The sequence below is a fragment of the Roseateles sp. GW835-FHT13E02 genome (assembly GCF_058794035.1).
The window spans coordinates 1-56,503 of sequence record NZ_JBXAGJ010000014.1 but is presented as its reverse complement, the minus strand read 5'-3'; the positions used below and the strand labels follow the sequence as shown (position 1 = coordinate 56,503).

47 protein-coding genes (1 of these 47 cut by a window edge) are annotated in these 56,503 nt (G+C 67.1%); 14 read left to right on the top strand and 33 right to left on the bottom strand.

Going from position 1 to position 56,503, the window contains the following annotated elements; all coding sequences use genetic code 11:
• The 10 genes from pheT to AC1Q6P_RS14790 all read right to left on the bottom strand — a co-directional run.
• Positions 1-2,233, bottom strand: the 5' portion of a protein-coding gene (gene pheT, locus AC1Q6P_RS14835) for a phenylalanine--tRNA ligase subunit beta (protein ID WP_492664716.1). Its footprint begins 194 nt before the window's first position; only the first 2,233 of its 2,427 coding nucleotides appear in the window; it begins with the start codon at positions 2,231-2,233; the stop codon falls past the left edge of the window.
• A gap of 60 nt (positions 2,234-2,293) precedes the next feature.
• Entirely contained in the window at positions 2,294-3,331 is a 1,038-nt protein-coding gene (gene pheS, locus AC1Q6P_RS14830) for a phenylalanine--tRNA ligase subunit alpha (RefSeq protein ID WP_102766473.1), read from the bottom strand.
• A gap of 160 nt (positions 3,332-3,491) precedes the next feature.
• Entirely contained in the window at positions 3,492-3,848 is a 357-nt protein-coding gene (gene rplT / locus AC1Q6P_RS14825; protein ID WP_102766472.1) for a 50S ribosomal protein L20, read from the bottom strand.
• A gap of 23 nt (positions 3,849-3,871) precedes the next feature.
• Positions 3,872-4,075 carry a 50S ribosomal protein L35 gene (gene rpmI, locus AC1Q6P_RS14820; protein ID WP_102766471.1) on the bottom strand — a complete coding sequence of 68 codons (204 nt, stop codon included), beginning with the start codon at positions 4,073-4,075 and terminating at the stop codon, positions 3,872-3,874.
• Between the two features lie 293 nt (positions 4,076-4,368).
• On the bottom strand, positions 4,369-4,914 hold the full coding sequence (gene infC / locus AC1Q6P_RS14815; RefSeq protein ID WP_102766470.1) for a translation initiation factor IF-3: 546 nt from the start codon (positions 4,912-4,914) through the stop codon (positions 4,369-4,371).
• A 71-nt stretch (positions 4,915-4,985) separates the two neighbouring features.
• Positions 4,986-6,905 (bottom strand): threonine--tRNA ligase, encoded by a 1,920-nt coding sequence (gene thrS, locus AC1Q6P_RS14810; protein WP_492664717.1) that lies wholly within the window; start codon positions 6,903-6,905, stop codon positions 4,986-4,988.
• 230 nt (positions 6,906-7,135) lie between these two features.
• The gene (locus AC1Q6P_RS14805; RefSeq protein WP_171826978.1) at positions 7,136-7,438 is read right to left on the bottom strand and encodes a glycine zipper 2TM domain-containing protein; all 303 of its coding nucleotides are present in this window, start codon (positions 7,436-7,438) and stop codon (positions 7,136-7,138) included.
• Between the two features lie 113 nt (positions 7,439-7,551).
• Entirely contained in the window at positions 7,552-8,643 is a 1,092-nt protein-coding gene (locus tag AC1Q6P_RS14800) for a phospholipase (protein WP_492664718.1), read from the bottom strand.
• A gap of 19 nt (positions 8,644-8,662) precedes the next feature.
• Complete coding sequence (locus tag AC1Q6P_RS14795; protein WP_492664719.1) at positions 8,663-10,882, bottom strand: TonB-dependent receptor plug domain-containing protein; 2,220 nt, start codon at positions 10,880-10,882, stop codon at positions 8,663-8,665.
• Positions 10,883-11,034: 152 nt separating this feature from the next.
• Positions 11,035-13,392 carry a Tex family protein gene (locus AC1Q6P_RS14790; protein WP_492664720.1) on the bottom strand — a complete coding sequence of 786 codons (2,358 nt, stop codon included), beginning with the start codon at positions 13,390-13,392 and terminating at the stop codon, positions 11,035-11,037.
• A 208-nt stretch (positions 13,393-13,600) separates the two neighbouring features.
• Between AC1Q6P_RS14790 and AC1Q6P_RS14785 the strand changes: the two genes are divergently transcribed.
• The gene (locus AC1Q6P_RS14785) at positions 13,601-14,407 is read left to right on the top strand and encodes a MipA/OmpV family protein (protein WP_492664721.1); all 807 of its coding nucleotides are present in this window, start codon (positions 13,601-13,603) and stop codon (positions 14,405-14,407) included.
• Here the strand turns inward: AC1Q6P_RS14785 and AC1Q6P_RS14780 are convergent.
• The 5 genes from AC1Q6P_RS14780 to AC1Q6P_RS14760 all read right to left on the bottom strand — a co-directional run bounded on the left by AC1Q6P_RS14780 (position 14,395) and on the right by AC1Q6P_RS14760 (position 20,774).
• The gene (locus AC1Q6P_RS14780; protein WP_492664722.1) at positions 14,395-15,054 is read right to left on the bottom strand and encodes a PEP-CTERM sorting domain-containing protein; all 660 of its coding nucleotides are present in this window, start codon (positions 15,052-15,054) and stop codon (positions 14,395-14,397) included. The two genes, AC1Q6P_RS14785 and AC1Q6P_RS14780, sit on opposite strands and share 13 nt — an antisense overlap.
• 23 nt (positions 15,055-15,077) lie before the next feature.
• Entirely contained in the window at positions 15,078-17,732 is a 2,655-nt protein-coding gene (locus AC1Q6P_RS14775) for a phosphocholine-specific phospholipase C (protein WP_492664723.1), read from the bottom strand.
• Between the two features lie 141 nt (positions 17,733-17,873).
• The gene (locus tag AC1Q6P_RS14770) at positions 17,874-19,172 is read right to left on the bottom strand and encodes a BaiN/RdsA family NAD(P)/FAD-dependent oxidoreductase (protein WP_171826972.1); all 1,299 of its coding nucleotides are present in this window, start codon (positions 19,170-19,172) and stop codon (positions 17,874-17,876) included.
• Positions 19,173-19,251: 79 nt separating this feature from the next.
• Entirely contained in the window at positions 19,252-19,749 is a 498-nt protein-coding gene (locus tag AC1Q6P_RS14765) for a GNAT family N-acetyltransferase (RefSeq protein WP_492664724.1), read from the bottom strand.
• Positions 19,749-20,774 (bottom strand): NADP-dependent oxidoreductase, encoded by a 1,026-nt coding sequence (locus tag AC1Q6P_RS14760; protein WP_492664725.1) that lies wholly within the window; start codon positions 20,772-20,774, stop codon positions 19,749-19,751. The genes AC1Q6P_RS14765 and AC1Q6P_RS14760 overlap by 1 nt, the downstream gene beginning before the upstream one ends.
• 273 nt (positions 20,775-21,047) lie before the next feature.
• Between AC1Q6P_RS14760 and AC1Q6P_RS14755 the strand changes: the two genes are divergently transcribed.
• On the top strand, positions 21,048-22,601 hold the full coding sequence (locus AC1Q6P_RS14755) for a methyl-accepting chemotaxis protein (protein WP_102766458.1): 1,554 nt from the start codon (positions 21,048-21,050) through the stop codon (positions 22,599-22,601).
• A 140-nt stretch (positions 22,602-22,741) separates the two neighbouring features.
• The gene (locus AC1Q6P_RS14750; protein WP_171826968.1) at positions 22,742-23,620 is read left to right on the top strand and encodes a type 2 periplasmic-binding domain-containing protein; all 879 of its coding nucleotides are present in this window, start codon (positions 22,742-22,744) and stop codon (positions 23,618-23,620) included.
• A 7-nt stretch (positions 23,621-23,627) separates the two neighbouring features.
• Here AC1Q6P_RS14750 and AC1Q6P_RS14745 read toward each other — a convergent pair whose 3' ends face one another.
• From AC1Q6P_RS14745 to AC1Q6P_RS14725, 5 genes are all read right to left on the bottom strand, one after another.
• A complete protein-coding gene (locus AC1Q6P_RS14745) occupies positions 23,628-24,077 on the bottom strand; it encodes a PaaI family thioesterase (protein WP_492664726.1) in 450 nt (149 codons plus the stop codon).
• An 83-nt stretch (positions 24,078-24,160) separates the two neighbouring features.
• Positions 24,161-24,400, bottom strand: a complete 240-nt coding sequence (locus tag AC1Q6P_RS14740) for a hypothetical protein (protein WP_492664727.1) — start codon at positions 24,398-24,400, stop codon at positions 24,161-24,163.
• A 20-nt stretch (positions 24,401-24,420) separates the two neighbouring features.
• Positions 24,421-26,232, bottom strand: a complete 1,812-nt coding sequence (locus tag AC1Q6P_RS14735; RefSeq protein ID WP_492664728.1) for an acyl-CoA dehydrogenase — start codon at positions 26,230-26,232, stop codon at positions 24,421-24,423.
• Entirely contained in the window at positions 26,232-27,407 is a 1,176-nt protein-coding gene (locus AC1Q6P_RS14730) for an acetyl-CoA C-acyltransferase (RefSeq protein WP_492664729.1), read from the bottom strand. The genes AC1Q6P_RS14735 and AC1Q6P_RS14730 overlap by 1 nt, the downstream gene beginning before the upstream one ends.
• Positions 27,408-27,472: 65 nt before the next feature.
• A complete protein-coding gene (locus AC1Q6P_RS14725; protein WP_492664730.1) occupies positions 27,473-29,569 on the bottom strand; it encodes a 3-hydroxyacyl-CoA dehydrogenase NAD-binding domain-containing protein in 2,097 nt (698 codons plus the stop codon).
• Positions 29,570-29,768: 199 nt separating this feature from the next.
• Here AC1Q6P_RS14725 and AC1Q6P_RS14720 point away from each other — a divergent pair, with 199 nt between their 5' ends.
• Complete coding sequence (locus AC1Q6P_RS14720) at positions 29,769-30,806, top strand: DUF3667 domain-containing protein (RefSeq protein ID WP_492664731.1); 1,038 nt, start codon at positions 29,769-29,771, stop codon at positions 30,804-30,806.
• A gap of 77 nt (positions 30,807-30,883) precedes the next feature.
• Positions 30,884-32,125 (top strand): esterase/lipase family protein, encoded by a 1,242-nt coding sequence (locus AC1Q6P_RS14715; RefSeq protein WP_492664732.1) that lies wholly within the window; start codon positions 30,884-30,886, stop codon positions 32,123-32,125.
• 6 nt (positions 32,126-32,131) lie between these two features.
• Here AC1Q6P_RS14715 and prsT read toward each other — a convergent pair whose 3' ends face one another.
• On the bottom strand, positions 32,132-34,990 hold the full coding sequence (prsT, locus tag AC1Q6P_RS14710) for an XrtA/PEP-CTERM system TPR-repeat protein PrsT (protein ID WP_492664733.1): 2,859 nt from the start codon (positions 34,988-34,990) through the stop codon (positions 32,132-32,134).
• Between the two features lie 233 nt (positions 34,991-35,223).
• Between prsT and AC1Q6P_RS14705 the strand changes: the two genes are divergently transcribed.
• The 6 genes from AC1Q6P_RS14705 to AC1Q6P_RS14680 all read left to right on the top strand — a co-directional run bounded on the left by AC1Q6P_RS14705 (position 35,224) and on the right by AC1Q6P_RS14680 (position 39,770).
• A complete protein-coding gene (locus AC1Q6P_RS14705; RefSeq protein ID WP_492664734.1) occupies positions 35,224-36,726 on the top strand; it encodes a protein adenylyltransferase SelO in 1,503 nt (500 codons plus the stop codon).
• Positions 36,723-37,139, top strand: coding sequence for a peptide-methionine (R)-S-oxide reductase MsrB (gene msrB / locus AC1Q6P_RS14700; RefSeq protein WP_492664735.1), 417 nt, complete (start codon positions 36,723-36,725; stop codon positions 37,137-37,139). The genes AC1Q6P_RS14705 and msrB overlap by 4 nt, the downstream gene beginning before the upstream one ends.
• 66 nt (positions 37,140-37,205) lie before the next feature.
• Positions 37,206-37,883: a septation protein A gene (locus AC1Q6P_RS14695; protein ID WP_492664736.1), complete on the top strand. Its 678-nt coding sequence runs from the start codon at positions 37,206-37,208 to the stop codon at positions 37,881-37,883.
• A complete protein-coding gene (locus AC1Q6P_RS14690) occupies positions 37,880-38,152 on the top strand; it encodes a BolA family protein (RefSeq protein WP_102766445.1) in 273 nt (90 codons plus the stop codon). The genes AC1Q6P_RS14695 and AC1Q6P_RS14690 overlap by 4 nt, the downstream gene beginning before the upstream one ends.
• Before the next feature lie 59 nt (positions 38,153-38,211).
• On the top strand, positions 38,212-39,015 hold the full coding sequence (locus tag AC1Q6P_RS14685) for a peptidylprolyl isomerase (protein WP_102766444.1): 804 nt from the start codon (positions 38,212-38,214) through the stop codon (positions 39,013-39,015).
• 191 nt (positions 39,016-39,206) lie between these two features.
• Positions 39,207-39,770, top strand: coding sequence for a DUF2062 domain-containing protein (locus AC1Q6P_RS14680; protein ID WP_165794434.1), 564 nt, complete (start codon positions 39,207-39,209; stop codon positions 39,768-39,770).
• Here AC1Q6P_RS14680 and AC1Q6P_RS14675 read toward each other — a convergent pair.
• Positions 39,767-40,480: an ABC transporter ATP-binding protein gene (locus tag AC1Q6P_RS14675; protein ID WP_492664737.1), complete on the bottom strand. Its 714-nt coding sequence runs from the start codon at positions 40,478-40,480 to the stop codon at positions 39,767-39,769. The genes AC1Q6P_RS14680 and AC1Q6P_RS14675 overlap by 4 nt on opposite strands.
• A 19-nt stretch (positions 40,481-40,499) precedes the next feature.
• Between AC1Q6P_RS14675 and AC1Q6P_RS14670 the strand changes: the two genes are divergently transcribed.
• The gene (locus tag AC1Q6P_RS14670) at positions 40,500-41,207 is read left to right on the top strand and encodes an arylesterase (RefSeq protein WP_492664738.1); all 708 of its coding nucleotides are present in this window, start codon (positions 40,500-40,502) and stop codon (positions 41,205-41,207) included.
• Positions 41,208-41,289: 82 nt separating this feature from the next.
• Here AC1Q6P_RS14670 and AC1Q6P_RS14665 read toward each other — a convergent pair whose 3' ends face one another.
• Together AC1Q6P_RS14665 and def are read right to left on the bottom strand one after the other, a co-directional pair.
• A complete protein-coding gene (locus AC1Q6P_RS14665) occupies positions 41,290-43,380 on the bottom strand; it encodes a DUF6600 domain-containing protein (protein WP_492664739.1) in 2,091 nt (696 codons plus the stop codon).
• 114 nt (positions 43,381-43,494) lie between these two features.
• Positions 43,495-44,031: a peptide deformylase gene (gene def / locus AC1Q6P_RS14660; RefSeq protein WP_492664740.1), complete on the bottom strand. Its 537-nt coding sequence runs from the start codon at positions 44,029-44,031 to the stop codon at positions 43,495-43,497.
• Positions 44,032-44,103: 72 nt separating this feature from the next.
• Between def and AC1Q6P_RS14655 the strand changes: the two genes are divergently transcribed.
• Positions 44,104-45,075: an MBL fold metallo-hydrolase gene (locus tag AC1Q6P_RS14655; RefSeq protein ID WP_492664741.1), complete on the top strand. Its 972-nt coding sequence runs from the start codon at positions 44,104-44,106 to the stop codon at positions 45,073-45,075.
• A gap of 6 nt (positions 45,076-45,081) precedes the next feature.
• On the opposite strand, the gene AC1Q6P_RS14650 is transcribed toward AC1Q6P_RS14655, so the two are convergent.
• From AC1Q6P_RS14650 to AC1Q6P_RS14610, 9 genes are all read right to left on the bottom strand, one after another.
• Positions 45,082-46,368 (bottom strand): solute carrier family 23 protein, encoded by a 1,287-nt coding sequence (locus AC1Q6P_RS14650; protein ID WP_492664742.1) that lies wholly within the window; start codon positions 46,366-46,368, stop codon positions 45,082-45,084.
• Between the two features lie 521 nt (positions 46,369-46,889).
• A complete protein-coding gene (locus AC1Q6P_RS14645) occupies positions 46,890-47,396 on the bottom strand; it encodes an RcnB family protein (protein WP_492664743.1) in 507 nt (168 codons plus the stop codon).
• 100 nt (positions 47,397-47,496) lie between these two features.
• Positions 47,497-49,020, bottom strand: coding sequence for a nitrogen regulation protein NR(I) (gene ntrC, locus AC1Q6P_RS14640; protein ID WP_492664744.1), 1,524 nt, complete (start codon positions 49,018-49,020; stop codon positions 47,497-47,499).
• Between the two features lie 14 nt (positions 49,021-49,034).
• Positions 49,035-50,180 (bottom strand): nitrogen regulation protein NR(II), encoded by a 1,146-nt coding sequence (glnL, locus tag AC1Q6P_RS14635; protein WP_171826948.1) that lies wholly within the window; start codon positions 50,178-50,180, stop codon positions 49,035-49,037.
• 57 nt (positions 50,181-50,237) lie between these two features.
• Entirely contained in the window at positions 50,238-50,828 is a 591-nt protein-coding gene (locus AC1Q6P_RS14630; protein WP_492664745.1) for a hypothetical protein, read from the bottom strand.
• Positions 50,829-51,029: 201 nt separating this feature from the next.
• On the bottom strand, positions 51,030-52,445 hold the full coding sequence (glnA, locus tag AC1Q6P_RS14625) for a type I glutamate--ammonia ligase (protein ID WP_102766434.1): 1,416 nt from the start codon (positions 52,443-52,445) through the stop codon (positions 51,030-51,032).
• 300 nt (positions 52,446-52,745) lie between these two features.
• Positions 52,746-53,570: a competence/damage-inducible protein A gene (locus AC1Q6P_RS14620; protein ID WP_492664746.1), complete on the bottom strand. Its 825-nt coding sequence runs from the start codon at positions 53,568-53,570 to the stop codon at positions 52,746-52,748.
• Positions 53,567-54,466, bottom strand: a complete 900-nt coding sequence (locus tag AC1Q6P_RS14615; protein WP_492664747.1) for an EI24 domain-containing protein — start codon at positions 54,464-54,466, stop codon at positions 53,567-53,569. Before AC1Q6P_RS14615 ends, AC1Q6P_RS14620 begins: the two co-directional genes overlap by 4 nt.
• 104 nt (positions 54,467-54,570) lie before the next feature.
• Complete coding sequence (locus AC1Q6P_RS14610; RefSeq protein ID WP_102766623.1) at positions 54,571-55,395, bottom strand: TIGR00266 family protein; 825 nt, start codon at positions 55,393-55,395, stop codon at positions 54,571-54,573.
• A 125-nt stretch (positions 55,396-55,520) separates the two neighbouring features.
• Between AC1Q6P_RS14610 and AC1Q6P_RS14605 the strand changes: the two genes are divergently transcribed.
• The gene (locus tag AC1Q6P_RS14605) at positions 55,521-56,324 is read left to right on the top strand and encodes an IclR family transcriptional regulator domain-containing protein (RefSeq protein ID WP_492664748.1); all 804 of its coding nucleotides are present in this window, start codon (positions 55,521-55,523) and stop codon (positions 56,322-56,324) included.
• Positions 56,325-56,503: the final 179 nt, after the last annotated feature.

Below are 56,503 nucleotides of genomic sequence, written 5' to 3'. Positions count from 1 at the left end.
GGATCAGGCCGGTGTGGGCGCTGGCAATGGTCTGCATCAGCGCATCGTGGCTGACCTGTTCGCCGACGATGACGGCCAGGTCGCGCAGCACCGACTGCTGGCGCGGGATCGCCTGTGCCGCCGGCAGCTGGCGCTCCAGCACGGCCGGCAGGTCCAGCTCGAACAGCACCGGCGCGCTGGGCAGCTCGTAGCCCTGGCGCCACTTGGGGTGCAGCTCGCCGATCACGCCGATGTCACGGCCATCCAGTTCGACGCGGGCGCTGCGGCCCGGGTGCAGGGCCGGATGTTGGGCCGGCTTGAACTGCAGCTGGCGCGGCGCAAACAAGGCCTCCAGATCGCCCTTCACATCGAAGAAGTCGACCTGGCGATCGCGCTGACTCCACTGCGGCTGGTCGGCCGGGCCGAAGGCCAGACCCGCCAGGCGCATGGGCTGGGCCACGCCGGCGATGCTGCTGTCGCTCTCCTGCACCGAGGCGTCGCGCAGGAACACACGGCCGATCTCGAAGAGGCGCACGCGGCTGGCACGGCGGCTCAGGTTGTGGCGCAGGGCCTGGATCAAGCTGCCGATCAGGCTGCTGCGCATCACGGCCAGGGGTGCGGCGATGGGGTTGAGCAGCTGGATCGGGTGGCTGTTGCCGGCGAGCTCGGCCTCCCAGCGGGCTTCCACGAAGCTGAAGTTGATGGTCTCGAAATAGTCCCGAGCTGCCACGGCATGGCGCAGCGCATGGATGGCGCGGCGCGATTCCGAGGCCACCTTGGCCACCACCGGCGCCAGCGGCGGGGTGTTGGGCAGGCTGGGGTAGCCCTGCACGCGGATGATTTCCTCGATCAGGTCTTCCTCGATCTGCAGGTCGAAGCGCCAACTCGGCGGCGTCACGGTCAGCACGCCCGGCGCTTCGCTGAACTGCAGGCCCAGCCGGCTGAAAACGCGCGCGCAGTCTTCCTGCGTGACCGACATGCCGATCACCTTGGCGGCGCGGGCGACGCGCAGGGCCACCGGCTTGCGCTCGGGCAAGGCGCTGATCTGGTCGTCCAGGGGGCCGGCTTCGCCGCCGCAGATCTCGAGAATCAGCTGGGTGATGCGCTCGATGTGCAGGGCCGTGTCGGCCGGGTCCACACCGCGTTCGAAGCGGTGACCGGCATCGGTCGAGAAGTTGTAGCGGCGCGAACGGCCGGCCACGGCCTTGGGCCACCAGAAGGCGGCCTCGACGTAGACGTTGCGGGTGTCGTCCGACACGGCGGTGGCGTCGCCGCCCATGATGCCGGCCAGAGACTCCGGCGCCGAGGCATCGGCCACCACGCCCACGGTCTCGTCCAGCTCGACGGTGTTGCCATTGAGCAGCTTGAGGCTCTCGCCCTTCTTGGCCCAGCGGATCACCAGCTCACGGTCAATCTTGTCGAGGTCGAAGATGTGCGAGGGGCGGCCCAGCTCGAACATCACGTAGTTGGAGATGTCCACCAGGGGCGCGACGCTGCGCTGGCCGCAACGGGCCAGACGGTCCACCATCCAGGCAGGGGTCTTGGCCTGCGTGTTGACACCACGCACGATGCGACCGGAGAAGCGGCCGCAGAGATCGGCGGCCTCGATGCGCACCGGCAGCTTGGCATCGTGCTGCGGCTGCACCGGGCTGATGGCCGGTGCCTGCAGCGGCGTGCCAGTCAGCGCGGACACCTCACGAGCGACGCCGTACACGCTCAGGCAATGCGCCAGATTGGGCGTCAGCTTGAGGGTAAAAAGGGTGTCGTCCAGGTTCAGATGCTCGCGGATGTTCTGGCCGACGGGTGCACCCGCGTCCAACTCGAGCAGACCACCATGCTCCTCGCTGAGCTTGAGCTCACGCGCCGAGCACAGCATGCCGAAGCTCTCCACGCCGCGCAGCTTGCCCACGCCGATCTTGAAAGCCTTGCCGTCTTCACCCGGCGGCAGCTCAGCGCCCACGGTAGCCAGCGGCACCTTGATGCCGACGCGTGCATTGGGTGCTCCACAGACGATCTGCAGAGGCTCACCGTTATTGAACGCCGCACCGGCATTGACCTTGCAGACGCGCAGCTTGTCGGCGTTCGGGTGCTGCTCGGCCTCCAGGATCTCGGCGACCACGATGCCATGGAATGGCGGCGCCACCGGGCGCAGCTCTTCAACTTCCAGGCCCGACATGGTCAGCAGGTCGGCCAGCTCTTGCGTATTCAGCGGCGGGTTGCAGAAAGACCGCAGCCAGGATTCAGGGAATTGCATGTGAAATCTCTTCTTCTCTGCTCTCTCGAGCGTGTTCTGGTGGATGGCGGCGCGCGGGGCTTACTTGAACTGGCTCAAGAAGCGCAGATCGCCATCAAAGAACAGGCGCAGATCATTCACGCCGTAGCGCAACATGGCCAGGCGGTCGATGCCCGAGCCGAAGGCGAAACCGATGTAGCGCTCGGGGTCCAGACCCATATTGCGGATCACCTGCGGATGCACCTGGCCGGAGCCCGAGACCTCGAGCCATCGTCCTTTCAGCGGACCCGAGCCGAACATGATGTCGATCTCGGCGCTGGGCTCGGTGAAGGGGAAATAGCTGGGGCGGAAACGCAGCTCCAGCTGATCAGTTTCGAAGAAGGAGGTGATGAAGTTCAGGTAGACCGACTTCAGGTCCTTGAAGCTGATGTTCTCGCCCACCCACAGGCCTTCGACCTGGTGGAACATGGGCGAGTGGGTGGCATCGCTGTCGACACGGTAGGTGCGGCCCGGCGCGATCACGCGGATCTCGGGCATGGGCTGGCCGGCGTCGATCAGGGCCTTGTGTTTCTTGACATGCTGAACCGCGTAGCGGATCTGCATGGGGCTGGTGTGGGTGCGCAGCACATGGCCACCTTCGATGTAGAAGGTGTCGTGCATGGAGCGGGCCGGGTGGTCCTCCGGCGTGTTCAGCGCGGTGAAGTTGAACCAGTCGTTCTCGATCTCGGGGCCGTCGGCCACATCGAAACCCATGGAGCCGAAGATGGACTCGATGCGCTCCATCGCGCGGGTGATGGGGTGCAGGCCGCCGGTGCCACGGGCACGGCCGGGCAGGCTCACATCGAGCGCCTCGGCCTTCAGTTGCAACTCCAGTTCCGCATCGGCCAGAGCCTGACGGCGCGCCGTCAGCGCGGCCTCGATGCCGGACTTCAGCACATTGATCTCGGCACCGCGGGCCTTCTTTTCCTCGACCGGCAAAGCGGCCAGGCTCTTGAGCAACTCGGTCACACGACCGGACTTGCCCAGAAAACGCGCCTTGGCGTTCTCGAGGTCGGCGGGAGTGGCGGCGGCGGCGAATTCGCCTTGGGCCGTCTGCAGCAGTTGATCAAGCTCGTTCATCGCGGTGCCAGTCGGGCGGACTGTCAGAAAAATTCGGGCAACAAATAAAAAAGGCCGACACCCTGGTGTCGGCCTCGAGGGTGCTCACCCCGACCGGCCTGGTAACCCAGGGGCCGGGGCTGCCGCCACCACAAGCCAAGGCTTGCAGCTGAGGGGGCAATTAAGCGAGAGCGGCCTTCACCTTGGCGAAGATGCTGGCAAAACCAGCAGGATCGTTGACAGCCAGATCAGCCAGAACCTTGCGGTCGATGTCGATCTGAGCCTTCTTCAGGCCAGCCACAAACTTGCTGTATGTCAGGCCCAGACCGCGGCTTGCTGCGTTGATACGAGCAATCCACAGGGCACGGAACACACGCTTCTTGGCGCGACGGTCACGGTAGGCGTATTGGCCTGCCTTCATCACCGCCTGTTTGGCGATGCGGAAGACATTCTTACGACGACCACGGAAACCCTTGGCCAGAGCCAAGACCTTCTTGTGACGGGCTCGGGCGGTAACACCACGTTTAACGCGAGGCATAGTATTTCTCCTTCAGAAGTCGATCAGAGGCCAGCGAAGGGCAACATTTGAGCCATGTGGCCCATGTTGGTTTCGTGCACGGCCGCAGAGCCACGCAGGTGGCGCTTGTTCTTCGTGGACTTCTTCGTGAGGATGTGGCGCTTGAACGCCTGACCGCGCTTGACGGTACCGCCCGGGCGGACGCGGAAGCGCTTCTTGGCGCTGCTCTTGGTCTTCATTTTGGGCATTTGAGTGCTCCTTTTAAGTGCGTCCCTGAAGGCGGTCACGGGCCTCGTGACACTTGCCAGCCCCCAGGAGACTAATAAGCCCGCCGACGACCAAATCAGCGGGCCAGACTTTGTGCAAGCGATCTCTTCAGACCGCTTGTCAAACCGTTTCTAAGTTGTTGGCCTGCTCATGCAAAGATCCGCTCTCGATGCGCAAACTCAAACAACATCATCAATTGAAAACGGGCCACGGCCCGCTTTCAATTGCGCCCCTTGCGAGGCGACAGGGCCCGCCTTGCCGCGGGCCTGGGTGATCAGCGCTTTTTCGGCGCCAGCACCATGATCATCTGCCGGCCTTCCAGCTTGGGCATGTTTTCCACCACGGCCACATCCGACAGTTCATCGCGGATGCGCTCCAGCAAGCGCATGCCGATGTCCTGGTGGGTGATTTCACGACCGCGGTAGCGCAGCGTGACCTTGCCCTTGTCACCATCCTCGGCGATGAAGCGGCGCAGATTGCGCATCTTGATCTGGTAGTCACCTTCGTCCGTACCCGGGCGGAACTTGACTTCCTTGATTTCGATGACCTTCTGCTTGGACTTCGCCTCGGCAGCGCGCTTTTGCTCGATGTACTTGAACTTGCCGTAGTCCATCAGGCGGCACACAGGCGGCGTCGCGGTGGCGGAGATTTCGACAACGTCCACATCCAGTTCGCCTGCCATGCGCAGGGCTTCGTGGATGCTCACAATTCCGAGCGGCTCGTTATCAGGCCCGTTGAGACGGACTTCAGGAGCCATGATTTCGCGATTCAGCCGATGCTTACGCTCAGGAATGGCTCGACGGTCAGCAAATGTAGCGATGGTGCATACCCTTCAACGAGCCTCAAGGCGGGAGGCTCAAACAAAGCAAAAGCGCGCCGGTCTGACAGCCGTCAGACCTTGTTGGCGATGTCCTGGGTGACCTTCGCAATGAAGTCATTCAGGGGCATCACACCCAAGTCTTGGTTGCCACGGGCGCGCACCGCAACAGCTCCGTTTGCCTTTTCCTTGTCACCGACGACGAGGATGTACGGAACCTTTTGCAAAGAATGCTCGCGGATTTTATACGTGATTTTCTCGTTCCGCAAATCGGACTGGACTCTAAGCCCTTGTTTTTGCAGCGATTTCACGATTTCAGCGACGTAATCGGCCTGCGCATCGGTGATATTGGCCACCACCACCTGGGTTGGCGCCAGCCAGGCAGGCAAGGCGCCCGCGTGCTGTTCGATCAGGATGCCGATGAAGCGCTCCAGGCTGCCGACGATGGCACGGTGCAGCATCACGGGGCGGTGGCGCGAGCCATCTTCACCGACGAACTCCGCATCCAGACGCTCGGGCAGATTCGGGTCAACCTGGATGGTGCCGCACTGCCAGGGCCGGCCCAGCGCATCCTTCAGCGTGTATTCGATCTTGGGGCCGTAGAAGGCACCCTCGCCCGGCAGATACTCGAACTCGCAGCCCGAAGCACGCAGGCCTTCGGCCAGCGCCGCCTCGGCCTTGTCCCAGCTTTCATCGCTGCCGATGCGTTGCTCGGGGCGGGTGGAGAGCTTGTAGATGATGTTGCTGAAGCCGAAGTCCTTGTAGACCTTTTGCAACAAGGTGGTGAAGGCCATCACTTCGCCCTGAATCATGTCCTCGGTGCAGAAGATGTGCCCGTCGTCTTGCGTGAAGCCACGCACGCGCATGATGCCGTGCAGGCCACCCGTCGGCTCGTTGCGATGGCATTGGCCGAACTCACCGTAGCGCAGTGGCAGATCTCGGTAGCTCTTGATGCCTTGCTTGTAGATCAGGATGTGACCCGGGCAGTTCATCGGCTTGAGCGCGTAGTCGCGCTTTTCCGATTCGGTCGTGAACATGTTTTCGCGGTACTTGTCCCAGTGGCCGGTCTTCTCCCACAGACCCTTGTCCAAGATTTGCGGGCCCTTAACCTCCAGATAGCCGTTCTCGCGGTAGACGCGGCGCATGTACTGCTCCACCTCCTGCCAGACCGTCCAGCCCTTGGGGTGCCAGAACACCGTGCCCGGCGAATGCTCGTCGATGTGGAACAGGTCCAGCTCGCGACCGAGCTTGCGGTGGTCGCGCTTCTCGGCCTCTTCCAGCAGCATCAGGTACTTTTGCAGATCGTCCTTGCTGGCCCAGGCCGTGCCGTAGATGCGCTGCAATTGTTCGTTACGGTGATCCCCGCGCCAGTAGGCACCGGCGACCTTCATCAGCTTGAAGTGCTTGAGCTTGCCGGTGGAGGGCACATGCGGGCCGCGGCACAGGTCGGTGAACTTGCCTTCGGCATAGAGCGACACGGCCTGGTCGGCCGGGATGCTCTCGATGATCTCGGCCTTGTAGGCCTCGCCGATGCTCTTGAAATAGGCCACGGCCTCATCACGCGGCAGCACCGAGCGGGTGACCTTCTCGTCCTTCTTGGCCAGCTCGCTCATCTTCGACTCGATGGCCGCCAGGTCTTCGGGCGTGAAAGGGCGCTTGTAGCTGAAGTCGTAGTAGAAGCCGTTCTCGATCACCGGGCCGATGGTGACCTGCGCCTCGGGGAACAGCTCCTTGACGGCATAAGCCAGCAAGTGGGCGGTCGAGTGACGGATCACCTCCAGCCCATCGGCATCCTTGTCGGTGATGATGGCCAGCTGCGTGTCGGCCTCGATCAGGTGGCTGGTGTCGACCAGCTGCGCTGCCTCGCCCTGCCCCACGCGGCCGGCCAGGGCGGCCTTGGCCAGGCCGGTGCCGATGGAAGCGGCCACCTCGGCCACGGTCACGGCCTGGGGAAACTCACGTTTGGAACCGTCCGGCAATTGAATCGAGATCATCTGAGCTGCTCCGAAAAAACGGTGGCCGGAAAAAGGTGGCCAGAAAACAAAAAAGCGCGGCTGTTGGAGCCGCGCTTTTCTTGGGGTGCTGCGCTGGTGGCAGCTGAGTAAGGACGTGTGAAAGCCGCGGCCGACTAAACCTGTGAAGAGGTGGTCGTAGTTCGCGGTGTCATAACCATCGTGCCTTTCTCGCCCTTGTTCGTTGAAGAGAGCCCGATTGTAGCCCCGCTTCAGCGACGGCGCTGTGACCGTTCGATCTGGTGGCCGATGACTGCACCGGCCACAGCACCCACGGCCGTGCCCAAAGCGGGATCGCCATCACGCGCCAGCTCATGACCAATCACCCCTCCCACCACGCCTCCCGTCACCAGGCCGACGCCACGCGCCGGGCCGTATCCGCGCCCGTCGTAGCCATGATGCCGGTGATGGTGCCCGTGGCGCGGCGGCAGCACGATGCAGGCACTCAGGCTGAATGCCAGCCCCAGCACGAGCGCGCTGCGCAACATCGGACGAAACACAAAGCGAGGCGACATATGAATCTCTCCAGATGGATTGAGTTCACTTGCAACGCCGACAGCACGAGCGCGGTTGGCCACGCTTGCGAATGCTTACATGTCCAAGGTCTTTGGACAGGCTGATCTCAACCTCACAGCGGCAGCGCCTGCACGCTGGGCGCGGCGCAGGCGGCGGCAAACTCGTCACGCAGGCGCTGGCTCTCAGCAATGGCCTGCAACCAGACGCGCGCGCGACCCGCCGCATCGTCGCCGAAGTGCTGGAAGTCGGCCCGGTCCGGCAGCTTGGCGCGCGGCAGGCTGCGCACCCAATCGGGGTGGGGCGCCAAGACCACCACATTGTCGAGAAAGGGCGTCGCGCCATGGCGGCGCTTCCAGGCTTTGTCCAGCCAGCCCGGCACCACCTGGCGCTGGAAATGCGGGTACAGCACCAGGCCTTCGCCCGCCATGGCGGCGTAGTTCAGGTGCAAGTGGTAGTCGGTGATGCCGCCGTCCCAGTACGCGCCACGCGGCGCGCCGGGGATGTCTTGCACGGCTTTGAGCCAGAAGGGAATCGAGCAGCTGGCCAGCAAGCTGGGCTGGAAGTTGCGCGCCTCGAGCGCCACCTGCTGGCTGCGGAAGTCCTGCAGCGGCACCGGCAGCGGCGTGCGCGCATCCGAGAACAGCACCCGCTCCAGCCAGCGCCCCAGGGCCGGCCGCGCCAGCGCATTGGCCGCGAAAGCGCCGGCGTAGCCCAGCGGTGTGCGCAAGCGCCCTTCCCGCCCCAGCAGCAAGCCACGGCCGCGCGAGGTCAGGATGTGCAGGCGCCAGCGCGGATGGCTGAGCACGGCCGCCTCGCGCCCGCCAAAGACTTCATCGAGCTTGGCCGCAAACGCGGCCGACACCGAGGCGGCGCTGGGCGGTTTGCCCGGCTCGCTGTCGTAGTGCTGGTGCACATACTCGTGGGACAGGCGGGCGAACTCGGCCTGCGTGGCGGCCGCGTCGGCGCTGAGGCAGGCCGTGGCCATGCGCCAGGCGCCGATGGAGGCACCGATCAGGTGCACCTCCTGCGTGCTGCGCAGCAGCCAGTCGCCAAAGATGAACTGATCCAGCGGCCCCAGGATCAAGCCTTTGGGGCCACCGGCCGCGGCCGGCACCACGCGCACATCCTCGGGCCGCAAGCCCCGCTCGGCCAGGCGCGCGCGGGCCCGCGGGCCGGCGAAGATCTGCAGCGCTGGGGCGCTCATCGGCCGCACAACTCCTGCATCAGAGCTTCATCTCCAGATTGATGCCGAAGAAGCTGCGGCCCTTGCGCAGACTGCCGCTGCCCTCGCCGTTGCTGAGCAGGGTCTGCGACTGGGCATCCAGCGGCGCCAGATTGTTGGCGGACACGCGCATGGACAAGGTCTTGCTAAAGGTCCACTGGGCAAACATGTCCAGCGCACGCGAGCGCGACTGCTCGACCGTCTGGCTCAGGGTCTGCTGGGTGGCATAGCCCGGGGTGTAGGCCAGGCTGGCGCCCGTGACCAGAGGCAGATCGCTGAAGCGGTAGTCAAAGCCGAGATTGCCGGACCAGGGCTGCTGGCCGTCCAGGCGGTTGTTGGGGCCGGGCAGCGCGTCGACCTTGGACTTGTAGTAGCTCAGCGAGGCACGCAGATTGAGCGCGGTCTTGGCATCGAACCATTGCGGCATCAGCTCACCGGCGCGGCCCTTGATTTCCAGCTCCAGGCCGGTGGTCTGGGCGCGCGAGAAATTGGTCGGGCGCGAGACATAGCGCGGCACGCTGGCCCAGGCCACGGTCGACAGGCTGGTGTCATTGCGAATCAGATCATTGACCTTGCGATGGAACACACCCACGCTGACCATACCCCCGCCGGTCAGGTATTTCTCGTAGGCCACGTCCAGGCCGGTGGCCAGCTCGGGCTTGAGCAAGGGGTTGCCTTCACGGTCTGGCGAGACTTTGGTATTGGGCTTGTCGGTGTTGGTGGACAGGCTGCTCAGGCTGGGGCGGGCCAGCAAGGCATTGAGATCCGGCGCCTTGTAGCTGCGCGTCAGGCTGGCGCGGATCAGGTCTTTGCCCTTGGGGTCGAACTTGTAGTTCAGGTGCCAGAGGGGGGTCAGCACGGTGCTGGTGTTGCGTACCGGAGCGGCCAAGCCTCGGCTCTCGGTGATGATGCGCTCGCTGCGCAGGCCCAGATAGGTGGACCATTGCGGCGACAGCTCCCATTCGTCCTGCACAAACAAGGCCTGGCGGGTGATGCGGGCGCCAAAAGGCTGGCCGTCGAAATCGGGCAGTTGGAGCTTGTCGCCTTCGGTGATGGTGCGGTCTTCCTCGCGGCGGCGCCATTCCAGATCCCAACCCACGGTCAGGCTGTGGTCCTCACCCAGCAGCTGGCCAAACTTGCCGGCCTGGGTGAAACCGCGATCGGTGTTGTCGCCGACCGCGCGGCGCAGCTGATTGGCGGGCAGATAGGTCTGGTTGTCGAAGGTGCCGCGCGAGCGCTGCACGCCGGCCTTGAGCTCCAGCTTTTGCTCGTCGTTGAAGCGCTTGGACCAGACGGCATTGCCGCGCAGGTTCTGCCAGGTGCCGTGATTCAGGCTGTCGTCATCAAGCACGGCAGCGCCGTTGCTGGACACGGTGTCGTAGCTGTTGCGGTTGTTCCAGAAGCCTTTTTGCAAAAAGGCCTGCAAGGTCAGCGTCTCTTCATCGCTGATCTTCCAGTTCAGGCGCGGCGCCGAGTTGAAGCCATGGCCCCAGTTGGCCTGCTCGCCCTGCTGCACGCTGCTGGAAGGCTTGCCATCGCTGCCCAGCATTTGGCGGTTGTTGGTGACATCGTTCTGGCCGCGCCACTGGAAAAAGGACAACGGCACCGACACGGCGGCCGAGCCGATCTTCTCGCCCAGGGTGAAAGTGGCCGAGGGCGTGGGGCGCACGGCGTTGTAGCCCAGACCCAAGCGCAGATCGCGCTGCGAGATGCGCGGCGCGTCTTTCAGGATGATGTTGATGGCGCCGGCCACGGCCTGGGCGCTCTGGTCGGCGGTGGGTGCCTTGGTCACTTCGATGCGCTCGACCTGCGAAGGGCTGAGCTGGCTCATGTCGAAGCCCGGAGGCGCCGGATCGCCGTTGATCAGAATCAGGGTGTAGCCCGAACCGAGGCCGCGCATGCGCGGCGCACCGCCCTGCATGTTCACACCAGGCAGGCGCTTGAGCACATCGGCCACATTGGTGTCACCGAACTTGTCCATCTCCTCGCGGCCGTAGACCTGCTTGGCCACCGGCGATTTGCGGCGCAGATCGGTGTCGCTCTGGGGGCGTGAGGTCAGCTCCACACGCTCCAGCTTGTTGCCCACGGCCGGGCGGTTGTCGCCCAGGCCGGGCACCCCGTCCTGCGCATGGGCGCCGAGGTGGACAAGCGACAGGGCCGAACCGGCCAGCAGCACGCGGCAGGCCAGGTTCACGGAAGTGCGGGGCAGACAACGGTTCAAGCGAGGCTCCAAAACAATCCAGGACAACAAGGCGCGCAGCTTAGCGAGCGCTGCGCGCCGCGTCTGCCGGCTGGCGACCAATCGCGGCTTGCGGGGGCTGATCTGCGGCGGCAGCGCGCCAATGGCGACGCGGCCGCCCTGGATCGCCGGGCTCAGCCCTGTTTCTTGAACTTGGCAAACGCCGCCGCCATGGCACCGCCGGCGGCCGGCTCGGGTGCCCGGGGGCCGGCAAAACCGCCGCGAGCCGCGCCGCCACCGGCCCGCTCCTGGCGGCCGGCCGGACGGAAGCTGTTGTCAGCCTTGGCGCCGCCGCGCTGCACCGGTGCGTCCAGCTTCATGGTCAGGGAGATGCGCTTGCGGGCCAGGTCCACCTCCAGCACCCGCACCTTGACGATGTCGCCGGTCTTGACCACCTCGCGGGCGTCGGTCACGAACTTGTTGGACAGCTGGCTCACATGAACCAGGCCGTCCTGGTGCACACCCAGGTCCACAAAAGCGCCGAACTGGGCGACGTTGGACACCGTGCCCTCGAGCACCATGCCCTCGACCAGGTCCTTGATGTCGTCCACGCCTTCGTTGAAGCGGGCCACTTTGAAGTCCGGGCGCGGGTCGCGGCCGGGCTTTTCCAGCTCGGCCAGGATGTCCTTGACCGTGATGGCGCCGAATTTCTCGTCGGCAAAAGCCTCAGGCTTCAGCGCGCGGATGACATCGCTCTTGCCCATGACCTCGGCCGCCGGCTTGTTGACGGCCTTGAGGATGCGCTCCACCACCGGGTAGGTTTCGGGGTGCACGCCCGAGAAGTCCAGCGGGTTGTCGCCGTCACGGATGCGCAAGAAGCCGGCCGATTGCTCGAAAGTCTTGGGGCCCAGGCCGGCCACGTCGAGCAATTGCTTGCGGCTCTTGAAAGCGCCATTGGCATCGCGCCAGCGCACGATGGACGCGGCCACGGTGCTGGACAGGCCCGACACGCGCGACAGCAGCGGGGCCGAGGCGGTGTTCAGGTCCACGCCCACCGAGTTCACGCAGTCTTCCACCACCGCATCCAGGGTCTTGGCCATGGCGCTCTGGTTGACATCGTGCTGGTACTGGCCCACGCCGATGCTCTTGGGGTCGATCTTGACCAGCTCGGCCAGCGGGTCCTGCAGGCGGCGGGCGATGGACACCGCGCCGCGCAGGGTCACGTCCAGATCGGGCAGTTCCTTGGAGGCGAACTCGGAGGCCGAATAGATCGAGGCGCCGGCCTCGCTGACCACCACCTTGTCGATCTGGGTGCCGGGGGCCAGCTGCTGGATGCGCTTGATCAGGTCACCGGCCAGCTTGTCGGTTTCGCGGCTGGCCGTGCCATTGCCGATGGCGATCAGGTTGACGCCATGGGTGGCGCAGAGGCGACCCAGGGTGTGTAGGGCGCCTTCCCAGTCCTTGCGCGGCTCGTGCGGAAACACGGCGCAGGTGTCCAGCACCCGGCCGGTGTCGCTGACCACGGCCACCTTGACGCCGGTGCGGATGCCCGGGTCCAGGCCCATGACCACACGCTTGCCAGCCGGCGCGGCCAGCAGCAGATCGCGCAGGTTCTCGGCGAACACCTTGATGGCCACGGCCTCGGCATCTTCGCGCAGGCGGGCGAACAGATCGCGCTCCAGGCTCATGGAGAGCTTGACCTTCCAGGTCCATGAGATGGTCTTGCGAATCAGGGCGTCGCCCGGGCGAGTGCCCATGGTCCAGCCCAGATGGCGGGCGATGCGGCCTTCAGCCAGGCCGGGTTGGCCGGCCACCACTTCTTCGTCCAGCGCCAGCTTGGCGTCCAGGATCTCTTGCGTGCGGCCGCGGAACACAGCCAGCGCACGGTGCGAAGGCACGGTCTTGATCGGCTCGTCGTAATCGAAATAGTCGCGGAACTTGGCGACATCGGGGTTGTTCTCGTCCTTGCCGTCCATCAGCTTGGACTTGAACAAGCCCTCCTCCCACAGCCACTCGCGCAGCTTGCCGATCAGCACGGCATCCTCGGCCCAGCGCTCGGACAGCAGGTCGCGCACGCCGTCCAGCACCGCAAAGGCATCGGCAAAGCCGGCGTCGGCGTTGATGAAGGCCGCAGCTTCCGCCATCGGGTCCAGGCCGGGGTCGGCAAACAGCTTGTCAGCCAGGGGCTCCAGGCCGGCTTCGCGGGCGATCATGCCCTTGGTGCGGCGCTTTTGCTTGTAGGGCAGGTAGAGGTCTTCCAGCTCCTGCTTGGTCGGCGCGGCCAGGATGGCGGCCTGCAGCTCGGGCGTGAGCTTGCCTTGCTCCTCGATGCTCTTGAGCACGGCGGCGCGGCGGTCTTCCAGCTCGCGCAGATAGGCCAGGCGGGCCTCGATCTCGCGCAGCTGGCTGTCGTCCAGCCCGTCGGTCACTTCCTTGCGGTAGCGGGCGATGAAGGGCACGGTGGCGCCGCCATCAAGCAGCTCCACGGCGGCGTTGATCTGGGCCGGGCGAACGCTCAGTTCGGCGGCAATTTGAAGCAGGATCTTGTCCAAAACGTCGGCGAGGCAGTCAAAACAGGAAGCGGCGGAGTGTGCCACAGGGGCGTTTCGAGCCCCGGCCGGTGCACAGACAGCCCCAAAGCGCCGCCTTCCTTCGGCAGCGTCAAGCAAGGCTCACGAAAGTCAGCGATATTGCGCTGCCCGCCGCGCTTGCGGCCCGACAACCTTGATCCAACCTCCACTTCAACCGGACCCTGCCACCATGAGCCTCACCCTCCGCCTGATCGCCTCCAGCCTGCTGGCCAGCTACGGCCTGCTCTGCAGCTCCCTGGCCCAAGCCCAGGCCTTCGACACCGCCCGCATCTACGGTGCCGCCCCGGAGCGCGATGGCGGCCGCGTCGGCGTGGTTGCACTGGCCGGCCACACCTACCAAGGCTCGAAGAAAAGCCGCGCCATGCTGGTGCCCAGCCTCGACTACCAATGGAGCAATGGCTGGTTCGCAGGCACCAGCAATGGCCTGGGCCTGAACTTCTCCAAGCAGGCGCAGTTCAGCTATGGCCTGCGCCTGACGGCCGATTTCGGCCGCGATGAAGACCGCTCCCCGGCCTTGCGCGGCATGGGCGATATCGAGTTCCGCCCCGAGATCGGTGGCTTCTTCAATTACAGCCCCAGCCAGAGCCTGGCCCTGACCAGCTCCTTGCGCTACGGCTCCGGCCAGGACCGCAAGGGCCTGCTGGTCGATCTGGGCGTGGCCCAGCAGATCCCGCTGGACGCGAGCTGGCGCCTGGGTGTGGGCGCCGCACTGACCCTGGCCAACCGTGAAGCGCTGCAGTCCTATTTCGGCGTCAGCGCGGCCCAGGCGGCGAGCAGCGGCTATGCGCCCTACCGCGTCGGCGCGGGCCTGCGTGATGTGCGGGCCAATGCCTCGCTGACCCACATCCTCAGCCCGCGCAGCAGCGTGACGGCCGGCCTCTCGGTCAGCGCCCTGCAGGGCGATGCCAAGAACAGCCCGCTGACGCACCAGAAAACCAGCGTCAACGGACTGGTTGCTTTCGGCTACTTGTTCTGACCCAGGCGGCGGCGCTGTACCAGCCCCAGACCCAACAGCCCCGCCAGCGTCATCGCCAGCGCGCCGGGCTCGGGCACGGCGCTGACCCGCAGGCTGCCGCGCCAGTCAATGGGCAGATTGGTCGTGCCCTGGGCGTAGCCGAGGCCCAGGTTGAGGTCGCCCTCGGGGCTGCTGATCTGCAGCCAGGCCTCGCCCGGGCTCAGCAGCTCGAACTGCAGCGCGCCCAGGTTCAGCCAGGATTGGCCGGCCGCCGCGACGCCCGGGAAGTTCGAGGCGCCGACTTCACCGGGGCGCAGGTAGCCGCTGTCATCGCTCCAACCTTGGACCGCGGCAAAGCCCTTGAAGCGCAGCTGGCTGGGGTCGAAGTCCAGCTTGAAGCCGTAGAACAAGAACACATCGTCGGCCGCGCGGCCGGCGAAGGGCTGGTCCAGACGGATCGCCACGTTCAGGGTCTGGCCCTGTTGCGCCGCCACGGGCAGCTCCAGGCGCAAGCGTGGCTCCAGTGGCACGCCGGTGGGCGTGACGTCACTGAAAGAAAACGTCTGGGCTGAAGCCAGTGTCGAAGCCAGGAGGCCAGCGGCGCCCAGCAAGGCGGCCGCCAGGCTCGGGGCGCCGAATTTCAAGAGGGTGCTCGGTGTGAGTGTCATGCTCGTGTTCCTGCGTTGGGTGATCAGGGCTTTTGCTGGCGGAAGATGTCGAACCAGGCGCGGTAATCGGCCTGGGTGACACAGCTGTCTACATCGAAATTGGCCAGGGGCTGGTAGCGGCTGTCGCCGGCGCAGGCACCCATGGTGGCGCGCTGGGCCTCGCGGTCGGCGGCGTCGATGCGGCTGTCGCCGTTGATGTCGCCGCGCTTGAGCAGACGCAGGGCCAGGCGCGGGGCCGCCTCTTCGTAGCCATCGTTCAGGAACAGGCCGAAGAAGTACTCGCCCTCCGGGAAGCTGGCCAGGCTGAAGCTCTGGCCGCCGGCCGGCGCGGCCACATAGTTCCACTTCAGCGAGCCCGGGCCGCCGGGCACCATGCCCTTGCGGTAGAAGCCCAGCCAATGCTTGTTGCCGGACGGCAGGCCTTGCCAGCTCAGGTTGATGCTGTCGCCGATGCGGGAGACGCTGGCAGAGGCGCTGAAGCCCACCGGATTGACCGGCGGCGGCGTCGGCACCAGCACCGGCGGTGAATCCTGGGCCAGGGCCAGGCCGTTGAGCACCGGATCGGTGTAGTCCAGGCCTGCGCCTTCGACATGGCCGGCCAGGCGGCGCCAGTACAGGCTCTCGCCTTCCAGCGTCACGCCCAGGTCGTACCAGCCGCGGCTGGCTTCCACGCTCAGGGTCTCGCTGTGGTTCTGGCCCGGCTGCAGGCTCAAGCTCAGCAGGCGGCCTTGGCCGTAGGCCAGATCCGCCAGCTGCAGGCGCAGGACCTGGCTGCTGCTGTTGCTGAACTGCAGGCGCACGCTGCGGCTGGCCCGCTCTTCACGCAAGCTGACTTCCAGCTGGCGCGCCGCGCTGCCCAGCGCACCGCTGAACTCGCGCACAAAACCGTTCTGGCCATGGACCTTGAGCTGGTAGCTGTCGCCGCTCCAGTTCCAGACCTCGCGCTCGACGCGGGTGCCGGCGGCCAGGGTGTAGTGCCAGGGGCCGTCGCTGCGCAGGGCCGAGTAGACGATGAAGGGCTCGGCCACCGTGCCGCCATTGCCGAAGCTCAAAGCGAACTGGCGGGCCGTGCCCTGCACGGCGCCATCCACCTCGGCACGGTAGGGCATGGGGCAGGCCGGGCGCGGCTGGCCGGTGCTGACCTGCTCCTGGCGCGGCAGCACCTGGGTGGCGGGCGGCCAGGCCGGCGCCGTGGCGTCGTACTTGGGGTACTCGGCCGTGCGCGGCACGCCGGCCGGCCAGGTCTTGTTCGGCTCGTCAAAGTTGAAGACGCTGAGCAGATCGCCGCAGACCGCGCGGCGCCAGGGCGAGATATTGGGGCAGTGCACGGCCGCACGCGGCAGGCCCTTGCCCTGCACCAGCCACTCTTCGAGGAAACGGATCTGCGAGGTGTGGTCGAAGAGCTGGGAGTTGACGCGCCCGCCCTTGCTCCAGGGCGAGATCACCAGGGTCGGCACGCGCGGGCCCAGGCCGATCGGCTCGCTGCCCTTGTAGACCTCGCCCTGCAAGCTGTTGGCCACCGTGCTGCGGCCACGGCCGGCGTCCATGGGCGGCACGTTCGAGGGCATGTGGTCGAAGAAGCCGTCGTTCTCGTCGTAGGTGATGATGAGCACGGTCTTGGCCCAGACCTCCGGGTTGTCGACCAGGGCGGCCAGCAGGCGGGCGCTGAAGTTCTCACCGGCATTGGGCGTGGGCGAGGGATGCTCGCAGTACTCGGTCGGCGCGCAAATCCAGGACACGGCCGGCAGGCGGCCGGCGCGCACATCGGCGGCAAAGTCATCGATCAGCCACTGGCCGGTGGTTTGCGCGGCGTTCGCGGCGTTCGAGCCCGGGGCCATGGCGCGGCACTTCTGGTACAGCGGCGATTCGGGCGTCAGCTTGCGGCCGGCCGCGTCGACACGGAAGTTCTTGAAGTACTGCAGGTAGTTGTCGCCGTAGTTGTCCCATTCCTGGTAGACCTTCCAGCTCACGCCTTGCGCCTCCAGCACCTCGGCATAGCTTTGCCAGCTGATGCCTTGCGCGGCCGGGTTGTCGTTGGCGATGTCGGCGTTGTAGGTGCCGTTGTTGACGTTGTAGAGCCGGCTGTCGGGAATGCCGGTGACGTAGCTGGCCGTGTGGCCGCTCAGGGCATAGAAACGGTTCGGGTCGGTGGGGCCGAAGACCGAGCAGTGGTAGGCATCACAGGTGGTGAAGGCGTCGGCCAGCGCGTAGTAGAAGGGCAGATCGCCGCGGTCGAAATAGCCCAGGGACATCGAGGTCTTCTTGGGCACCCAGGCGTTCCAGTCCTTCCAGGCTGCTTCCGTGCCCTTCCAGTGGTGGTCCAGGCCGACGTGCAGGGCGTTGGTGTTCTTGACGTCGTAGTGGTAGGGCAGCACATGGCTGCTGCCGCTGGGCTGGAACCAGACCGGCTTGCCCGAGGGCAAGGTGATGGCGCGCGGGTCGCTGAAGCCGCGCACGCCGGCCAGGCAGCCGAAGTAGTGGTCGAAGGAGCGGTTTTCCTGCATCAGGAAGACCACATGCTCGATGTCGCCGAGGCCGCCGCTGACCTGGCTGGCAGGCGTGGCCAGGGCGCGGGCAATGGTCTGGGCAAAGCTGGGGGTGCTGGCCAGGCCGGCCGTACCGGCGGCGGCGGCCAGAAAGCCGCGGCGGGCGGGGTTTTGAATTGTTCTGCTGCTCATGGCGGTCTCCGAACCGACCGCACAAGCCAAAAAGCGCGCACAGCCGGAAATCAAAACCACCGATTCTGAGAACCCGCGATGTCAGGCGATCCAACGCGGCATGAGCTGTTCAGACCATGCGCATGCGACCCTGTGCGACTGTCAGACCGCCATGCCGGCGCCGCGCTGCAGATGGCGCGCCGCGCCCTCGCCCGCCACCCAGCCGCTTGCCATGCTGGCGGTGAGCAGATAGCCGCCGGTGGGCGCTTCCCAGTCCAGCATCTCGCCGGCGCAGAACAGGCCCGGCAGCCGCTTGATCATCAGCTGTTCGTCCAGCTCTTCCAGGCGCACGCCGCCGGCCGTGCTGATGGCCTCGGCCACCGGGCGGGTGGAGGCCAGGCGCAGCGGCAGGCGCTTGATGGTGCGGGCCAGGGTAGGCAGGTCGGCGTACTCGTCCTTGCTCAGCACTTCGAACAGCAAACCGGCCTTGAGCCCTTCCAGGCCCAGGCGGCTCTTGAGGTGGGTGGACATGGAACGCGAGCCACGCGGGCGGGCCACTTCATCCATGACAAAGCTGTCGCTGCGATCGGGCAGCAGGTCCAGGTGCATCACCGCGTCGCCGAACTCGGCGATCTCCTCGCGCAGCAGGCTGGACGCGGCATAGATCAAGGAGCCCTCCACTCCGCTGGAGGTGATGACGAACTCGCCCTGGCGGTCGAAGCGGCGGCCGCTGCGGCCTTCGAAATGCAGCACCACCGGCTTGACCGGCTGGCCGGCAAAACGATCGGCAAACAGCGGCGACCAGCCCGGCTGCGGCCGGCCTTCGCGGGCCAGGCCGAGATTGAAGCCGCAGTTGGCCGCACGCAGACCGGCGATGTCCACGCCCTGGGCCGTCAGCAGCGGCACCCAGCCGGCGTTGGACCCAAGCTGAGGCCAGGACGCGCCACCCAAGGCCAGCACCACGGCGCCGGTGTGCGGCAGGGTCAGCTGCGCATCGCCATGGGCGAAGCGCAGACAGCCCTCTTCGTCCCAGCCCAGCCAGCGGTGGCGCATGTGGAAGCGCACGCCGCTGTTGCGCAGCCGGGCCAGCCAGGCGCGCAACAGAGGTGCCGATTTCATATCGACCGGGAAGACCCGGCCGGAGCTGCCGACAAAGGTGTCCACGCCCAGCTCAGCTGCCCAATCGCGCAGGGCCGGGCCGTCGAAATGGGCCAGCCAGGCACCGACCTCTTCACAACGCTCGGCAAAGCGGCTGCGGAAGCTGAGGCTGTCTTCCGAGTGGGTGAGATTGAGCCCGCCCTTGCCGGCCAGCAGGAACTTGCGCCCCACCGAGGCCATGGCGTCGTAGACATCGACCTCCATGCCCGCGGCACGCAGGCGCTCGGCGGCCATGAGCCCGGCAGGGCCGCCACCGATGACAACGGCGTGGCGGGAATCGATGGCGAGAGGGACGGCTGACATGAATGAACGGTTGAACGGGCAAATTCGGAGCTGGGGCGGGAGTGTGCCAGATTGCGCGGCCTCAACCTCGGGTTTTCCCTCAATCCACCGTGAAATCGGCCTTGAATTCCCGCCGCATGTCGATGTGCTCGATGTCGTCGTCCAGGTAGGGCGTCGAGGTGGCGACAAAGCCCAGGCTGGCATAGAAGGCGCGCAAATAGCTCTGCGCCTGAATCTCCACCGCCTGGCCGGGCCAGTGCTCGGCGCAGGCCCGCAAGGCCTGCTCCATCAGCGCCCGGCCGGCGCCACGGCCACGCGCCGTCGGCGCCGTGACCACCCGGCCGATCATGGGCTGAGTCTGGCTCGGGCTCTTGATGCCGGGCGGCACCAGGCGGGCATAGGCCAGCACCGCATCGCTGTCGGCTGCCTGGCCCAGCAAGTGCAAGACCGCCGGATCATGGCCGTCCAGATCCAGGTAGACGCAGTTCTGCTCCAAAACAAAGACCTGGGCGCGCAGGGCCAGGGCGGCGTAGAGCTCGTGAACGCTCAAGCCCTCGAAGGGCAGGCAGCGCCAGCGCAATTGCGTACCGCCCGCCATCAGACCAGCTTCACCAGCTGTTTGCCGAAGTTGCGGCCTTTGAGCAGGCCGAGGAAGGCCTCGGGCGCCGCCTCCAGGCCCTGCGCCACCGACTCGCGGAACTTGAGCCGGCCAGTGGCGACCAGGCCGCCCAGTTCCTTGAGCGCCTCGGGCCAGAGCTCCATGTGCTCGCTGACGATGAACCCCTCGACCTTCATGCGGTTGGTCAGGATGAGCTGCGGGTACTGCAGCGGGATGGGCTCGCCGTTGTAGCCGGAAATCATGCCGCACATGGCGACGCGGCTGAAGGCATTGGCGCGCAGCAGCACGGCGTCGAGGATGAGGCCGCCGACGTTCTCGAAATGACCGTCGATGCCGTCCGGGCAGGCGGCCTTGAGCGCTTGCGAGAGCGAGGCCAGGTCGGGGTGCTGGCGGTAATCGATGCAGGCATCAAAGCCCAGTTCCTCGATCACGTAGCGGCATTTCTCCGCCCCGCCGGCCAGGCCCACGGCCCGCGCGCCACGCGCCTTGGCCAGTTGGCCCACCACCGAGCCCACGGCGCCGCTGGCCGCGCTGACCACCACGGTTTCACCGGCCTTGGGGCGAATGATCTGCGTCAGGCCGTACCAGGCGGTCACGCCCGGCATGCCCACGGCACCGAGGTAGGCCGAAAGCGGGATGTGGCGGGTGTCCACCTTGTTGAGCACGCCGCGCTGGCTGGCGTCGACCACGAAATGCTCCTGCCAGCCACCCATGCCCACCACCGAATCCCCGGCCTGGAAGGCCGGGTTGCGCGAAGCAATCACCTCGCCGGCCGTGCCGCCCAGCATCACCGCGCCCAGGGGCTGAGGGGCGGCGTAGCTCTTGCTGTCGTTCATGCGGCCACGCATATACGGATCCAGGCTCAGGAAATGGTTGCGCACCAGCACCTGGCCTTCAGCCAGCTCCTCGGGGCCGGGCAGGTCCTGCTCGACGAGGCTGAAGTTGTCCAGGCCGGCCTCGCCTTGGGGGCGGGAGGCCAGAAGGATTTGGCGGTTGCGAATCATGGGGAAGGACTCCGATTGGCTTGTGTCACAGGTTCTAGGCCCGCATTCGACCACGAGGCGCCCTGCCCTGCCCGGCGCCGACGCAAAAGCCGCTCAAGCTCCTCGGGCACGGGCCGATAAACGAACGATGCGTCCCTGTCCACGCGTGGACTCGGGCGCCAGGTAGATCCAGGGTGGAACTCAAGAGGCCAGATCAAGCCCGTTTCCCGTCAACACGTCCAACCCGGTTCAGCCCCGCATGTCGCGGCGCTGGGCCATGGAGAACCACTCATCATGCAGCTGTCCGACTACAAGATTTCCACCAAGCTGGTGAGCGCCTTCACGGCGGTTGCCCTGATCGGTGCCGTCATCGGCACGGTGGCCATCGGCAATATGAAACGCATCAACGACGCCGACACCGCGCTCTACGAGCGCGAGCTGCTCGGCCTGTCGCTGACCAAGGAGGCCAATGTGCGCCGCCTGCAGGCCGTGGTGGCCGTGCGCGACGCCATCCTGGCCACCGACGCCGCCGAGCGCGAACGCGCCATCGGCCTGATGAACGAATCGCGCAAGCAAACCAACGATCTGCTGGAACAAGCCGGCAAGCTCTACACCAGCGACAAGGGCAAGGCCGGCCTGGCCACCTTGCGCAGCCAGTGGGAGAAAGACCAGCAAGTGGCCCAGGAGATGATCAAACGCATCAGCGTGACCGAGCTGGCCGGCTCCAACGAAGCCATCAAGTTCGTCAAATCCGACCTGACCCCCCAGGGCAGCTTGGTCGACCAAACCCTGACCGCCCTGACCCGACTCAAGGAAGAAGAAGCCAAGACCCTGTCGGACGACAACGACTCGCTCTACCAAAGCAGCCGCAACACGACCGTGGTGCTGATCGTGCTGGGCGTGATGGCCGGCGTGGGCTTGGGGCTGGGCATCAGCCGCCATGTCACCGCCCCGCTGGCGCGCGCCATGGAAGGCGCCCAGCGCATGAGCGAGGGCGACATGACCGTGGTGCTGCAAGCCGAGGGCCGCGATGAAACCGCCCAGCTGGTGCAGGCCCTGGAAGCCATGCGCCGCCGCCTGCAGGAAATCGTCACCCATGTGCGTGACAACTCCGAAAGCGTGGCCACCGGCGCCGGCGAGATCGCCCAGGGCAATGCCGACCTGAGCCAGCGCACCGAAGAACAGGCCAGCGCCCTGGAAGAGACCGCCGCCACCATGGACGAGCTGGGCTCGACCGTGCGCAACAACGCCGACAACGCCAAGCAAGCCAATCAGCTGGCGCTCGGCGCCTCGCAGATCGCCACCCGCGGCGGTGATGTGGTGGGCGAGGTCGTGGAGACCATGCGCGGCATCAACGACAGCTCCAAGAAGATCGCCGACATCATCAGCGTGATCGACGGCATTGCCTTCCAGACCAACATCCTGGCCCTGAACGCCGCCGTGGAGGCCGCGCGTGCCGGCGAGCAAGGTCGGGGCTTCGCCGTGGTGGCCAGCGAGGTGCGCAACCTCGCACAGCGCAGCGCCGATGCGGCCAAGGAAATCAAGACCCTGATCAGCGCCAGCGTCGAGCGCGTCGAGCAAGGCACCGTGCTGGTGGACCGCGCTGGCACCACCATGACCGAGATCGTCGGCGCCATCAAGCGCGTCAGCGACATCGTCGGCGAGATCAGCGCCGCCAGCAGCGAGCAGAGCTCAGGCATCGCCCAGGTCGGCGAGGCCGTCACCCAGATGGACAAGGTGACCCAACAGAACGCTGCCCTGGTGGAGGAATCGGCCGCTGCGGCCGAGAGCCTGCGCCTGCAGGCGGCCCAGCTGGTGCAAGCGGTCGCGGTGTTCAAGCTGCGCTGAAGGCCTGCGGCCACGCAGGGCGCGTGGCCCTTGCGAAGAAGAAAAGCACCCCACACGTGAGCCTCTGCCCAGCCCCTGGCGGGCGACGCGGGGCGGGCCGGTCAGCCGGCCTGGCCTGGTTGATCGGCGGAACGAGGGCCTTGCTGCTGGCCCTCATGCTGAGCTGCGCGCAGGCCGGCCCCGGCCATGCACTGGCCGCGGCGAAAGCAGATGCCCGAAGCGGCACCGAGCCACAAGTTCTGACCCTCTGCCAGGCCGACCCGCAGCGCTACGCCTACCGCATGGCCCTGACACGCCTGCTGCTGGCGCGCACCGCTGCGCCCGGCGAGCGCACCGAGCTGCGCCCCTACGCCCCAGGCCCGGACCCGACCCAAGAGCGCTGCCTGGGCCTGCTGCGCCAGGGCCTGGTCGATCTGGTCTACCTGCCGCCGCAGGCCGCGCTGCTGCGTGAGTTCAGCGCCATCCCGTTTGACCTGCACCAGGGCATGCTGGGCTATCGTCTGCTGCTGATCCACAAGAAAGACCAAGCCCGTTTCGCCGCCGTGCGCGACCTGGCCGGCCTGCGCCAGCTGACCGGCGGCTTTGGCCGTCAGTGGGCCGATTTCGCCCTGTTCGAGCGCAACCAGCTGCCGGTGGTCGGCGTGGCCCAGGGTCAGTCCTTGCTGGCAATGTTGCAGAGCGGGCGCTTCCAGTATTTCCACCGCGGCCTGCACGAGGCCTGGGCCGAGCTGGAGGCCAACCCGCAGCTGGACCAGCTGATGGTCGAACCCCACCTGGCCCTGCACTACCGTTTCCCGGTCTACTACCTGTTCCGCAAAGACCGCGCGGCCTTGCGCCAGCGCATGGAGCGCGGCCTGGCCCTGGCTCAGGCCGATGGCAGTTTCGCCGCCCTGTTCCGCCAGCATTTCCAGGCCATCGCCCGGCGGGCGCAGCTGGGCTCGCGCACCATTCTGGAAATCGACGCGCCCTTGCCGCCCGGGCTGCCGCCGGAGGACTCGCGCCTGTGGCTGCCGCCTTGAGCCCGGCTCAGTCGGCCTCGCGTCGCTGCAGGGGCTTGAGCGCGCGGCCGCGGCTCGGCAGGGCACGCAGGTATTTGAAGGTGGCGGTGGCATGGGCCACCAGCTGGCCGTCCTCGCCGAGGATGGAGCCCTCGCAAAACGCCATGGTGGTGGAGCGGTGCAGCAGCTTGCCCAGGGCACGCAACTCGCCTTCGCCGGGGCGCATGAAGGAGGTCTTCATCTCCACCGTCACCACACCCGGGCCCATGCCCTCGGCCTTCATGTGGATGCTGCGCGCCGCATGGGCCATGGCCACGTCCAGCATGGTCATGAGCACGCCGCCATGGGCCACCTCCCAGCTGTTCAGGTGACCCTCGGAGAGATCCACTCGAAGCTCGGCCTGGCCGTCGCCCATGCTGTGCAGCTCCAGGCCCAGCTGTTCGACAAAGGGGATGTGGACGGGGAAATGGAGAGGCATGGCCGTGGAGGATGAGTGAACGGGTGAACAGGTGAACCAGTGAATGGGCCCCAGCATTTTCACCCGTTCACCTGTTCACCCCTTCACTTCTTTCCCCAGCGCGAACGGATCCAGATCATCAGCGCGCCGATCACGACCGCCACGCCGCCCTTGATCGCCAGGATCCAGCCCAGCAGCTCGGCATCGCTCAGGCCCTGCTTCATCAGGAAAACCCCCAGGATGACGGCCAGCAGGCCGCCGTAGATCAAGACCCAGATCAGCGCCTCGACATGGCCCAGCCAGCGCGGCGGCCGGCGTTCCGATGGGTCTTTGTGCTCCTCCATCTGGGCGAGCCCTCCCCGGCTCAGAACCACCCGTCCTGCATCTCGCGGCACAGCGGCTCGCGGCTCTCGACCACGGCCAGCCAGGCGCCGATCTTGGGCAGCTCATAACGATAGAAATACGCGGCGGCGGCGCGCTTGCCTTGCGCGAAGTCCGAGCTCACCGCTGCATCGTCCAGCGCCAGTGTGACATCGAGCCACAACCAGGCCAGCACCCCGTGGCCAAAAGCCTGCAAATACGGTGTGGCATTGGCCAGGGCCACCTCGGGCTCGCCCGTGGCCCAGGCGGCCTTGCTGGCCCGGCCCAGTTCGGCCAGGGCGGCGGCCAGCTGATTGGCCTGGGCCGCCAGGGCCGGCCGCTGCAGGGCGGCCTCGACCGTGCGGTTGATGCGCGCGGCCAGCACGCGCAAGGCCTGGCCGCCGTTCAAAACCACCTTGCGGCCCAGCAGATCCAGGCCATGGATGCCGTGCGTGCCCTCGTGGATCATGTTCAGGCGGTTGTCGCGCCAATACTGCTCGACCGGAAAATCGCGCGTGTAGCCGGCACCGCCCAGCACCTGGATGGCCAGGCTGTTGGCCTCCAGGCACCATTCGCTGGGCCAGCTCTTGGCGATGGGGATCAAGACCTCGAGCAGCTGAAGCGCCTCGGCCGCCGCTTCCGGCGCCCCGGTCTTTTGCTCATCGACCAGGCGTGCGCAGAACAGCTCCAGCGCCAGCGCGCCCTCGACATAGCTCTTCTGCGCCAGCAGCATGCGCTTGACGTCGGCATGCTCAATGATCAGCTGCTGCGGCTGGGCTGCGTCCTTGACGCCCATTCCCAGGCTGCGGCCCTGCGGCCGCTGGCGGGCATAGGCCAGGCTGGCTTCATAGCCGGCATAGCCCAGCATGGTCGCGGCCAGGCCCACGGCGATGCGCGCCTCGTTCATCATGTGGAACATGCAGCGCAGGCCCTCGCCGGGCTGGCCAACCAAGTAGCCGATGGCCCCCGCCCCGCCCTCGCCAAAGTTCAGCAGGCAGTTGCTGGTGCCACGGAAACCCAGCTTGTGGTTGAGGCCGGCCAGGGCCACCTCGTTGCGCTGGCCGTTCAGGCGGCCTTCGGCATCGACGCCATGCTTGGGCACGATGAAGAGCGAGATGCCGCGAGCGCCCGGCACCAGGCGGCCCTGGGCATCGGGGATCTTGGCCAGCACCAGGTGGACGATGTTCTCGCTCAGCTCATGCTCGCCGGCCGAGATCCACATCTTGTGGCCGCGCAGGCGGTAGCGCGGGCCCAGGGGGTCCTGTTCAAAGCCCTCGCCATCGGGCACGGCCCGGGTCTGGATGTCGGACAAAGAAGAGCCGGCTTGCGGCTCGCTCAAGCACATGGTGCCGAACCAGCGGCCCTGCAGCTGCGGCTGGGCGAACACGGCCCGCTGGCGCTCGCTGCCATGGGCCAGCAGCAGATTGGCATTGCCCACGGTCAGCAAGGCATAGCCGCTGATGCCCACGCTGGCCTTCTGGAAAAATGCATTGGCAGCGGTCTCGATCACGCAGGGCAGCTGCAGGCCGCCCTGGGCCTCGTCCTGCGAGGCGGCCAGCATGCCGGAGGCGATGTAGGCGTCCAGCGCCTGCTTGGTGGAGGCCGGCAGGATGACGCGCTCGCCGTCGAAGCGCGGCTCCTCCGCATCGCATGCGCGATTGGCCGGCGCGAACTGCTCGGCGGCGATGCGCTCGCAGCTGTCCAGCACGGCGGCATAGCCTTCCAGCGAATGCTCGGCAAAGCGCGGTCGCTCGCTCAGCGACTGGACCTGCAGCCAGTCGCGCAGCAGAAAGTCCAGGGTGGCGCGCAAGCCCATCACAGTACCTCGAAGACGCCGGCCGCGCCCATGCCGCCGCCAATGCACATGGTCACACAGATGCGCTTGGCGCCACGGCGCCGGCCTTCCAGCAGCGCATGGCCCGTCATGCGTTGGCCCGAGACACCGTAGGGGTGGCCCAGGGCAATCGCGCCGCCGTTGACATTGAGCCGCTCCTGCGGAATGCCCAGCCGGTCGGCGCAGTACAGCACCTGCACGGCAAAGGCCTCGTTCAGCTCCCAGAGGTCGATGTCGTCCACCGTCAGGCCCAGGCGCTGCAAGACCTTGGGCACGGCGAAGACCGGGCCGATGCCCATCTCATCGGGCTCGCAGCCGGCCACCGCAAAGCCAAGGAAACGGCCGAGGGGCTGCAGGCCTTCGCGCGCGGCCAGGGCTTCGCTGACCAGCACGCAGGCGCCCGCGCCGTCCGAGAACTGGCTGGCATTGCCGGCCGAGACCATGCCGCCGGGCAGCGCGCTGCGCAGGTCCTTGATGCCCTCAAACGTCGTGCCTTCGCGCAGGCCTTCGTCGTGGCTGAGCGTCACTTCACGCGTGCTCAGGCCGCGCAGCTTGTCGGCCACGCCCATCTGCACGGTGATGGGGGCGATTTCCTCGGCAAAGCGCCCGGCCGCCTGGGCAGCGCAGGCGCGCTGCTGGCTTTGCGCGCCGTACTGGTCCATGCGCTCGCGGCTGATGCTGTAGCGCTGGGCCACGGTTTCGGCCGTCTGCAGCATGCTCCAGTAGAGCTCGGGCTTGTGCGCTTGCAACCAGGGCTCCTGGGCCATGTGGCGGTTCATCTCGTTCTGCACGCAGGAGATGCTCTCCACCCCGCCGGCCACAAACACCTCGCCCTCGCCGGCCATGATGCGCTGGGCCGCCAGGGCAATGCTTTGCAGGCCACTGGAGCAAAAGCGGTTGACCGTCATGCCGCTGACGCTGACCGGCAGGCCGGCGCGCAGGGCGATCTGGCGGGCGACATTGCCGCCGGTCGTGCCCTCGGGGAAGGCGCAACCCATCAGCACATCCTCGACCCGCTCGGGCGCGAGGCCGGCGCGGGCCACCGCGGCCTGCACCACATGGCCGCCCAGGGTGGCGCCGTGGGTCATATTGAAAGCGCCCTTCCAGCTCTTGGCCAAAGGGGTGCGGGCGGTGGACACAATCAGGGCGTGGCTCATGGCGATTCAGCTCCGGAATTCTTGAGGTGTGAGGTCGAGGCGGGTCTTCGGGGCAGGAGGGATGTTCAGCTGTCGAAGCTCTTGCCCTCGGCCACCAGGCGCTGCAGCAGGGGCGCGGGCTCCCAGAAGGCCGCATCGTCCATGGGGTTGCGTGCCAGGCGCTTCATGGCCTGCAGCACATTGAAAAGGCCCAGGCTGTCGGCATAGCACATGGGGCCGCCGCGCCAGAGCGGGAAGCCATAGCCGCTAAGGTAGACCATGTCGATGTCCGAAGCGCGTTGGGCGATGCCCTCCTCCAGCAGGCGGGCGCCCTCGTTGACCAGGGCCAGCACCAGGCGCTCGACGATCTCCTCATCGCGGATCTGGCGCGGCTGCAGGCCCTGGGCGGCGCGGTACTCGGCCAGCAAGGCTGCCACCTCGGGCGAAGGCAGGGCCTCGCGCCGGCCGGGCCGGTAGTCGTACCAGCCGGCTTGGGTCTTCTGACCGAAGCGGCCGCGCTCGCACAGGCGGTCGGCGCTTTGCGAATAGCGCTGCTCGGGCCGCTCGATCGCGCGGCGCTTGCGGATGGCCCAGCTGATGTCGTTGCCAGCCAGATCGTTCATGCGGAAGGGGCCCATGGCGAAGCCAAAGTCCTCGGCCGCGCGGTCCACCTGCTCGGGCGAGCAGCCCTCGTCCAGCAGAAACCCGGCCTGGCGCGCGTACTGCTCGATCATGCGGTTGCCGATGAAGCCGTCGCAGACACCGGCCACCACCGCCGTCTTGCGGATCTTCTTGGCCAGGGCCATGGCGGTGGCCAGCACATCGTGGCCGGTGGCCGCGCCGCGCACCACCTCCAGCAGCTTCATCACCTGGGCCGGGCTGAAGAAATGCAGGCCCAGCACATCCTGCGGGCGGCGAGTGAAACCGGCGATGGTGTTGATGTCCAGGGTCGAGGTGTTGGAGGCCAGGATGGCACCGGGCTTGGCCGCCGCGTCGATCTGCTCGAAGACCTGGCGCTTGACGTCCAGGTCTTCGAACACCGCTTCGATCACCAGGTCGGCCTCGGCGATATCGGCATAGCTCAGGCTGCCGCGCAGCAGGGCCAGGCGCGCGTCCAGCTTGTCCTGCTTGAGCTTGCCCTTGCTCAGCTGCGCCTCATAGCTGCTGCGGATGCGGGCCAGGCCGCGCTCCAGCGCCTCGGCCTGGCTTTCCACAAGCACGACGGGCAGGCCAGCGTTGAGGAAATTCATGGCGATGCCGCTGCCCATGGTGCCGGCGCCGATCACCGCCACCTGGCGGATCTCGCGCAGCGGCGTGCCGGGCGGCAAATCGGCGATCTTGGACGCCGCCCGCTCGGCCACAAAAGCATGGCGCAAGGCCTTGGACTCGGGCGTGATCATCAGCGCCGCAAAGCCCTCGCGCTCGGCGCGCAGGCCTTGCTCGAAAGGCAGGTTCACGGCGGCAGCCACCGCCTCCAGGCAGCGCAGCGGCGCGGGGAAGTTGCGGCTCTGCGCGGCCACCATGTTTCGAGCGAACTGGAAGAAGGCTTCAGGGTTGGTGTGTGTGGCCGGCAGATCGCGCACGCGCGGCAGCGGGCGCTGCGCGGCGATCTCGCCGGCAAAGGCCAGGGCCGCCTCCAGCACCTCGCCGGCCACCACCCGGTCGAACAGCTTTTGCCCGGGCACCTGGGCCAGCAGTTCGGCCGCCACGATCTCGCCGCTGACGATCAGGTTCAGCGCCGCCTCCACACCGAGGGCACGCGGCAGGCGCTGCGTGCCGCCGGCGCCGGGCAGCAGGCCCAGTTTCACCTCGGGCAAGGCGACCTTGCTGCCGGCGGCCACCACACGGTAGTGGCAGCTCAGGGCCAGCTCCAGACCACCTCCCATGCAAACGCTGTGCACAGCCGCCACCACCGGCTTGCTGCAGGCTTCGACGAACGTCACCACGCTGGGCAGATTGGGTTCGCTCATGGCCTTGGGGCTGCCGAACTCCTTGATGTCGGCCCCGCCCGAGAAGGCCGCGCCGGCGCCCGTCAGCACCACGGCCGTGACGGCTGGGTCGGCCTCGGCCCGCTCGATGGCAGCGACGATGGCCTGGCGCGTCGCCAAGCCCAGGCCGTTGACCGGCGGATTGTTCAGGGTGATGACAGCGCTGCTGCCGCGGACTTCGTACAAAGCGGTCATGGTGGGGCCTTGTGAACAGGTTCGAACCGAGGGCGCAGACACGAGGGCCGGCCCAGAAAATAGAACGATCGTTCGATTCTAGGCAGGCGGCGGCGCGCTGTCCTGTCCCAGCGGTGACAGGCCGGGTCTGCGGACCTCAGGGTTAGCCCGAGTCGGCCGGCTTGCGCCTAATATGCGCGGCCTTCCAGAATCGACACCTATGCGTCTTTCACTGCGTCCCCCTCGCTTTCTTGCCGCCGTCCTGCACCCCGACATCCCCAGCGATCCGGCGCTCTGCCCCAACTGCGGCAGCCGTTTCGCCGAGCCACGACCGAACTACTGCGGTGAATGCGGGCAGGAATCGCGGGTGCGCGCCCCGACCCTGGGCGAGTTCACCCAGCAGCTCGGTGGTGCCTACATCTCGATGGAAGGCGCGCTCTGGCGCACGCTCTGGCGTCTGCTGCTCCTGCCCGGACAGCTGACACTGGAGTATCTGAAAGGCCGCCGCCGCCGCTATGTGCTGCCCCTGCGCCTGTACCTGACCATCAGCGTGCTGGCCTTGCTGGCCCTGCGCCTGGTGACGGCGCCCAAGCTGGAGGCGCAAGCCGAGGAGGACGCCCAAGCCGCTGCTGCCATCGCTGTCACGGCGTCAGCGCCAGCATCCACGGCCTTGCAGGCAGGCACTCCAGCATCGGCGCCTGCCTCGGCAAGCCGCGGCGCCGTGGTGGAGCTGGACCCGGGCGACGACCAGAACTTCCAGGTCGGTGGCTTGGCCGGCCTGCGCTTTGGCATCAAGAACCAGAAGTTCTTCTGCGAGGGCTTGCCCGTATCCATGTGCAAGCGCCTCGAGAAACGCCTGGCCCAGGGCCGCGGGCACCTGAAGCAGGAAATCCTGCATGTGGTCACGCGCAGTCTCAACAACCTCGGCCTGACGATGTTCCTGCTGCTGCCGGCCTTTGCCCTGTGGCTGAAGCTGATCTTCATCGACAAGCGCATGCGCTACACCGAGCACCTGGTCTTTGCCCTGCATCTGCATGCCTTCTGGTTCGCCATGCTGCTGCTGATGCTGGTTCCGGTGGAGGGACTGCAACTGACCGCCACATTCGCCAGCATGGGCTACGCCCTGGTCGCCATCCAGCGCGTCTACCGCACGCGCTGGTGGAGCACGCTGCTGCGGTCCTCGCTGCTGGCCACACTCAATGTGTGCGTGACCTCCTTGATCCTGGCCCTGCTCTTCCTGGCCAATCTGGTGAGCTGAGCCTAGGCACGGCCGGGCGGGGCCGCCCACAATGCGCGGGCGCGGCGTGATCTCTTGTCATCCGCCCGCCTGCTGCCATGCCCAAGCCCACACGCCGCAAGGCCACCCATTTGCTGAGCGCCCGCGAGCTGCGCGGCCTGGCCCAGCTGGCCACCCAGGGCACGCTGGGCGTGACCGACATCGTCGAGGGCATGCATCAGGCCGTCTGGTCACGGCTGGGATTGCAGGGCCGCCGCGAGGAAGAAAAAACCCGCAGCGCCGGCCTGACCGGCCTGGTCTACCGCAGCATCCGCGGCAGCACACGCCTGCTGGGCCGAGGTGTCGACCAGTTGCTGGCCACCTGGCCGGCCGATGAATCGCAGGAGGCCGGCGAGCCCTCGCCCCAGCGCCTGGCCCTGCTGGCCGCACTCAACGGCGTGATGGGCGACCATCTGGCCGAGAGTGGCAACCCGCTGGCCCTGGCCATGACGGTGCAGAACCCGGATGCACTCAGCGCCGCGCCCACGGGCCACCTGCTGCTGCTGATCCACGGCCTCTGCATGAACGACCTGCAGTGGCGCAGCGTGAGCGAAGGCGGGCACAGCCATGACCATGGCGAGGTCCTGGCCCGCGCCCTGGGCGCCAGCCGGCTCTACCTGCGCTACAACTCGGGCCGCCATATCTCGGAGAACGGCCGAGACTTGGCTCAGCTCTTGCAGCAAACGGTAGACGCCTGGCCGGTGCCGGTCAAACGCATCACCCTCGTCGGCCACAGCATGGGCGGCCTGGTGGCACGCAGCGCCGTGAAGCGGGCGCAAGACCAAGGCCTGAGCTGGCCAGGGCAGCTGCACAGCCTGGTCTTCCTGGGTTCACCGCACCAAGGTGCGCCGCTGGAGCGGGCCGGGCATTGGGTGGACCTGCTGCTGGGCAGCAACCGCCACAGCGCCCCGCTGGCCCGCCTGGGCCAGCTTCGCAGCGCCGGCATCACCGACCTGCGCCACGGTCTGGTGCAGGACGCCGACTGGCAGGGCCGCGACCGCTTTGCCGCGGGCCCTGTGCCGCACCAAGCCCTGCCCTTGCCGGCCGGCATCGCCTGCTACGCGCTGGCCGGCACCACGGCCACCAAGCGCAGCCCTATGGCCGACCGCCTGCTTGGCGATGGCCTGGTGCCTCTGCGCAGCGCCCTGGGCGAGCATGAGGACCCCACCCTGCGCCTGAACTTCGCGCCCGAGGCGCGCCACATCGCCTACCGCACCGGTCACCTGCAGCTGCTCAGCAGCCCGGCGATCAGCCGGCAGCTGCTGGCCTGGCTGGCACCGTCGCCAGGCAACTCCAAATAAAGCGCTTCAGAGCCCGCGCAGCAGCTGCTGCACTTCAGCCTGGTTGCCATACTGCTTGCCCACGGTGGCCAGGCGGTTCAGCTCGGCCGCGGCCAGGCGCTTGTCACCCGACTTGAGGTAGAGCTTGGCCAGACGCAGGCGCAGCTCGTGGTTCTGCGGCTGCAGCTCCAGGGCCTGGGTCTGCACCTCGATGGCGCGCGGCAGCTTGTTCTCCGCCTCCAGCACCGAGGACAAGGTGTCCAGGAAAGGCGCCTGCTTGGGCGCCAGCTGCACCGCCTTCTCGGCCAGGGCCAAGGCGCCGGGCTTGTTGAGCTTCATGCCCAGCCAGGCCAGGTTGTTGAGCACGGCCGGGTTTTCGGGCTGCAGCTTCTGCACGGCGGCAAAGCGCGCTTCGGCTGCCTGCAGCTGGCCCTGGGTCAGCTCGACACCACCGATGTAGAACAGAAACTCGGCATCGTCCGGATGGGCCTTGATCCAGTCGGCCGTGTGCTTGTCGGCCTCAGCCTTATTGCCGGCAGCGCTCAGCACGTAGTGCAGCTTGCTGGCGATGGTGCTGTCGGGCGCCTTGTCCAGGCTGCGGCGCATGGCGGCGGCGGCCGGTGCCCAGGCTTTCTGCTGGGCCTGGACATCGCCTTCCAGGCTGTAGCCCAGGGGCGAGCCCGGCGCGCGCTTTTGCAGGGCGGCGGCGGTGGCGAGCGCCTCCTTGACCTCGCCATTGCTCAGCTGCAGCTCACCCAGACGGCGTTGCACGACCAGGTTGTCAGGGGCCAGCTCCAGCGCACGCTTGAGGTGGCCGATGGCCGTGGGGTATTTCTTCAAGGCCACATAGACCTCGGCCAGACGAAGGGACGGCAGCGGCGAGCGCGGCTGGGCACGGGCCAGGGCATTGAAGGACTCCAGCGCCTGCTGGTATTCGCCAGCCAGGGCACGCGCGCGACCTTGAGCCTCCATCAGCTCGGGGCTCTCCGGCAAGGCAGCCACGCCCTGCTCGGCAGCGCTCAACGCGGCCTTGAGGTTCTGCGACTTCAGCTGGAAATCGATCAGTGCCACGCGCGCTGCGGGGGCATTGGGCTTGGTGGTGATGGCCTTGGTGATCATGGCCTCGACCTCGGCCTTGGTGCCGCCGGCCTGCTCATGCAGCTCGGCCAGGGCCAGTTGGGCGTTGACGTTGTCAGGCTGAGCCACCAGCAAGGCCTCGAAGCGCTTCTTGGCCGCCGCGGGCTGCTTGTCGTTCAGATCCAGCGAGGCCAGCAAGGCGGCGGCCGGGTAGAAGGTGGCGTCCACCTTCAGGGCTTGTTCCAGGCTCTTGCGCGCGGCCGGCACATCGCGGCGGGCCAGGTAGACCAGGCCGCGCAGATTGTGAGCCATGGGTTTGTTGGGCTGCTTGCGCTCCAGCACCTCGATCGCGGACAGGGCCTTGTCGAGGTCGCGGCGCTGCAGGTGGGCGCGGATCAAAGCCACATCGGCCACGGTGCTGGGGTCGGCATCGGAAATGGTCTTGAGCTCGGCCAGCACCTCTTCGGGCGAGGCCGTGCCGGCCTTGCCCAGGGCGAGCTGGGTGCGGCTGCGCATATCGCCGGGGTTGAGCTTGGCGGCTTGGGCAAAGAAGGCCGCGGCCTTCTTGTCATCGCCGTTCTGGCGGTAGGCCTCGCCGGCCAGGGAGAAGAGCTGGGCGTCCACCACATTGCCGTTTTGCAGCAGTGGTGAGATCACGGCCACGGCGCGCGCGGGCCGGCCGGTCAGCAGGTAGACCTGGGTCAGCATGCGGCGGGCGATGCCCAGATTGGGCGCCAGCTTGAGGGCCTTGCCCAGATGCTCTTCGGCCTGCACATAGCCCTTGAGCTCAAACTCGACCGCGCCGGCCAGCTGCAGGGCCAGGGGGTTCTCGGGCGCCTGCTTGAGCAGCTGCTGGCTGAGCTCGCGGGCGCGGTTGAAATCGCGCTGGCGGAAGCTCAGCAGGGCTTCGAAATACACGGTTTGCGGGTGGCTGGGCAGCACCTTCTTGAGTGCAGCCAGCTGCTCGGTGGCGGCCGGCAGGTCGCCGTTGTCCAGCCAGAAATTGAGCAGGCCGGTGTGGGCCGCGGCATCGCCGGGCTGCAATTTGATGGCCTCGCGGTAGGCGTCGACTGCAGTCTTGGCCGTGCCGGTCAACGCGCTGCCAGCCTCCGGCGCCGAACTGGCGCCGGCCACGCCGGCACTGGCCGCCGCGGCGAGCGCCTGGGCGCCCTCGACCCGCCGGTTGACCATCAGGATGTCACCCTTGAGCCGCCAGACCTCGGCCAGCTTGGGGTCGCGCTGCAAAAGGCTGTCGATCATCTGCAGGGCCCCGGTGAAGTCGCCATCGCGCGCCTTCATGCGCACTTGCAGGGTCTGCGTGGGCGGGTACTCGGGCTGCAGCTGCAGAGCTTCGGCAATGGCCGCATGGGCCTTGTCCGAAGCACCGGTCGACTCAAAAGCGATGGCCAGCGAGGTCAGCAGATCGGCTTGCGACTTGGGATCGCCGAGCTTGGTGTTGCCCTGCTGTTCGATCAACGCCTTGAACGCTTCATTGGCCACCTGGGCGCGGGCCATCAGGGGAACGACCTGGTCGGCCGCGAACTTCAACGCGATCGCCTTACCCAGCTCGACCTCGGCCGAGCGGCTGTCGCCGACGTCGAGGAAGGCCTTGCCCAGCATGAAACGAGCCTCACCGGACTCGGGCGACTTCTGCAAGGCGTTTTTGAGCTGGATGATGGCGGTCTTGCTGTCGCCCTTGCCGATCGAGGTCTTGGCCGAGGCCATCAGGCTGTCATAACTCTCTCCACCACAGGCTGCGAGCAGGCAAGCGGTCAACAGACTGGTGGCAATCAGCTTGGGCGTGGACATGGGCAGTGGCGGCAAGAGCGCGGTCAGAGAACAAAGGCGATCACCCGGGGCGACAAGCTGGGCCGGGCGGGATGGGCAAAGCCGGCAAAGTATAGGGTCCACCCAGGCGTGGACAGGCAGCGCCAGCCCCTCGGCCAGGGGGCTGGCTGTGCGAGGGCCGAGCGGCCGCTGGCAGTGCCGCTCCAGCAGCCCCACAGCCCCTGAGGCCAGGGGTGGCTGGCTACACTGAGCCCATGAGTTTTCCAAGCGCCTCGCCGCCCCAGGCCGAACACTGGCGGAACCGTTTCGCCAGCCTGGGCCCGGCCTTCTTCACCGAGCTGCCGCCGCAAGGCATGCCGCAACCGGTCTGGGTGGCGCACAGCGCCAGCTGCGCGGCCGAGCTCGGCTGGCCCGAGAACTGGTGGCAGCGCGAAGACTGGAACGCCTTGCAGGTGCTCAGCGGCAATGCCGCCTGGCCCGGCATGCGCAGCCTGGCCAGCGTCTACAGCGGCCACCAGTTCGGCGTCTGGGCCGGTCAGCTCGGCGATGGCCGCGCGCACCTGCTGGGCGAGATCACCACGCCCAGCGGCAGCCTGGAGCTGCAGCTCAAGGGCGCCGGCCTCACGCCCTACTCGCGCCGCGGCGACGGCCGCGCCGTGCTGCGCTCCTCGATCCGCGAGTTCCTCTGCTCCGAGGCCATGCACGCGCTGGGCATCCCCAGCACCCGCGCCCTGGCGCTGAGCGCTTCGGCCCTGCCGGTGCGGCGCGAGAGCCTGGAGACTGCCGCCATCGTCACCCGAGTGGCACCGAGTTTTCTGCGCTTTGGCCATTTCGAGCACTTCGCTCACCACCAGAAGCCGGCGCAGCTGCGCCAGCTGGCCGATCACTTCATCGCCGAGCATGCGCCGGCCTGCCTCGAATCGGGCGCGCCCTACATCGCCCTGTTGGAGCAGGTGGCGCGCCAGACCGGCAGCCTGCTCGCCCATTGGCAGGCCGTAGGCTTCTGCCACGGGGTGATGAACACGGACAATATGTCCATGCTGGGCCTGACCATCGACTACGGCCCCTTCGGCTTCCTCGACGGCTTCGACCCCGGCCACATCTGCAATCACTCCGACCACCAAGGCCGTTATGCCTTTGCCCGCCAGCCCAGCGTGGCCTTCTGGAACCTGCATGCCCTGGCCCAGGCCCTGCTGCCCTTGATCCAGAACGAGGGCGAAGCCTCCGAGGCCGCCAGCGAGCGCGCACTCGATGCGATCGAGCCCTACAAGCAGGCCTTCAGCGAGCGCTTCATCGCCCTGATGCGGGCCAAGCTGGGCCTGCACAGCGCGCAGGCCGAAGACACCGCCCTGATCGACGACTGGCTGCGCCTGCTGGCCGCCACCCAGGTGGACTACACCATCGCGCACCGCCGGCTCAGCCAGCTCGGCCTGCACGATGACCCCGGCGCCTTGCGTGACCTGTTCCTGGACCGTGAGGCCTTCGAGGCCTGGGCCCAGCGCTACCGCAGCCGCCTGCAGGCCGAGGCCAGCCAGGATGGCCCGCGTCAGGCGGCCATGTGCGCGGTCAACCCGGCCGTGGTGCTGCGCAACCATCTGGCCGAGGGCGCCATCCGCGCCGCCCAGGCCGGTGATTTCTCCGAAACCCAGCGCCTGCTGCAGGTGCTGCAGCGGCCGTTTGACGAACCCACGCAGGCCAGCGACGCGGCCTTCCCGCCCGACTGGGCCCACACCCTGGAGGTTTCCTGTTCATCATGAGCGACCCCAAAAAACAGTACCCGGTGCAGAAGAGCGATGCCGAATGGCGCGCCCAACTCGACCCGATGCAATACCAGGTGGCCCGCCAGGCCGGCACCGAACGCGCCTTCACCGGCAAGTACTGGGACCATTTCGAGAAGAACGGCCTCTACCGCTGCGTCGGCTGTGGCGAAGCGCTGTTCGCGCCCGAGACCAAGTTCGATGCCGGCTGCGGCTGGCCCAGCTACTGGGCGCCGGTCAACTCGGAGCTGATCGAGCGAATCGTCGATGAGAGCCACGGCATGGTGCGCATCGAAGTGCGCTGCAACAACTGCGGCTCCCACCTGGGCCATGTCTTCCCGGACGGCCCTGAACCCACGGGCGAACGCTTTTGCATCAACTCCGCCGCGATAGACTTCGCGCCCAAGCCTTGAGGACTCCCTTCGCGGCTGCTTGTTGACGAATTCCCCGCGAGGCCCAACGCCCCGCCGCTCTTGCACATGAAGCTCCTGCTCGACTTTCTGCCGCTGATCCTGTTCTTTGCCACCTTCAAGTACGCAGAGGCCCACAAGGACTGGGCCGCGGCCTTTGCCACCGAGCATTTCGGTTTCATGGTTTCGGGCGGCAAGGTCGGCACCGAAGAAGCCGCCGTGCTGCTGGCCACTCTGGTGGTGATGGTGGCCACGCTGACCCAGGCCCTGCTGCTCAAGCTGCGCGGCAAGAAGATCGACCTGATGCTCTGGATCAGCCTAGCCCTGGTCGTGGTGCTGGGCGGGGCGACCATCTGGTTCCACAACGAAACCTTCATCAAGTGGAAGCCCACCGGCCTGTACTGGGGCATGGCCCTGGTGTTCTGGGGCTCGGCCCAGTTCTTCAAGAAGAACCTGATTCAGAAGATGCTGGGTGCAGAGCTGGAGCTGCCCGCCTTTGTCTGGCAGAACCTGAACCGCGCCTGGGTGCTGTTCTTCGCCACCCTCGGTATTGCCAATCTCTACGTGGCCTACAACTTCACGACCTCGACCTGGGCCGACTTCAAGGTCTTCGGCGTCACCGGATTGATCCTGGTGTTCACCGTGGCCCAGGGCGTCTACCTGAGCCGCCACCTGCCCGAGCCGCCGGCCGAAGACAAGGCCGACGAGAAGCCCACGGCCCAGGAAGCCCAAGGACCCCAGGCATGAGTCACCCCGCCCTGAGCCAGGAAATCCATGCCCGGCTGCAAGCCGCCCTCAGCCCCGAATCGCTCGAGGTGCAGGATGACAGCCACCTCCATGCCGGCCACGCCGGTGCCCGGGAAGGTGGGCATTACTCCGTGCGCATCTGCAGCAGCCGCTTCGCCGGCCTGGGCCGCGTGGCGCGCCATCGGCTCGTATATCATTCGTTGGGTGAGTTGATGCAGCAAGGCATCCATGCGCTGGCGATCGACGCCAGCACACCCCAAGAAAACTGATTCTTCACACAATCGATCAGCGCCGATACGGCGCATTTTTTTAGCCTAAAGCCCTACCCATGAAGAAGTTTGTGCTTGCCGCCTCCGTCGCGGCCCTGTCCGCTGCGCTCCTGCCCATGTCGGCCAGCGCGCAGAACCTCGCCATCGTGAACGGCAAAGCCGTGCCCAAGGCACGCGCCGAGCAGCTGATCGGCCAAGTCACCAAGAGCGGCCAACAGCCCCGCACGCCGGAGCTGGAAACCCAGGTCAAGGATGAAGTCGTGCTGCGCGAGATCTTCATGCAGGAAGCCGAGAAGCGCGGCATCCCGGCCAGCGCCGACTACAAGGCCCAGATGGAACTGGCCCGTCAGAGCATCCTGATCCGCGAACTGTTCGCCGACTACGCCAAGAAGAACCCCGTCACCGAAGCCGACGCCAAGGCCGAGTACGAGAAATTCAAGGCCCAGAACAGCGGCGAAGAAGTGCGCGCCCGCCACATCCTGGTCGAGAAGGAAGACGACGCCAAGGCCCTGATCGCCCAGATCAAGGGTGGCGCCAAGTTCGAAGAGCTGGCCAGCAAGAACTCCAAGGACACCGGCTCGGCCGCCAATGGTGGCGACCTGGACTTCGCCAAGCCCAGCAGCTATGTCCCTGAGTTCGCCGAAGCCATCACCAAGCTGAAGAAGGGCGAAATGACCGACGCGCCGGTCAAGACCCAGTACGGTTTCCACATCATCAAGGTCGAAGACACACGCGAAGCCCAGTTCCCGGCCTTCGACGACGTCAAGGCTCAGATTCTGCAGCGCCTGCAACAGCAGAAGGTCGGCGCCTTCCAGCAAGAGCTGAAGAGCAAGGCCAAGACCGACTACAAGTTCGCCAACTGATGTGCCATTGCGCTGCGCGCCCGCGGCCGCGCGCTCAAACCCTGAGTTTGGGCGGCGGCTTCTCGGCCCGCAGCGCCTGAGGTCCGCACCAAGACCTGCAGGATCAGAACCCGCGCAACGCCCTTCGGCGTCCGCGGGTTTTTCATGAGCGAAACACGCCACCCACCCTGCCCGCCCGCCGAGGTTCTCGCTTGCCTGCCTCCCGCCTCGCCCGCCGCATCCTGCCCCACCCGGACACCCTGGCCGACACGCCGGGTCTGCGCTGGCTGGGCCACTACCTGGCCCCGCGTCCCTGGCTGTGGGTCGCACACCGACGCCGCGTGGCCCTCGGCGTGGCCGTGGGCCTGGCCATCGGCGTCATCCCCTTGCCAACCCAGATGGTGCTCGCGGCTGTGCTGGCCATCATCTGCCGCGCCAATGTGGCCGCAGCCATTGCGGCCACCTGGCTGACCAATCCCTTCACCTTGGTGCCGATCTGGAGCCTGGCCATCGCGCTGGGCCGCCTGGCCTCGGGGCACAACGGGCCGATCGCCACGCCGGAGATGCTGGCCATCACCTGGAGCGAGCCTTCCAGCTGGCTGCCCTCGGCTTGGGCCTGGGTGCAGGCCCTGGGAGAGCCGCTGCTGATCGGCCTGCCCCTGGCCGGACTCACGCTCGGAGCTGCGGCCTATTTCATCGTGTACATCGGCTGGTGGGCCGTGATCCGCGGCGAACGCTGGCGGCGGCTGCGCCAGCGTGCGCGCAACCGCCGCTAAACGGCTGCTGCTGCAGGTTCTGCCGCTTGCTGACCGGTCTGCTCGAGCAAGCGGCCGGCTTCGATGCGCAACTGCCGCTGGCAGCGCTGCGCAATCGCCAGATCGTGGGTGACGAGCACCAGGGTGGTGCCGGCTTCCCGGTTCAGCTCGAACATCAGCTCCATCACCGCCGCACCGGTCGCGAAATCGAGGCTGCCGGTGGGCTCGTCGGCCAGCAGCAGGGCGGGCCGCTGCACAAAGGCGCGCGCCAGCGCCACGCGCTGCTGCTCTCCCCCCGAGAGCACGCGCGGGTAATGGCCCAATCGCTCGGACAGCCCCACCCGACCCAGCATCTGCGTGGCCAGACTGCGGGCCTGCGGATCGCCGCGCAGCTCCAGCGGCAGCATCACGTTTTCCAGCGCGGTCAGGTTCGGCAGAAGCTGGAAGCTCTGGAACACAAAGCCGAGCTCGGCGCCGCGCACCGCGGCGCGCTGGTCTTCGTCCAGCACAAACAGATCCTGGCCACGCAAGCGCACCGTGCCGCTGCTGGGCGTGTCCAGGCCGGCCAGGATGGCCAGCAAGGTGCTCTTGCCTGAGCCCGAGGCACCGACGATGGCCACCGATTCCCTCGCCCGGAGCGAAAAGCTGATGTCATGCAGAATGCCCAGCTCACCGGTCGCATCACGCACCCGTTTGTTGATGTGATCGACTTCCACAAGAATTTCGGACATGACGGAAGAACCCCAAGGAATGACAAAGGACTGGACGAAGACGCCCGCGACAGCCGCGCGGCGCAGCGTGCTGAAGCAAGCCCTGCACTGTAGCGCCTGCATCCTTGGCCTGGCTTTCGCAGGGTCGGCGATCGCCCAGATCCAAGCCACGGCGACTTCCGAGCGCAAGCTGCTGGTGCTGGGCGACAGCCTCTCGGCCGAATACGGCCTGGCCCGCGGTCAGGGCTGGGTGGCCCTGCTGGAGCAGAAGCTGGCCGGCCACAAGCTGCCGCAAGGCCGACGCTACCAGGTCGTCAATGCCAGCATCAGCGGCGAAACCACGGCCGGCGGCCGCGCGCGCCTCGAGCCCTTGCTCAAGCTGCACAAGCCGGCCGTGCTGATCATCGAGCTGGGCGGCAACGACGCCCTGCGCGGCCTGCCCCTGGCCAGCAGCCGCGAGAACCTGCTGGCCATGGTGCGCGCCGGCAAGGCCGCCGGCGCCAAAGTGCAACTGGTGGGCATGCAGGTGCCGCCCAATTACGGCGCCAGCTATGCGCGCGAATTTGCGAGCCTGTTCCCCGAGGTGGCCAAGGCCGAGAAAATCGCCTTGACGCCCTTCCTGCTGGCCGGCTTCGCCGAAAAACCCGATGCCGAGAGCTGGTTCCAGCCCGACCGCATCCACCCCCTGGCCAAGGCCCATCCGCTGATGCTGGACCAGGTCTGGCCGGTGTTGCTGCCCCTGCTCTGAGCGCCCGCTGAAACAAAAAAAGAAAGCGCTGCGCCCGGGAGGACGGCAGCGCTTGGGCTGAGACGGCGGAAGGTGGTGAAGCTCAGCGCTCCATATCGCGGCGATCGCCGTTGCGACGCGGCGGCCCGTCCTGATGGCCACGCTGCGGGCCTTGCGGCTCGCTGCGCGGGGCCGGCTGCGGCGGTGCGGCCTGCGGCGCACGCTGCGGCAGGGCCGCAGGCTCGGCCGAGCGGGGGCGCTCGATCTGGCGTTCCATTGGGCGCTCCGTGGGGCGCTCGATCTGGCGCTCGGGCCTTGGCGGGCCGGCACGCTCACCGCGATCGCCACGGTCCCCGCGCTCACCGATGCGATCGGCCCAGGGCCGCGGCGCGGGCTCGCTCTGCACCTGGGGGACCTGGGGCACCTGCGGCATCTGCTGAATCTGCGCGGCCGGCGGCTGAGCGGGTTGAATCTGGGGCAGCGAGGGGTTGGCGCGTTCACGCTCACGCTCACGCTCACGCTCCACACGTTCCACACGCGCCGCACCACCGCGCCAGGGCAGCTCGGGCGCGGCCGAGGGCGAAGGGTTGGCTTGGACCGGGCCGTTCTGGCCAGGCAGCGGCTCCCGGCTGGGCAGGCTGCTGCCCATCTCGTTGCGCTGCGGGCCGTTGAAGCGCCCTTCCCTTGCTTCACGCGGCTCACGCGGCTCACGGGCCGGCACATCAGCCCCTGCCTCGCGCTGGATCTCGCGGCGGCGCTGGCCGAGGTTGTCGTTGCGCCAGGGCACCTCGGCCGGGTTGCGGCCTTGGACCGAGTCCAGGCCCGGGGCCGGGCTCGGGCGCTGCGGCAGCACGGCAGCCAGGTCCTGGCGGGCGGGCGGCGCCGGCAAGGCGCGGACCGGGCCGGCCTCGGCCACCGGCATGGCCCGCACCGGGCCGCCTGAGCCGGGCAGATAGCTGATGGCGCCGCCGATCTCGCGGTTGCTGCGCGGCTTGTTCACCGTGACCGGGTCGCGGTCGAAATGGTTGTTCAGCCGCGCCACATAGCCGGGGCTGTGGCGGAAGCCGGGCACATAGACCTCTCGCGGGGCCAGGGGGTACCAGCCGTAGTGCGGGCGCGGCGGGCGCACGCCGCCGCCGATGCTGATGCCCACCGACACGGCCGGGCCACCGACCCAGGCGACCAGGGCCGGGGCATAGACCGGGCGCGCGACATAGCGGCCCGGCGACCAGCACCAGCGGCCACCCCAGCTGACCCAGCGGCCGTAGTGGAAAGGCGCAAAACCCCAGGGCGCGTCATCGACCCAGCTCCAGCCCCAGTGGCGGGTCCAGACCCAGCGGCCGTAGCGGTACGGCGCCCAATCGGCCACCACCACGGTGGGAATCCAGACCGCGCCATGCTCGGGCGACTGCTCCCAGCGGCCGTGGCGATCCAGGTCTTCGGCGCCCGTCATCTCGGGCGAGACATAGCGCTGGCTCAGGCCCAGGTTGACGCTGTCGCCTTCGGCGCGGCTTTGCGCACTGAGCCAGTCGATGAAGCCATCACCCTGCAGGCGCTGGCGCTCGGTGCGCGGGCCGCCGGCCCACCAGAATTCCGCCTGCTCGCCGTCCTGCAGCCAGACCGGCAGCACGTTCTCGCCCTTGCCCGATTCAAAGCGCAAGCGGCCTTGCAGGGCAAAACCGCGGCTGCCGCGATCCAGCTGCTCGACACGGTACAGGCCCTCGCGCTCGGCGAAGAACAGGCCTTCGCGGGTCTGCACCTTGTACTCGTTGACGGCCTCCTGTGAGCGCAGGCGCAGGCCCAGATCGCCCTTGGCCAGGAGCAGCAGCACGCGACCCTCGTCGAGCTGGCTGATCTCCAGATCGCTGCGCTCATCGAGCCAGAAGCTGGTGGAGCCGACCCGCAGGCTGACGCGCGAACGATCGTCGGTGCGCAGGCGATCACCCTCGGAAATGGTCTGGTTGCGCGTCACCCGCGTCCATTCCTTGGCCTCGGCATCGAACAGCCAGGCCTCACCGATCACCTCGGAGACCCGGCCGGCCCGCGTGGGCGGGTCGCCGGCGTTGGCCGGATCGGCCTGGGCCGCGGGCCCGCCGATCAGGCCCAGCACCACCACGGCGAGACACAAACCCTGGCGCCAGGCCCCGAGCAGCGCAGAGGCGGGTGAGAAATTTCGGGCAGCAGTGATTCTCATGACAAGCTCCTGTGACCTGCGTTCAACGCGCCATCGGGCGCGGCGGAGGACCGTCTTTACAAAGAATCACCGCGCCGGGCGCGAGGTGCAGGCCACGCGCCCGAAAGGAGCGTCTCAGTCGTCCGCCGCCGGGTCCAGCTCCGGGAACAGCACCGAAGTAAATCCGAATCGGCTGAAATCCTTGACGCGCATCGGGTAGAGGATGCCGTCGAGGTGGTCGCATTCATGCTGGACCACGCGGGCATGGAAGCCCTCGGCCTCGCGCTCGAAGGCCTGGCCTTCGGCGTCAAAGCCGCGGTAGCGCAGGCGTGCGTGGCGCGGCACCACGCCGCGCAGACCCGGCACCGAGAGGCAGCCCTCCCAGCCCTCTTCATCGGCCGCGCCGAGCAGCTCGATCTCGGGGTTGATCAGCACAGTCGGCGGCACGGGCGGCGCGTCCGGATAGCGCACATTGCTCTGGTAGCCAAAGATCACCAGGCGCAGGTCCACACCGATCTGCGGCGCGGCCAGGCCGGCGCCGTTGGCGGCCTTCATGGTCTCGAACATATCGGCGATCAGGCTGCGCAGCTCGGGCGTGCCGAAGTGGGTGACCGGCTGGGCCACGCGCAGCAGGCGCGGGTCACCCATCTTCAGGATTTCATGCACGGCCATGGCAGCGTCGCTCAGGTTTGAGATCAGTTAAGGTGGGCGGATTCTAGGAGTGAGCCCGGAGACACACCCGCCATGCACGATTTTGTCCAGCCCCTCGGCCATGGCATCTATGCCATCGACACCGGCTTTCAGCGCCCGCAGTTCGACGCCGCCTACCTGATGGTGGAGGCCGGCCGCGCCGCCTTCATCGACACCGGCACCAACCACGCGGTGCCGCGCCTGCTGGCGGCACTGGGCGACTTGGGCCTGGGCCCGGAGGCGGTGGACTGGGTGATCCCCACCCATGTGCATCTGGACCATGCCGGCGGCGTGGGCCTGCTGATGCAGTCCCTGCCCCAGGCGCGCCTGGTCGTGCATCCGCGTGGCCTGCGCCATCTGATCGACCCGACCGCGCTCTATATGGGCGCCAAGGCTGTTTACGGCGAGGCCGAGATGCAGCGCTCCTACGGCCGCCTCGTGCCGGTGCCGGCCGAGCGGGCCCAGGCCAGCAGCGATGGCGAGACCCTGCACCTGGCCGGCCGGCCCCTGCTGCTGCTGGACACCCCAGGCCATGCGCGACACCACCACTGCATCTGGGACGCGCACAGCCACGGCTGCTTCACCGGCGACACCTTCGGCCTGAGCTACCGCGAGTTCGACACCGCGCAAGGTGCTTGGGCCCTGCCGACCAGCACGCCGGTGCAGTTCGAGCCCGAGGCGCTGAAGGCCTCGATGGATCGCATGCTGGCTTTGCTGCCCACGCAGATGTTCCTGACCCACTACAGCCGCGTCGGCGGCAGCGTGGCCGAGGTGCAGCGCCTGGGCCAGCTGCTGCGCGAGCAGATCGACGAGATGGTGGCCCTGGCCCATGCTGCCCCGGTCGGCGCCAGCCCCGAACGCCATGCCTTCCTGAAAACCGGGCTGGAGGCCATCTACCTGCCGCGTCTGCATGCCCATGGCTGCACGCAAAGCCTGGTGGCGCAGCTGGGCTTGCTGGAGATGGACATCGAGCTGAACGCCCAAGGCCTGGGCGTCTACCTCGACAAGCGGGCGGGGGCAGCCTGAAGAAACTCAGTCCTTGCGACCAAAAGAGAGAAGTGCATAGAGCAGGATGGCGCCGAAGGTGGCCGTTCCAATGCCGCCCAGCGCAAAGCTGCCCAGCTTCAAGGTGTAGTCGCCCGTGCCCAGCACCAGGGTGATGGCCACCACCAGCAAATTGCGGCTGTCGCTGAAGTCCACCCGCTTGTCCACCCAGATCTTGGCGCCGGCCACCGTGATCAGGCCGAAGACGACGATGCTGACGCCGCCCATCACAGCCAGCGGAATCGCCTGGATCAGCGCCCCGAACTTGGGGCTGAAGCCCAGCAGCACGCCCAGCAGGCCGGCGATCACGAAGATGGCGGTGGAGTAGATGCGGGTGGCGGCCATGACGCCGATGTTCTCGGCATAGGTGGTCACGCCGGTGCCGCCGGCGGCGCCGCTGACCATGGTGGCCAGGCCGTCGCCCATGAAGGCGCGGCCCATGTCGGCATCAAGGTTGCGGCCGGTCATGGCGCTGACAGCTTTCAGGTGACCGAGGTTCTCGGCCACCAGCACCACCACCACGGGCACGATCAGCAGCAAAGCCTGGGGCTCGAAGACCGGGCTGGCAAAACGCGGCAGGCCCACCCAGGCGGCGCTGGCCACACCCGACAGGTCGATCGGCTTGCCCAGGCCCAGGCCATTGGTCAACAGCGCGTAGAGCAGGCTGGCCGCCAGCAGGCCCAGCAAGATCAGCAGGCGCTGGGCCATGCCGCGGCTGTACACCGCGACCAGGGCCACGCTCAGAAAGGTGGCGCCCTGCATCCAGGCATCGAAGCCGGTGGGGGCCATGTTCTTGATCGGGATGGCGGCCAGGTTGAGGCCGATCACGGCCACCACGGCGCCGGTCACCACCGGCGGCATCAGTCGCTCGATCCAGCCCGTACCCAGCCAGGACACCAGGGCGCCGATGGCGAAATAGACCGCGCCGCAGGCGATGATGCCGCCCAGGGCCAGTCCGATATTGGCGTTAGGTCCCGAGCCGGTGTAGCCGGTGGCGGCGATCACCACGCCGATGAAGGCGAAGCTCGATCCCAGATAGCTGGGCACGCGGCCGCCCACCATGAGGAAGAAGATCAGCGTGCCGATGCCGCTCATCAGGATGGCGACATTGGGGTCGAAGCCCATCAGCAGGGGCGCCAGCACGGTGGCGCCGAACATGGCGATCACATGCTGCAAACCCATGGCCAGCGTCTGCGGCCAGGGCAGGCGCTCGTCCGTCTGCACCGCCTGCCCATCCCGGGCCGGCACCTCACGCCAATTGAAAAGTCCGCTCATGCTTCCTACGCTCCATCAAATGAAAGGTACTTCCCAACGCCGGATTGACCGTATGGCGTCCAACAGCACACGATTAACATGCCAACTCGGCTCGACACACCGGGAAGTGGAATCAAAGTCATTCTGACCGTCGGTCCTGAACTCGCCTAGAACGTGTTTGCCCTGCATGGGACAAACACCTTGGGCCATGCAGAGCCGCGTTCGCTGGCGCATGTTTGCCAGTACTTCAACACCCGCCGCAAGCCCGCAGTGCGAGCCGAGCAAGCGATGGCACACCCTGTTCATGAGTCCAAACCAAGCCGCGGCGGCCGGCGCGACCTGACGCCCTGCGTCCACGTCACAGCACGTTCCGCCGGCTTCCTCTCCCACGGAGCCGGCCATGCTTGCATCCATCGCTCAAGGGTCTTGCGCAGGGACGGCCCTTGCCTCGCGACAGAGGGAGAACACGAAAGTGGCCAGTCCAGAATGCCGCTCGAGGCAGAAAACAGGTCAACCCACGCCACCTGCCACGAGCGCCGGCCTTAGCGCAAGATGTCTTCTATGGCATCAACCACCATGCTGGTACCAATCGCAATCATCAGAATGTCTCCTGCAACCTGAACATAGCGATGATTGGGAGGCGGCGCAGGCAGGCGCAAGCGCAGTTCCCTGGGCAACTCAAGGTACACAACATCCTTGCCGAGTGGCCGACCCTTTTGCCACTTCTTCGCCTGCCCCGGCGCTTGGCAACCATTGTTCTTTTTCGCAAGACCGGGCGGGCATTTACCTTTGGATGCCTGAGCCCCGTAGTAGTCCATGGCAATGCGACGATCTTCTCCGCTGAAACTGAAAGCGACCGAACCGCCAAGCCGTTCAGCGTCGAGCCTCTGTTCGCGGTGATGCTGCTCCTTGCTCCGATCCTTGCCTTCCTTGTGCTTGCCTTCGCCTGCCCAACTCGGCTTGTCGGCAAAAGCGCCTCCCGCCACCAAAGCCAGGGCGACGCCAACAGCGGCAAGGCAACGCGATGATCTTGAATTGACGTTGCTCATGCTTGCTCCTGCCTACTTCGAGACTGTGAATGTTACGAGGCGATTGAACGGCAGAGGTCTCGCAGGATCTGCGGCTTGCGCGAAATCAAGCCCGTTGCCCTCAGACGTCCAGACCCAGCTCCTGGATCTTGCGCGTGATGGTGTTGCGGCCGATGCCCAGCTTCTGGGCCGCCTCAATTCGGCGACCGTGGGTCAGCTCCAGCGCGGCGGTGATCAGGCTGGCTTCGAAGCGGCGGCTCAGCAGCTCCCAGACTTCGGGCTCACCGGCGGCCAGCAGGCGGCGCGCTTCGCGGGCCATTTCCATGACCCAGGCTTCGTGCGCAGCAGATGCACCAGACAAGGGCGCTGCAGCTGGCGCCGGCGCGCCAACGCTCGCCCCAGTTTGGGGCAAGGCTTGGCCCTGACCCGGCCCCTCGGCCAGGGCGCCGCCCTCCTCGCCCCGCTCCAGTGCAGGCTCGCTGCCGCTGCCAGGCGCATGCAGCAGCTCCTGCGGCAGGTCCTTGGCCTCGACCACCTGGCTGGGCGCCATGACGCTGAGCCAGTGGCAGATGTTTTCCAGCTGGCGCACATTGCCGGGGAAATCAAAGGCCAGCAGCTGGGCCAGGGCGGCTTCGCTGAGGCGCTTGGTTTCCACGCCCAGCTCGGTGGCGCTGCGCTGCAGGAAGAAGCGCGCCAGCACGCCGATGTCTTCGCGCCGCTCGCGCAGCGGCGGCAGGCGCAGGCGGATCACATTGAGGCGGTGGAACAGGTCTTCGCGAAAGGCGCCCTGGCGCACGCGCGATTCCAGGTTCTGGTGGGTGGCAGCGATCACGCGCACATTGGCGCGCAGCGGGCTGTGGCCGCCGACGCGGTAGAACTGGCCGTCGGACAGCACGCGCAGCAACCGCGTCTGCAGCTCCAGCGGCATGTCGCCGATTTCATCGAGAAAGAGCGTGCCGCCGTCGGCCTGCTCGAAGCGGCCACGCCGCGTGGCCTGCGCGCCAGTGAAGGCGCCGCGCTCATGCCCGAAGAGCTCGCTCTCCAGCAGGTCCTTGGGAATGGCGGCCGTGTTGATGGCGACAAACGGGCCCTCGGCGCGCGGGCTGTGCTTGTGCAGGGCGCGCGCGACCAGTTCCTTGCCCGAGCCCGATTCGCCGGTGATCAATACCGTCACATGGCTCTGGCTCAGCCGGCCGATGGCACGGAAGACATCCTGCATGGCGGGCGCCTGGCCCAGCATCTCGGGCACTTGCGCGGCGGCCTCATCGGCCACGGCCTCGCGCTGGCTTTCTTCCTGGGCGCGGCGGATCAGCTCGACCGCACGCGGCAGGTCAAAAGGCTTGGGCAGGTATTCAAACGCACCGCCCTGGAAGGCGGCGACGGCGCTGTCAAGATCGGAGTAGGCCGTCATGATGATGACGGGCAGATGCGGCAGGCGGGCCTTGACCTTGGCCAGCAGGTCAAGACCTGAGCCTCCGGGCATGCGGATGTCGGACACCAGCACCTGCGGGCTGTCCTCTTCCAGCGCGGCCAGCAGATCGCGGGCGTTGCTGAAGCTGCGCACGGGCAAGCCCTCGCGGCTCAAGGCTTTTTCCAGCACGAAGCGGATGGAATGATCGTCGTCGACAACCCAGATGGATTTCATGCGGCTGGTTCCCTCTAGGGCAGGGGCAAGGTGATGCGAAAGTCGGTCCGGCCCGGTTCGCTTTCGCAGTCGATCATGCCTTGGTGCTGTTGGGCGATCGTCTGCGCCAGCGTCAGGCCGAGGCCGGAACCGCCCTCTCGCCCCGAGACCAGGGGGAAGAAGATGCGATCACGGATCTCGGCCGGAATTCCGGGGCCGTTGTCCTCGACATGCAATTCCAATGCCAAGCGCCAGCGCTGTTTACCAATCGTCACCTGCCGGGCCACCCGCGTGCGCAAGGTGATGCAGGCATCACCGGCCGCCATGCGCGTCTGCAAGGCCTGGGCCGCGTTCTGCACGATGTTGAGCACGGCCTGGATCAGCTGCTCGCGGTCACCGCGGAAATCGGGCAGCGAGGTGTCGTAATCGCGCTTGATCGACAGGCCACGCGGATGCTCGACCAGCACCAGGGCGCGCACCCGCTCGCAAACCTCGTGGATGTTGACATCGGCCACCACCGGCGCGTGGCGGTGCGGGGCCAGCAGGCGGTCGACCAGGCTCTGCAGGCGATCGACCTCATGGATGATGACCTGGGTGTACTCGCTGAGCTCGGCCCCCATCTCGGTGGGTGCCAGCTCCATGGCCAGCAGCTGCGCGGCGCCGCGGATGCCGCCCAGCGGGTTCTTGATTTCGTGCGCCAGATTGCGGGTCAGTTCCTTGGTGGCCTGCACCTGGTCGAGCGTGCGCTCTTCGCGGTCCTGGCGGGTCTGCTGGGCGTTCTCGATCAGCTCGATCAAGACCAGATCACCGCCGCGCGGCGCGGCCGAACCGGCCTCCAGCTGCGAGACGATCACGTGCACCGGCACCAGCACCTCGTGCGGGCGCACGCCACGGCGCAGCAAGGCATCGAAGCGGCTGCTGGAATAGGCGTTGCGGGCCACGCCCTCGACCGTGTCGCGCAGGCGGCCGGCTTCGGCAAACCAGTCGTAAAGGCTGCTGCGCTGCACGGCGCGGCGCGACAGGCCCATGACGTTTTCAAACGCGGTGTTGGCGAACAGGCATTCGCCGTCCGGGCGGACCACGGCCACCATGGTGGCCAGCATGTCCAGGGCATCGAACACCGGCGGTGTCCGCTCGGCCTCGGTCAGAGGCACGGAATGGGTGGGAGCACTGGGGCTCATGAGAACAACTCCTGGGTGCCGCTGCGCGCGCCCCAGACCGGCGACGATCGCCGGGCCTCAGGACGGCAGCTTGCTGATTTCGCGTTTGAGCGCCGCGACATCGCTCTCCTGGCGCGCGATGCTGGCCTTGAGCTCGGCCATGCGGTCCAGGTAGCGCTGGTAGTTGCGCTCGTCGGCGCGACGCTCGGCGTTGCCGCCGGCGTATTCACGCTGCGTGGTGGCCAGGCGCTCCTCGGCCTCGCGCAGCTCGGTTTCCAGCACACGGCGGCGCTCGTTGTCGCGGCTGCGCTGCTGGTTCGGGTCGACCCGGCCGCCGTCGCTGCTGCTGCGCGCCGCGGGCGTGCTGCTGGCTTCACCATGCGAGCCCCCGGCCGTGCCTGCCGAGCCTGCCTTGGGCTTGGGCGACTGCACCACGGTGATGGGCGAGCCCTCGATGGTGCGGCAGCCCTTCTCCGACGCTTCCTTGGCCGACAAGGCATCGGTGTAGAGCACCGGCGGGCCGGGGCAGCGGTAGACCGTGCCCTGGGCCTGAGCACCCGAGGCCAGGGCCGAGATGAGCGCGCCCGCACTCCAAACGGCCCATTTCGGCAGACCGGCTCGGGCACTCTTGCGGATCGAAGTCATCGGCGAAGCGGATCGGATCAACATGGCGCGATTGTGGCCCATGTGCTGTGCCCGCAGTCAACGCACAAACCCGCTGAATCCCGCCTTGTCCTGCGCAACCCACAGGCGAGGAACCCGGGCCGGGCATGAAAAAGGACGGCCGAGGCCGTCCTTTGCGTTGAGCCTTGCGGCTCGTGAAAGCCCGGCCTGCAGCGCACATCACGGCACGCTGAGGGCCGGCGGCCATCACAGTGCGTAGTACATGTCGAACTCGACCGGGTGGGTCGCCATGCGCAGGCGGGTCACTTCCTGCATCTTCAGATCGATGTAGGCGTCAATGTAAGCATCGGTGAACACGCCACCCTTGGTCAGGAAGGCACGGTCCTTGTCCAGCGCTTCCAGGGCCTGGTCCAGGCTGTGGCAGACGGTGGGCACCAGTGCGTCTTCTTCCGGCGGCAGGTGGTACAGGTCCTTGGTGGCGGCTTCGCCCGGGTGGATCTTGTTTTCCACGCCGTCCAGACCGGCCATCAGCAGCGCTGCGAAGCACAGATAGGGGTTGGCCGAAGGATCGGGGAAGCGCGCCTCGACACGGCGGCCCTTGGGGTTGGCCACGTAGGGGATGCGGATCGAGGCCGAGCGGTTCTTGGCCGAGTAGGCCAGCTTCACCGGGGCTTCGAAGCCAGGCACCAGGCGCTTGTACGAGTTCGTGCCGGGGTTGGTGATGGCGTTCAGGGCACGGGCGTGCTTGATGATGCCGCCGATGTAGTACAGGGCGAAGTCGCTCAGACCGGCGTAGCCGTCACCGGCGAACAGGTTCTTGCCGTCCTTCCACACGGACTGGTGCACGTGCATGCCGCTGCCGTTGTCGCCGACCAGGGGCTTGGGCATGAAGGTGGCGGTCTTGCCGTAGGCATGGGCCACGTTCTGGATCACGTACTTTTGCAGCTGGGTCCAGTCGGCGCGCTCGACCAGAGAGCTGAACTTGGTGCCGATTTCCATCTGGCCCGCGTTCGCCACTTCGTGGTGGTGCACTTCAACCGGGATGCCCAGTTGTTCCAGGATCAAGCACATTTCCGAGCGCATGTCCTGGCCGCTGTCGACCGGGGGCACGGGGAAGTAGCCACCCTTGACGGTCGGACGATAGCCGGTGTTGCCGTGCTCGTATTCCTTGCCGGTGTTCCAGGCGCCTTCTTCGGATTCGATCTTGAAGAAGGAACCCGACATGTCGTTGGCCCAACGCACCGAGTCGAAGATGAAGAATTCGGGCTCAGGACCGAAGTAGGCGGTGTCGCCCAGGCCGGAGGCCTTCAGGTACGCTTCCGCGCGCTTGGCCAGGGAGCGGGGATCGCGCTCGTAAGCCTTGCCGTCGGCCGGGTCGACCACGTCGCAGGACAGGATCAGGGTCGGCTCTTCGAAGAAGGGGTCGATATTGGCCGTGTTCGGATCGGGCATGAGCAGCATGTCCGAGGCTTCGATGCCCTTCCAGCCTGCGATGGACGAGCCGTCGAAAGCATGGCCGGAGACGAACTTGTCTTCGTCGAAGTGCGAAACCGGCACGGTCACGTGCTGTTCCTTGCCACGGGTGTCGGTGAAACGGAAGTCAACAAACTTGACTTCGTTTTCCTTGACGATCTTCATCACGTCGGCGACGGTCTTGGCCATCAGAAACTCCTAAACGGGTAAGTAGCGGGAGAAAGCTTGCGGATGCGTAGGTATTTGTTTGGCTTGCACTGCTCGAACAGACTCAGGCCGCGCAGCCTTTGATTAAGCAGTTTGTGTGCCAACTTTGGGCTGCTCGTGCGCTTTGCGTCAGCCCTCAGGGCCCAGCCCCGCAAGCCCTGCGCTGCACCGGTGCATCCGGCCCCAAAGCCCCGGGATTATGGGCCGAGGCCCGGCCCCGGAACAGGGCGGCCAGTCAAGAAATCACGAGACAATCACCAAAATAGTGCAAGGTCAGGCGGCTCAACGCACCAATTCAGTGCTCACCGAGGCACCAAACTGGATCACGCCGCTTTTCAGTGCCTGGTAGGCCGCGTCCATCTGTTCCGCCGGGCCTTTGACGCCCAGCTCGATATGGCGGCCCCACTGCGGGTGGTCCACGCTGGGCAGGCTGAATACCTTGATGCCCGGGAACTCCGCCTCCACCCGCTCCATCAGCGGGGTCAGGCTGGCCTCCATGGCGCCCTGCACGATCAGCGAGAGCTCCTGGCGCTGCACCGGGCGCTGCAGATCGGCGTGGCGCTGGTCCAGCACCCACTCCATCATCGGGTGCGCCATCACCGGGAAGCCGGGCACGAAGTAGACCGTGCCGACCGAAAAGCCCGGGATCTTGTTGAAGGGGTTGGGGATGATGTCGGCGCCGACCGGGAACACGCCCATCTCCAGGCGGCGCAAGGTGTCGGGGTGTTCGGGGTCGACCGACTCGCCCTTCTCTGCCGCCATGTCCTGGATGCGCTGCCAGATCAGGGCGCGCGCCTCGGGATGCAGGGCCAGCTCGCGGTCGAGCGCGGCAGCCGCGGCCTGGCGGGTGTGGTCGTCCGGCGTGGCGCCGATGCCGCCACAGCTGATCACCAGGTCACCGCTGGCGAAGGCCTCGCGCAGCCGGGCGCTGATGTGAGCACGGTCATCGCCCAGGTACTGGGCCCAGTCCAGGCTCATGCCGCGCGCGGCCAGGATCTCGATGAACTTGCTGAGGTGCTTGTCCTGGCGCTTGCCGGACAAAATCTCGTCGCCAATGATGATCAGGCCGATCTTGGGCCGAGGGGTCAAAACCGAGGGGGTGTTCATGCGTCAGCCTTGGGCAGCAATGGGGGTGTAGGGGTGGGAGCTGCAGCATCGAGAACCAGGCCCGAGGGTCCGGGCGCCGCGGCCGAGCGGCTCAGGCGCAGCTCCTGCAGCGCAGCCAGGCAGTAATGCGTGAACCACAAGGAAGAAAAAGCAAAAACCAGGGTGTAGAGCCAGATCGAGGCCAGGATCAAAAACGGCGCCAAGGCGACGGCCATCACGCCAAACGCCCAAATCGCTGCCGGCGCGGCACCGAGGTAGCCCGTCAGCAGGCCCAGGCCCAGCAGGGGCAGGCGGTGCAGGCGCAGCAGCTGACGCCGCTCGGCCACCGAGGCGTGCTCGGACAAGGCGTCGTAGGCAAACACCCGGTAACCCAGCCAGCCCCAGATCAGCGGCGGCACGATCAGCACCAGGGGTGGAATCAGCAGGAAAGGCAGGCTGATCACAAAGGCCAGCAGCGCCGCCACTCCATGAGCGAGCGACCACAGCAGCGAATGCACAAAGGACGCACCCCGTTTGCGCTCCAGCAGCGGAAAGCGTCGCTGCGCCACCAGATTGACGGCGGTGGGCGTCAGCAGCAAGGCCACCAGCAAGAGGCTCAGCACCACCAGCACCGGCAGGGCCAGGGCCAGCACCAGCAAGGGCGCCAGGGCCGAGCGGAAACCGCCCAGACCGACATGGTCCAGCCAGCCCAGCAAGGACTCGATCAGGCGCCAGGACTCCAGCTGCGCGCGCATGCCGTCCACGGCCTGCTCCCAGAAAAAGTAGCCCAGGCCGAAGGCCAGACCGGCCGCGATCAGCAGGGGCAGCAGGGACAGGGCGATCACCCGCGGATGCAGGCAGTAGGCGGCCGCACGCCAGAAGGCGTCGGCCACACGGCTCATGGATTGAACAGGCATGTCGGGATGGTGAAGGCGAAACCGCGACGCGGCTCAAAAAACCGAACAAAAAAAGAGCGGCCCGGGGCCGCTCGCAGTGCAGGGGATCGGCGCGCAGCCCTCGCTCACTCGTCGTCGCCGCCGAGCAGGCCACCCAGGATGCCCGCGCCTGCCGCGCCGGCCGCGAAGCCGCCGAGCACCGAGCCTTCTTCCCGGCGTCCGCCGTTCTGCGGGGCAGCAGCAAAGATGCGCGAAGCCAGGCGCGAGAAGGGCAGGCTCTGCAGCCAGACCTCGCCGGGGCCGGTCAACTTGGCCAGGAACAGGCCCTCGCCGCCGAACAGCGCGGTCTTGATCTTGCCAACGTACTGGATCTCGAAATCCACGCTCGGGGTGTAGGCCACCACGCAGCCGGTGTCCACCAGCAAGGTCTGGCCGGGCGCCAGGGTGCGACGCACCACGGTGCCACCGGCGTGGACAAAAGCCAGGCCATCGCCTTCGAGCTTTTGCATGATGAAGCCTTCACCGCCGAAGAAGCCGGTGCCCAGCTTTTGCTGGATGGCGATGCCCAGGGACACGCCGCGGGCCGCGCACAGGAAGGCATCCTTCTGGCAGATCAGGGTGCCGCCGAGCTGGCGCAGATCCATGGGCAGGATCTTGCCCGGGTAGGGGGCGGCAAAGGCCACGCGCTGCTTGCCCGAGCCTTGGTTGGTGTAGATGGTGGTGAACAGCGATTCGCCGGTGATCAGGCGCTTGCCCGCGCCCAGCAGCTTGCCGAAAAAGCCGCCCTGGCTGGCTGCGCCATCGCCGAAGACGGTGTCCATGGAGATACCGGCATCCATGAACATCATGCTGCCAGCCTCGCCGATGGCGGCTTCGCCCGGGTCGAGCTCGACCTCGACGAACTGCATCTCGGCGCCCTTGATCTCAAAATCGACAACATCCATGGCCATGACAAAAAACTCCTCACTCACTGGGGGAAAGACTGCGGGCGCGATGTTAGCCAGTTTTTCGGGCCGCTGCCGTCGGTCACAGCGGCAGGGCGGTGAAGCGCAGGCCCATCCCTATACTGCCGCCCATGAACGATGACGCCAGCGCGCCCGACGCCACCGCACCCAAGCCCGGGGACAGCTATGTGCAGTCCTTTGCCCGCGGTCTGTCGGTGATCCGTGCCTTCGACGCCAGCGCACCGCGCCAGACCCTGACCGAGGTGGCGCGCCGCTGCGGCATGACGCGGGCCGGCGCCCGCCGCATCCTGCTGACCCTGGAAACTCTGGGTTATGTGAAGAGCGATGGCCGCCTGTTCGCCCTGACCCCCAAGATCCTGGACCTCGGTTTTGCCTACCTGTCCTCGCAGCCGCTGTGGCAGTTCGCCGAGCCGGTGATGCAGCAACTGGCCGCCGAACTGGGCGAGAGCGTCTCGGCCGCGGTGCTGGAAGGCCAGGACATCGTCTACGTGCTGCGCGTGCCGGCGCGCAAGATCATGAGCATCAACCTCGGCGTGGGCAGCCGCCTGCCGGCCTGGTGTACCTCCATGGGCCGCGTCCTGCTGGCCAGCCTGCCGCCCACGGCACTCGAATCACAGCTGAGCAACATCCACATCGCCCCGCTGGCCGGCCGCACCGTGGCCAACCTGCCCGATCTGCGCGAGCGCATCCAGCAAGCCGGCCGCCAGGGCTGGTGCCTCGTCAACCAGGAGCTCGAGGACGGCCTGGTGTCACTCGCAGCACCCATCACCGACCGCAACGGCCACGTGATCGCCGCGCTCAATGTCGGCTCCCAAGTGAACCGCCGCTCCCCCGACCAGCTGCTGGCCCACACCCTGCCCCGCCTGCTCGACGCTGCCGGCCAGATTTCGCGTCTGCTGCAGATCAAGGCTTGAACCGGGCCGGGGGCCGGCGCATTGCGGACCTTCGTTGTGCTCGTCGTTCTCGCTGCGGTGGCTCGGCCCGCCGCCGGGCTCATGGTTCGCGGGTCGGCTCTTCGAGCCGACTCCCCTCGGTGCTCACTGCGCGGCTCAGCGGCGCCAAACTCCCTCCGTTCGCTGCGCTCACTGTGGTC

Bases quoted from the DNA above. Each gene is read 5' to 3' on its own strand.
- pheS (WP_102766473.1), bottom strand. From the start codon at position 3,331: ATGAACGAGCTTGATCAACTGCTGCAGACGGCCCAAGGCGAATTCGCC.
- rplT (WP_102766472.1), bottom strand. From the start codon at position 3,848: ATGCCTCGCGTTAAACGTGGTGTTACCGCCCGAGCCCGTCACAAGAAG.
- rpmI (WP_102766471.1), bottom strand. From the start codon at position 4,075: ATGCCCAAAATGAAGACCAAGAGCAGCGCCAAGAAGCGCTTCCGCGTC.
- thrS (WP_492664717.1), bottom strand. From the start codon at position 6,905: ATGATCTCGATTCAATTGCCGGACGGTTCCAAACGTGAGTTTCCCCAG.
- AC1Q6P_RS14805 (WP_171826978.1), bottom strand. From the start codon at position 7,438: ATGTCGCCTCGCTTTGTGTTTCGTCCGATGTTGCGCAGCGCGCTCGTG.
- AC1Q6P_RS14800 (WP_492664718.1), bottom strand. From the start codon at position 8,643: ATGAGCGCCCCAGCGCTGCAGATCTTCGCCGGCCCGCGGGCCCGCGCG.
- AC1Q6P_RS14785 (WP_492664721.1), top strand. From the start codon at position 13,601: ATGAGCCTCACCCTCCGCCTGATCGCCTCCAGCCTGCTGGCCAGCTAC.
- AC1Q6P_RS14780 (WP_492664722.1), bottom strand. From the start codon at position 15,054: ATGACACTCACACCGAGCACCCTCTTGAAATTCGGCGCCCCGAGCCTG.
- AC1Q6P_RS14775 (WP_492664723.1), bottom strand. From the start codon at position 17,732: ATGAGCAGCAGAACAATTCAAAACCCCGCCCGCCGCGGCTTTCTGGCC.
- AC1Q6P_RS14770 (WP_171826972.1), bottom strand. From the start codon at position 19,172: ATGTCAGCCGTCCCTCTCGCCATCGATTCCCGCCACGCCGTTGTCATC.
- AC1Q6P_RS14765 (WP_492664724.1), bottom strand. From the start codon at position 19,749: ATGGCGGGCGGTACGCAATTGCGCTGGCGCTGCCTGCCCTTCGAGGGC.
- AC1Q6P_RS14760 (WP_492664725.1), bottom strand. From the start codon at position 20,774: ATGATTCGCAACCGCCAAATCCTTCTGGCCTCCCGCCCCCAAGGCGAG.
- AC1Q6P_RS14755 (WP_102766458.1), top strand. From the start codon at position 21,048: ATGCAGCTGTCCGACTACAAGATTTCCACCAAGCTGGTGAGCGCCTTC.
- AC1Q6P_RS14745 (WP_492664726.1), bottom strand. From the start codon at position 24,077: ATGCCTCTCCATTTCCCCGTCCACATCCCCTTTGTCGAACAGCTGGGC.
- AC1Q6P_RS14740 (WP_492664727.1), bottom strand. From the start codon at position 24,400: ATGGAGGAGCACAAAGACCCATCGGAACGCCGGCCGCCGCGCTGGCTG.
- AC1Q6P_RS14735 (WP_492664728.1), bottom strand. From the start codon at position 26,232: ATGGGCTTGCGCGCCACCCTGGACTTTCTGCTGCGCGACTGGCTGCAG.
- AC1Q6P_RS14730 (WP_492664729.1), bottom strand. From the start codon at position 27,407: ATGAGCCACGCCCTGATTGTGTCCACCGCCCGCACCCCTTTGGCCAAG.
- AC1Q6P_RS14725 (WP_492664730.1), bottom strand. From the start codon at position 29,569: ATGACCGCTTTGTACGAAGTCCGCGGCAGCAGCGCTGTCATCACCCTG.
- AC1Q6P_RS14720 (WP_492664731.1), top strand. From the start codon at position 29,769: ATGCGTCTTTCACTGCGTCCCCCTCGCTTTCTTGCCGCCGTCCTGCAC.
- AC1Q6P_RS14715 (WP_492664732.1), top strand. From the start codon at position 30,884: ATGCCCAAGCCCACACGCCGCAAGGCCACCCATTTGCTGAGCGCCCGC.
- prsT (WP_492664733.1), bottom strand. From the start codon at position 34,990: ATGTCCACGCCCAAGCTGATTGCCACCAGTCTGTTGACCGCTTGCCTG.
- AC1Q6P_RS14705 (WP_492664734.1), top strand. From the start codon at position 35,224: ATGAGTTTTCCAAGCGCCTCGCCGCCCCAGGCCGAACACTGGCGGAAC.
- msrB (WP_492664735.1), top strand. From the start codon at position 36,723: ATGAGCGACCCCAAAAAACAGTACCCGGTGCAGAAGAGCGATGCCGAA.
- AC1Q6P_RS14695 (WP_492664736.1), top strand. From the start codon at position 37,206: ATGAAGCTCCTGCTCGACTTTCTGCCGCTGATCCTGTTCTTTGCCACC.
- AC1Q6P_RS14690 (WP_102766445.1), top strand. From the start codon at position 37,880: ATGAGTCACCCCGCCCTGAGCCAGGAAATCCATGCCCGGCTGCAAGCC.
- AC1Q6P_RS14685 (WP_102766444.1), top strand. From the start codon at position 38,212: ATGAAGAAGTTTGTGCTTGCCGCCTCCGTCGCGGCCCTGTCCGCTGCG.
- AC1Q6P_RS14675 (WP_492664737.1), bottom strand. From the start codon at position 40,480: ATGTCCGAAATTCTTGTGGAAGTCGATCACATCAACAAACGGGTGCGT.
- AC1Q6P_RS14670 (WP_492664738.1), top strand. From the start codon at position 40,500: ATGACAAAGGACTGGACGAAGACGCCCGCGACAGCCGCGCGGCGCAGC.
- AC1Q6P_RS14665 (WP_492664739.1), bottom strand. From the start codon at position 43,380: ATGAGAATCACTGCTGCCCGAAATTTCTCACCCGCCTCTGCGCTGCTC.
- def (WP_492664740.1), bottom strand. From the start codon at position 44,031: ATGGCCGTGCATGAAATCCTGAAGATGGGTGACCCGCGCCTGCTGCGC.
- AC1Q6P_RS14655 (WP_492664741.1), top strand. From the start codon at position 44,104: ATGCACGATTTTGTCCAGCCCCTCGGCCATGGCATCTATGCCATCGAC.
- AC1Q6P_RS14650 (WP_492664742.1), bottom strand. From the start codon at position 46,368: ATGAGCGGACTTTTCAATTGGCGTGAGGTGCCGGCCCGGGATGGGCAG.
- AC1Q6P_RS14645 (WP_492664743.1), bottom strand. From the start codon at position 47,396: ATGAGCAACGTCAATTCAAGATCATCGCGTTGCCTTGCCGCTGTTGGC.
- ntrC (WP_492664744.1), bottom strand. From the start codon at position 49,020: ATGAAATCCATCTGGGTTGTCGACGACGATCATTCCATCCGCTTCGTG.
- glnL (WP_171826948.1), bottom strand. From the start codon at position 50,180: ATGAGCCCCAGTGCTCCCACCCATTCCGTGCCTCTGACCGAGGCCGAG.
- AC1Q6P_RS14630 (WP_492664745.1), bottom strand. From the start codon at position 50,828: ATGTTGATCCGATCCGCTTCGCCGATGACTTCGATCCGCAAGAGTGCC.
- glnA (WP_102766434.1), bottom strand. From the start codon at position 52,445: ATGGCCAAGACCGTCGCCGACGTGATGAAGATCGTCAAGGAAAACGAA.
- AC1Q6P_RS14620 (WP_492664746.1), bottom strand. From the start codon at position 53,570: ATGAACACCCCCTCGGTTTTGACCCCTCGGCCCAAGATCGGCCTGATC.
- AC1Q6P_RS14615 (WP_492664747.1), bottom strand. From the start codon at position 54,466: ATGCCTGTTCAATCCATGAGCCGTGTGGCCGACGCCTTCTGGCGTGCG.
- AC1Q6P_RS14610 (WP_102766623.1), bottom strand. From the start codon at position 55,395: ATGGCCATGGATGTTGTCGATTTTGAGATCAAGGGCGCCGAGATGCAG.
- AC1Q6P_RS14605 (WP_492664748.1), top strand. From the start codon at position 55,521: ATGAACGATGACGCCAGCGCGCCCGACGCCACCGCACCCAAGCCCGGG.